53 protein-coding genes, 1 rRNA gene, 1 riboswitch and 1 other annotated feature (1 of these 56 running past the window's edge) are annotated in these 57,671 nt (G+C 29.1%); of the genes, 3 read left to right on the top strand and 51 right to left on the bottom strand.

The features are described from left to right. The 21 genes from mazG to purR form a co-directional block, all read right to left on the bottom strand. Positions 1-1,259: the 5' portion of a nucleoside triphosphate pyrophosphohydrolase gene (gene mazG / locus IC214_RS01150; protein ID WP_227436296.1), read on the bottom strand. 190 nt of this gene lie to the left of the window's left edge; the window shows 1,259 of its 1,449 coding nt (coding positions 1-1,259); the start codon lies at positions 1,257-1,259; the stop codon falls past the left edge of the window. Positions 1,260-1,365: 106 nt separating this feature from the next. Next, positions 1,366-2,979, bottom strand: a complete 1,614-nt coding sequence (locus IC214_RS01145; RefSeq protein ID WP_227436298.1) for a polysaccharide biosynthesis protein — start codon at positions 2,977-2,979, stop codon at positions 1,366-1,368. Positions 2,980-3,098: 119 nt separating this feature from the next. After that, complete coding sequence (locus IC214_RS01140; RefSeq protein ID WP_227436300.1) at positions 3,099-3,638, bottom strand: stage V sporulation T C-terminal domain-containing protein; 540 nt, start codon at positions 3,636-3,638, stop codon at positions 3,099-3,101. 123 nt (positions 3,639-3,761) lie between these two features. Continuing rightward, a complete protein-coding gene (locus IC214_RS01135) occupies positions 3,762-4,757 on the bottom strand; it encodes a peptidylprolyl isomerase (protein ID WP_227436302.1) in 996 nt (331 codons plus the stop codon). Positions 4,758-4,787: 30 nt separating this feature from the next. Beyond that, a complete protein-coding gene (gene mfd, locus IC214_RS01130) occupies positions 4,788-8,174 on the bottom strand; it encodes a transcription-repair coupling factor (protein ID WP_227436304.1) in 3,387 nt (1,128 codons plus the stop codon). Positions 8,175-8,190: 16 nt separating this feature from the next. Further along, positions 8,191-8,751 carry an aminoacyl-tRNA hydrolase gene (pth, locus tag IC214_RS01125; protein WP_227483597.1) on the bottom strand — a complete coding sequence of 187 codons (561 nt, stop codon included), beginning with the start codon at positions 8,749-8,751 and terminating at the stop codon, positions 8,191-8,193. Positions 8,752-8,764: 13 nt separating this feature from the next. Further along, a complete protein-coding gene (locus IC214_RS01120; RefSeq protein ID WP_227436308.1) occupies positions 8,765-9,319 on the bottom strand; it encodes a prepilin peptidase in 555 nt (184 codons plus the stop codon). 198 nt (positions 9,320-9,517) lie between these two features. After that, positions 9,518-10,300 carry a prepilin peptidase gene (locus tag IC214_RS01115; RefSeq protein WP_227436310.1) on the bottom strand — a complete coding sequence of 261 codons (783 nt, stop codon included), beginning with the start codon at positions 10,298-10,300 and terminating at the stop codon, positions 9,518-9,520. Further along, complete coding sequence (locus IC214_RS01110; protein ID WP_227835014.1) at positions 10,281-11,363, bottom strand: type IV pilus twitching motility protein PilT; 1,083 nt, start codon at positions 11,361-11,363, stop codon at positions 10,281-10,283. Before IC214_RS01110 ends, IC214_RS01115 begins: the two co-directional genes overlap by 20 nt. 105 nt (positions 11,364-11,468) lie before the next feature. After that, positions 11,469-13,007 carry a hypothetical protein gene (locus tag IC214_RS01105; RefSeq protein ID WP_227866142.1) on the bottom strand — a complete coding sequence of 513 codons (1,539 nt, stop codon included), beginning with the start codon at positions 13,005-13,007 and terminating at the stop codon, positions 11,469-11,471. A 20-nt stretch (positions 13,008-13,027) separates the two neighbouring features. After that, entirely contained in the window at positions 13,028-13,555 is a 528-nt protein-coding gene (locus tag IC214_RS01100) for a prepilin-type N-terminal cleavage/methylation domain-containing protein (RefSeq protein ID WP_227436318.1), read from the bottom strand. A 38-nt stretch (positions 13,556-13,593) separates the two neighbouring features. Next, positions 13,594-14,160 carry a prepilin-type N-terminal cleavage/methylation domain-containing protein gene (locus tag IC214_RS01095; protein ID WP_227825276.1) on the bottom strand — a complete coding sequence of 189 codons (567 nt, stop codon included), beginning with the start codon at positions 14,158-14,160 and terminating at the stop codon, positions 13,594-13,596. Between the two features lie 26 nt (positions 14,161-14,186). Further along, positions 14,187-15,095 (bottom strand): type 4a pilus biogenesis protein PilO, encoded by a 909-nt coding sequence (pilO, locus tag IC214_RS01090; protein WP_227825275.1) that lies wholly within the window; start codon positions 15,093-15,095, stop codon positions 14,187-14,189. Further along, on the bottom strand, positions 15,088-16,800 hold the full coding sequence (locus IC214_RS01085; protein ID WP_227866141.1) for a PilN domain-containing protein: 1,713 nt from the start codon (positions 16,798-16,800) through the stop codon (positions 15,088-15,090). The genes pilO and IC214_RS01085 overlap by 8 nt, the downstream gene beginning before the upstream one ends. Positions 16,801-16,815: 15 nt before the next feature. Then, positions 16,816-18,024 carry a type II secretion system F family protein gene (locus IC214_RS01080; protein WP_227436325.1) on the bottom strand — a complete coding sequence of 403 codons (1,209 nt, stop codon included), beginning with the start codon at positions 18,022-18,024 and terminating at the stop codon, positions 16,816-16,818. An 11-nt stretch (positions 18,025-18,035) separates the two neighbouring features. Further along, positions 18,036-19,712, bottom strand: coding sequence for a GspE/PulE family protein (locus tag IC214_RS01075; RefSeq protein WP_227436326.1), 1,677 nt, complete (start codon positions 19,710-19,712; stop codon positions 18,036-18,038). 143 nt (positions 19,713-19,855) lie between these two features. Further along, a complete protein-coding gene (locus IC214_RS01070) occupies positions 19,856-20,341 on the bottom strand; it encodes a type II secretion system protein (RefSeq protein WP_227825272.1) in 486 nt (161 codons plus the stop codon). Positions 20,342-20,498: 157 nt separating this feature from the next. After that, positions 20,499-20,584: riboswitch (cyclic di-GMP riboswitch) on the bottom strand. Positions 20,585-21,427: 843 nt separating this feature from the next. Continuing rightward, the gene (locus tag IC214_RS01065; RefSeq protein ID WP_054271950.1) at positions 21,428-22,378 is read right to left on the bottom strand and encodes a ribose-phosphate diphosphokinase; all 951 of its coding nucleotides are present in this window, start codon (positions 22,376-22,378) and stop codon (positions 21,428-21,430) included. A gap of 94 nt (positions 22,379-22,472) precedes the next feature. Beyond that, the gene (gene glmU, locus IC214_RS01060; RefSeq protein ID WP_227436330.1) at positions 22,473-23,852 is read right to left on the bottom strand and encodes a bifunctional UDP-N-acetylglucosamine diphosphorylase/glucosamine-1-phosphate N-acetyltransferase GlmU; all 1,380 of its coding nucleotides are present in this window, start codon (positions 23,850-23,852) and stop codon (positions 22,473-22,475) included. A gap of 210 nt (positions 23,853-24,062) precedes the next feature. Beyond that, complete coding sequence (gene spoVG / locus IC214_RS01055; protein WP_003421453.1) at positions 24,063-24,341, bottom strand: septation regulator SpoVG; 279 nt, start codon at positions 24,339-24,341, stop codon at positions 24,063-24,065. A 155-nt stretch (positions 24,342-24,496) separates the two neighbouring features. Further along, on the bottom strand, positions 24,497-25,375 hold the full coding sequence (gene purR / locus IC214_RS01050; protein ID WP_227436331.1) for a pur operon repressor: 879 nt from the start codon (positions 25,373-25,375) through the stop codon (positions 24,497-24,499). Between the two features lie 218 nt (positions 25,376-25,593). On the opposite strand from purR, the gene murC reads away from it, so the two are divergent. Then, positions 25,594-26,946, top strand: coding sequence for a UDP-N-acetylmuramate--L-alanine ligase (murC, locus tag IC214_RS01045; protein ID WP_227436333.1), 1,353 nt, complete (start codon positions 25,594-25,596; stop codon positions 26,944-26,946). A 77-nt stretch (positions 26,947-27,023) separates the two neighbouring features. Here murC and IC214_RS01040 read toward each other — a convergent pair whose 3' ends face one another. From IC214_RS01040 to IC214_RS00940, 21 genes are all read right to left on the bottom strand, one after another. Further along, positions 27,024-27,818 (bottom strand): hypothetical protein, encoded by a 795-nt coding sequence (locus IC214_RS01040; protein ID WP_227436335.1) that lies wholly within the window; start codon positions 27,816-27,818, stop codon positions 27,024-27,026. Between the two features lie 69 nt (positions 27,819-27,887). Then, the gene (locus tag IC214_RS01035; protein ID WP_227436337.1) at positions 27,888-28,784 is read right to left on the bottom strand and encodes a cation diffusion facilitator family transporter; all 897 of its coding nucleotides are present in this window, start codon (positions 28,782-28,784) and stop codon (positions 27,888-27,890) included. Between the two features lie 185 nt (positions 28,785-28,969). After that, the gene (locus tag IC214_RS01030; protein WP_227851752.1) at positions 28,970-30,085 is read right to left on the bottom strand and encodes a M20/M25/M40 family metallo-hydrolase; all 1,116 of its coding nucleotides are present in this window, start codon (positions 30,083-30,085) and stop codon (positions 28,970-28,972) included. 149 nt (positions 30,086-30,234) lie between these two features. After that, positions 30,235-31,521 (bottom strand): hypothetical protein, encoded by a 1,287-nt coding sequence (locus tag IC214_RS01025; protein WP_227436342.1) that lies wholly within the window; start codon positions 31,519-31,521, stop codon positions 30,235-30,237. Positions 31,522-31,586: 65 nt separating this feature from the next. Further along, positions 31,587-32,456 (bottom strand): 16S rRNA (adenine(1518)-N(6)/adenine(1519)-N(6))-dimethyltransferase RsmA, encoded by an 870-nt coding sequence (gene rsmA, locus IC214_RS01020; protein ID WP_227825271.1) that lies wholly within the window; start codon positions 32,454-32,456, stop codon positions 31,587-31,589. Positions 32,457-32,617: 161 nt separating this feature from the next. Continuing rightward, on the bottom strand, positions 32,618-33,148 hold the full coding sequence (rnmV, locus tag IC214_RS01015) for a ribonuclease M5 (RefSeq protein ID WP_227436345.1): 531 nt from the start codon (positions 33,146-33,148) through the stop codon (positions 32,618-32,620). A 357-nt stretch (positions 33,149-33,505) separates the two neighbouring features. Further along, a complete protein-coding gene (locus tag IC214_RS01010; protein WP_227863289.1) occupies positions 33,506-34,573 on the bottom strand; it encodes a putative 2-aminoethylphosphonate ABC transporter substrate-binding protein in 1,068 nt (355 codons plus the stop codon). 11 nt (positions 34,574-34,584) lie between these two features. Next, positions 34,585-36,273, bottom strand: coding sequence for a putative 2-aminoethylphosphonate ABC transporter permease subunit (locus IC214_RS01005; protein ID WP_227436349.1), 1,689 nt, complete (start codon positions 36,271-36,273; stop codon positions 34,585-34,587). A 17-nt stretch (positions 36,274-36,290) separates the two neighbouring features. Continuing rightward, on the bottom strand, positions 36,291-37,286 hold the full coding sequence (locus IC214_RS01000; protein ID WP_227436351.1) for an ABC transporter ATP-binding protein: 996 nt from the start codon (positions 37,284-37,286) through the stop codon (positions 36,291-36,293). Beyond that, entirely contained in the window at positions 37,287-38,123 is an 837-nt protein-coding gene (locus IC214_RS00995) for a PHP domain-containing protein (protein ID WP_227436354.1), read from the bottom strand. A 3-nt stretch (positions 38,124-38,126) separates the two neighbouring features. Continuing rightward, on the bottom strand, positions 38,127-39,296 hold the full coding sequence (locus IC214_RS00990) for an alpha-D-ribose 1-methylphosphonate 5-triphosphate diphosphatase (RefSeq protein ID WP_227436356.1): 1,170 nt from the start codon (positions 39,294-39,296) through the stop codon (positions 38,127-38,129). Further along, positions 39,297-40,010 carry a phosphonate C-P lyase system protein PhnL gene (locus tag IC214_RS00985; RefSeq protein ID WP_227436358.1) on the bottom strand — a complete coding sequence of 238 codons (714 nt, stop codon included), beginning with the start codon at positions 40,008-40,010 and terminating at the stop codon, positions 39,297-39,299. A gap of 40 nt (positions 40,011-40,050) precedes the next feature. Next, the gene (locus IC214_RS00980; RefSeq protein WP_227436360.1) at positions 40,051-40,923 is read right to left on the bottom strand and encodes an ATP-binding cassette domain-containing protein; all 873 of its coding nucleotides are present in this window, start codon (positions 40,921-40,923) and stop codon (positions 40,051-40,053) included. Beyond that, positions 40,916-41,785 (bottom strand): alpha-D-ribose 1-methylphosphonate 5-phosphate C-P-lyase PhnJ, encoded by an 870-nt coding sequence (locus tag IC214_RS00975; protein WP_227436361.1) that lies wholly within the window; start codon positions 41,783-41,785, stop codon positions 40,916-40,918. Before IC214_RS00975 ends, IC214_RS00980 begins: the two co-directional genes overlap by 8 nt. Before the next feature lie 18 nt (positions 41,786-41,803). After that, positions 41,804-42,889 carry a carbon-phosphorus lyase complex subunit PhnI gene (locus tag IC214_RS00970; protein WP_227436363.1) on the bottom strand — a complete coding sequence of 362 codons (1,086 nt, stop codon included), beginning with the start codon at positions 42,887-42,889 and terminating at the stop codon, positions 41,804-41,806. 2 nt (positions 42,890-42,891) lie between these two features. Beyond that, positions 42,892-43,467 (bottom strand): phosphonate C-P lyase system protein PhnH, encoded by a 576-nt coding sequence (gene phnH, locus IC214_RS00965; RefSeq protein ID WP_227436365.1) that lies wholly within the window; start codon positions 43,465-43,467, stop codon positions 42,892-42,894. A gap of 14 nt (positions 43,468-43,481) precedes the next feature. Beyond that, entirely contained in the window at positions 43,482-43,913 is a 432-nt protein-coding gene (phnG, locus tag IC214_RS00960; RefSeq protein ID WP_227436367.1) for a phosphonate C-P lyase system protein PhnG, read from the bottom strand. A 265-nt stretch (positions 43,914-44,178) separates the two neighbouring features. After that, positions 44,179-44,949, bottom strand: coding sequence for a TatD family hydrolase (locus IC214_RS00955; protein WP_227436369.1), 771 nt, complete (start codon positions 44,947-44,949; stop codon positions 44,179-44,181). Between the two features lie 29 nt (positions 44,950-44,978). After that, positions 44,979-46,916, bottom strand: coding sequence for a methionine--tRNA ligase (gene metG, locus IC214_RS00950; protein ID WP_227436371.1), 1,938 nt, complete (start codon positions 46,914-46,916; stop codon positions 44,979-44,981). An 82-nt stretch (positions 46,917-46,998) separates the two neighbouring features. Further along, positions 46,999-47,247: a binding site (T-box leader), on the bottom strand. Positions 47,248-47,312: 65 nt separating this feature from the next. Next, positions 47,313-47,834: a spore maturation protein gene (locus tag IC214_RS00945; RefSeq protein ID WP_227436373.1), complete on the bottom strand. Its 522-nt coding sequence runs from the start codon at positions 47,832-47,834 to the stop codon at positions 47,313-47,315. A gap of 15 nt (positions 47,835-47,849) precedes the next feature. Next, complete coding sequence (locus IC214_RS00940; RefSeq protein ID WP_227436375.1) at positions 47,850-48,434, bottom strand: nucleoside recognition domain-containing protein; 585 nt, start codon at positions 48,432-48,434, stop codon at positions 47,850-47,852. Positions 48,435-48,565: 131 nt separating this feature from the next. Here IC214_RS00940 and IC214_RS00935 point away from each other — a divergent pair, with 131 nt between their 5' ends. Both IC214_RS00935 and IC214_RS00930 read left to right on the top strand, forming a co-directional pair. After that, a complete protein-coding gene (locus IC214_RS00935; RefSeq protein ID WP_227436377.1) occupies positions 48,566-49,996 on the top strand; it encodes a nicotinate phosphoribosyltransferase in 1,431 nt (476 codons plus the stop codon). A 37-nt stretch (positions 49,997-50,033) separates the two neighbouring features. After that, a complete protein-coding gene (locus IC214_RS00930) occupies positions 50,034-50,462 on the top strand; it encodes an Lrp/AsnC family transcriptional regulator (RefSeq protein ID WP_021386461.1) in 429 nt (142 codons plus the stop codon). Positions 50,463-50,673: 211 nt separating this feature from the next. On the opposite strand, the gene IC214_RS00925 is transcribed toward IC214_RS00930, so the two are convergent. The 9 genes from IC214_RS00925 to rrf all read right to left on the bottom strand — a co-directional run. Then, positions 50,674-51,378 carry an HDIG domain-containing metalloprotein gene (locus tag IC214_RS00925; RefSeq protein ID WP_227436379.1) on the bottom strand — a complete coding sequence of 235 codons (705 nt, stop codon included), beginning with the start codon at positions 51,376-51,378 and terminating at the stop codon, positions 50,674-50,676. Positions 51,379-51,400: 22 nt separating this feature from the next. Continuing rightward, positions 51,401-52,234, bottom strand: coding sequence for a 16S rRNA (cytidine(1402)-2'-O)-methyltransferase (gene rsmI / locus IC214_RS00920; protein ID WP_227436381.1), 834 nt, complete (start codon positions 52,232-52,234; stop codon positions 51,401-51,403). Next, positions 52,235-52,987 (bottom strand): tRNA1(Val) (adenine(37)-N6)-methyltransferase, encoded by a 753-nt coding sequence (locus tag IC214_RS00915; RefSeq protein ID WP_227436384.1) that lies wholly within the window; start codon positions 52,985-52,987, stop codon positions 52,235-52,237. A 76-nt stretch (positions 52,988-53,063) separates the two neighbouring features. Further along, positions 53,064-53,957 carry a stage 0 sporulation family protein gene (locus IC214_RS00910; RefSeq protein WP_227436386.1) on the bottom strand — a complete coding sequence of 298 codons (894 nt, stop codon included), beginning with the start codon at positions 53,955-53,957 and terminating at the stop codon, positions 53,064-53,066. Further along, entirely contained in the window at positions 53,954-54,889 is a 936-nt protein-coding gene (locus IC214_RS00905; RefSeq protein ID WP_227436388.1) for an ATP-binding protein, read from the bottom strand. The genes IC214_RS00910 and IC214_RS00905 overlap by 4 nt, the downstream gene beginning before the upstream one ends. A 2-nt stretch (positions 54,890-54,891) precedes the next feature. Then, positions 54,892-55,581 carry a dTMP kinase gene (locus tag IC214_RS00900; protein ID WP_227436391.1) on the bottom strand — a complete coding sequence of 230 codons (690 nt, stop codon included), beginning with the start codon at positions 55,579-55,581 and terminating at the stop codon, positions 54,892-54,894. A 97-nt stretch (positions 55,582-55,678) separates the two neighbouring features. Continuing rightward, the gene (locus IC214_RS00895) at positions 55,679-57,088 is read right to left on the bottom strand and encodes an aminotransferase class I/II-fold pyridoxal phosphate-dependent enzyme (RefSeq protein WP_227436393.1); all 1,410 of its coding nucleotides are present in this window, start codon (positions 57,086-57,088) and stop codon (positions 55,679-55,681) included. A 159-nt stretch (positions 57,089-57,247) separates the two neighbouring features. Beyond that, a complete protein-coding gene (locus IC214_RS00890; RefSeq protein ID WP_227436395.1) occupies positions 57,248-57,439 on the bottom strand; it encodes a DUF378 domain-containing protein in 192 nt (63 codons plus the stop codon). 121 nt (positions 57,440-57,560) lie between these two features. Further along, positions 57,561-57,671: ribosomal RNA gene (gene rrf / locus IC214_RS00885) — 5S ribosomal RNA — on the bottom strand; the annotation flags it as partial.

Below are 57,671 nucleotides of genomic sequence, written 5' to 3'. Positions count from 1 at the left end.
AAATCGCCTAGTTCTTCCTTTATGTATTTTATATTCCCGACCCTGTGTTCGTCAAGTAATTCCTGATATTCTTCTTCAATTTTTTTAAATACATCTTCTACATTGTCCCAATCAAAGCCAACAAGAGCTGCTTTATGTTGAACTTTACTAGCCTTCATAAGAGCTGGTAAATGTTTTGGTATTCTTCTAAGGCCATCTGTTACAGTGCTTTCGCCTTTTTCTTCTTTCTTTAACTCTTCCCAAGTTTTTTCAAACTTAGACATATCTAATTTTACACCATTAAATATATGAGGATGTCTATGAATTAATTTTTTGCATATACCATTTACCACTTCTTTTAAATCGAAGTAGCCCTCCTCATTACCTATCTGACAATGGAATATAACTTGTAAAAGAACGTCTCCTAGCTCTTCTACCATTTCATCTATATCATTATTATCAATTGCATTACAAAGTTCATATGCTTCCTCTATAACAGAATTTTTTAATGATTGATGTGTTTGTTTTTTATCCCATTCACATCCAGATGGGCTTCTTAATGTATTAACTATTATTTCTAAGTCATGTACTGTATTATACATCTTTTTAGAACTTTTGGGTATATATAAGCTAGTTAAATAGTCAAAAAAGTTTTCATTTCTGTCTAATTCACATAATTTTATAAACTTTTTACTTTCTAAATCTTTGACACCTGCTCCATTTACTATACATATTTCTTGATTATAATCATAATATTCCATAAGTTTTAACTTTACATTTGATGCTATAAATTTATCATACACTTGAGTTATTATCATACTTGTATCTAAATCTATATATGAGTTTTCTATCTCAAAAGCATCTATCAATTTAAATCCATCAGATGGGTCTATAGCTAAATAGTTAAACATAGCGTCTACAAAGCTCATAGAAGGTACTATCTCCACTTTTATGTGCTTTTCATTGGCAAGTCTCTCTATTATACTTACAGTCTTTTCTGCGACCCTTGGATGACCAGGAACCGCATATACTAAGTCACCTTTTGTAGATTCTTCTATAATAAATTCAGATATTTTTAAGTAAACACTCTCAAAGTTTTCCTCATTTTCATAAAAGTAATCTAAAGAAGTGTATTGTATAGTTTCTTTAAGCTTATCAATTATCGGATGTTTCTCTGTTCTAAAAAAGACTCTAGGGCTATTTTTTAAAGATTCCAGTACACCTTGACTTATAAGAGAATAGTCTCCTGGTCCAAGCCCTACAATACTTATCTTACCCATAACATCACTCCCATTAGCAAATTTCACTTTATTTTTGTATTGTTATACAAATAAGGAGCTTTACTATTTGTATAGTATTTCCTTTATTTGCATATATATTCCTATATTATCTTATAAGTTTAACTTTTTTTAACAATTTATATAATTTATCACCTTTTGGCATAGTTAGTATCTCTTCTTTTTTAATTCCGCCTATTCCAAGTATAACTACTACATATACAATACCACCAACACCTATTGCGATTATTGTAGATATACTATTACCCAATAATCCAACTAAAGCACCATAACTCAATTTAACCATTATAAACATTGTCATAACTGTTATAAATGGTTTTATTATAAATTCCTTCTTAGGAAATTTTACATTCATATATTTCTTAACATATAATAAGTTAATCATAGCTGCCACAAAGTATGCTGTAACTGTTCCAAAAGCTGAACCTAATACATTAATATCTGGAATACCTGTCAATGTATAACTTATAACAATCTTACATAACATACCCACACATAAAGCAATTACAGGAACTATTGGTTTTCCCATTCCTTGAATTATACCAGTCAATGTTTGTATTAATCCTAAGAACAGTACACATGGAGTAAGAGTAAACAAGATAGTTCCTACAGATGATGGCTCATGTGGAAATAAAAGACCCATTATTGGTATCGCTAATGATGCCATACCAAACGCACAAGGTAATACTATAAGTAAAGTCACCTTAACAGCACTTTTAGTATCTTTTCTAGCCTTTGATTTATTACCTAATGCATATGCTTTAGAAATAGCTGGAACTAAGCTCATACTCATTGCAGTTGTTATAACGGCTGGTAAATTTATTGTTGCCATTGCCATACCTGTCAATTGACCAAACATTGAATTTGCTACTTTATATGTAAAGCCTGCTTCCATAAGTCTTCTTATTACAATAACATTATCTATCATATTTACAAGTGGCATTACTGATGCACCTATTGTTATCGGAATAGCAACTGTTAAAAGCTTTTTAAAGATATAAGAAACTTGTTCATCCTTAAACCTTTGACTCGCATCTATCTCAGCTCTACGTTCTCTTCTTCCTAACATATAAGCAAACATCAGATAAACCATAGATGCTACTGAACCTATTGTAGCTCCTGATATAGCACCCGCTGCTCCTAAAGTTTGCCCAAAGCTTTTCATAAGTAGGTAAGCCAAAGTAAGACCTAATACAACTCTAAAAAATTGCTCTGCAACTTGAGACACAGCAATCTTAGTCATGTCTTGTCTACCTTGGAAATATCCTCTATATGCTGACATTGCTGGAACAAATAATAAAGCTGGAGCAATAGCTTTCATAGAGTACAATGCACCAGGATTTTTCATTATGTTTGTTACTATGTAGTCGGCTCCAAAAAACAATATACAAAATGATATTATACCAGTTATAAATAAAACTGTATGTGATACTTTAAATATCTTATTTGCACCTTTATAATTTCCAATGGCAACTTTTTCCGAAACCAACTTTGCCACAGCTGTTGGGAATCCAGCAGTAGCTAATGTTAAAAATAGAGTGTACACAGGATAAGCAGCCTGATAGTATCCCATTCCTTCTGAACCAATCATGTTTCCAAGGGGAATTCTAAAAAATCCACCCATTATTTTTACAATTACACCTGCTAGCCCAAGTATAAGGGCTCCTTTTAAAAAGGAGTCTTTGTTTTTGTTATTGTTCATAACATAACCTCCATACTGTTTATATAACAAACTTTAATATACCATATTTTTAATGCTATATTCAATATTTTAAACAAAAACTTCAAAAGACCTTCACGTAAAAGGTCTTTATGATAAAATTATTGAACTTGTTTTCCTAAAAAGTTAGCAGCTATTTTTAAAGATTTTTCTTCACTTTCTGCAATTGTATCTTTATCTTTTGAAACAACTACAATCGAACCTATACAGTCACCAGATGCACTAATTATAGGCATAATAACTTGACTAATATATTCCTTTTGGTCTTCTTTAAATAAAGGTAAAATATTTTTATCTTTTGAGTATTTTACTGTTCTTTCACTTATTATTGCTTCTAACTCATCACTTATACTTTTTTCTTTATAATCTTTTTTAGGAAGTTTAGATACAGCTATTATAGAATCTAAATCTGTTATTAATACACCATATCCTAGTACTTCTGCTAATGTTTCAGCATATTCCTGAGAGAATTCATTTAATTCTCCTATTGGAGAGTATTTTTTAAGTATGACTTCTCCATCTTTTGCTGTGAATATCTCTAAAGGATCTCCTTCTCTAATTCTTAATGTCTTTCTTATCTCCTTTGGGATAACTACCCTTCCAAGATCATCTATTCTTCTAACTATACCTGTTGCTTTCATATTTTTTAATCCCTCCATAAATTACTTTAAGTTTATTTTTACCATTGTTAAGAAAAATATACAAAAAAAGCTATATCTTCTCCAGATATAGCTTTTTTAAGCATATTACTATTTTTTTAGTTTTTATATTGTGATTGTATTTATTACTTTTTCATCTTTTTCTACTTTAGCTTCTTTAGTTAATTTTTCTATTTTCTCTTGATATTTATTTTTTAATAATTGTTCTTTTATAGTTTCTTTAGAATCTTCAAATGGTGTTTGTTCATTTACTTTGTCTGTTACTTTAATTATATGGTATCCATATTGAGTTTCAACTAAGTTAGATATTTCACCCTTTTTCATAGAAAACGCTGCTTCTTCAAATTCAGCTACCATTTGACCTCTTGAGAAGAATCCTAATTTACCACCATCACTTGCTGAAGCATCTTGTGAATATTTCTTTGCAACCTTTGCAAAATCTTCACCTGATTTAACTTCTTTAAGGGCTTCTTCAGCTTTTTTCTTGGCTTCTGCCTTCTTCGCTTCTGAAAGTGGCTTATTGTTATCATCTACTGTTTTTAATAAAATATGAGAAGCTTCTACTTCATCTTTTTTGAATTCATCTTTATGTGTATCATAGTATTTTTTCATTTCTTCATCTGATATTTTAGTTTCTTTAGTAAAATTAGCTTGATAGTTTTGCATAGCTAAATCTTTTTCTTGTTGGTCTTTTAAAAATGTATCATCTATACCTAATTTTTCAAGTTGTTTTTTATAATTTTCATCTTTACTCATAGCGTCTTTTAAATCTTTAAAACTTTTTTCAACATCTTCTTTTTTAGGAAGTAAGTTATCTTTTTTAGCTTGTGAATATATGACTTCTGTAGTTATAAGTTGTTCAAGAATTAAGTCTTTAAACTTGTCCTTATACTTTACTCCTTTTTCAACTTCTTTGTCCCAAATGTCTTTTCCATAAGTTTGTTCCATAGAATCTTTATAAAGAGCTATAGTTTTTTTAAATTCATCTGATGATATTTTTGTACCATTTACTGTTGCTACAGTTCCATCTGTGCTTGCGCTACAAGCTGTTATTGATACTACAACTATCATAGCTATTACTAACGTTATTACTTTTTTCAAATTTAAAACATCCCTTCTTAAATTTACAAGTTATTTTACCTTGCACATTTTTTCTAACAGTTCTTCTAATTCTGTAACTATATTATAACCTATTTTTTGTTTAGTTCTATACTTTGTTATTGGAACTAATAATATTTCATCTTTCACTTGTCTAATTTTTTCTATTTTTAATATCTTACACAATGATTTTATATAAGCTATTGTAAGTAGTGTTTGTACTGGTTTAGGTATATCAGAGAATCTATCTTCAAGTTCTTCTTGTATATCCAACATATCTTCCCTATTTTCAATAGAAGCAATCTTCTTATACATTTCAATCTTAATCAATTCATCCTTAATATAATTGTCTGGAATATATGCATTTACACTTAAATCTATTTCAACATCAATTTCCTCAACAATAGGCTCACCTTTAACCTTTTTGATTGCATCATTAAGCATTTTGACATATAAATCATAACCTATGACTGCCATATGACCATGTTGTTGAGAACCTAAAATATTTCCAGCCCCTCTGATTTCAAGGTCTCTCATAGCTATTTTAAAGCCTGATCCAAATTCTGTAAATTCCCTAATAGCCTTTAATCTTTTTTCTGCTATTTCACTTAAAGTCTTATCTTTTTCATACATGAGATATGCATATCCTTGTCTGGAACTTCTTCCAACCCTACCTCTTAACTGATATAACTGAGCTAATCCCATTTTATCTGCATCGTATATAATCATGGTATTTGCATTGGATATATCCATACCTGTTTCTATTATTGTAGTACACACTAGCACATCATAGTCTTTATTTAAAAATCCTAAGATTATATTTTCTAGTGATTTAGAAGTCATTCTTCCATGTGCAACAGCTACTCTAGCATCTGGCACAAGCTTTTGAATCATACTTGCCATTTCTTCAATATGTTCAACTCGATTGTATACGAAGAATACCTGTCCACCTCTGCTTAATTCTCTTTCTATTTCATCTTGAATTACGCTTTCCTTACTCTCAGTAACATACGTTATTACAGGATGTCTTTCTTGCGGGGGTTCTTCTATAACACTCATATCTCTTATCCCACTTAAAGACATATGTAGAGTTCTTGGTATAGGAGTTGCTGAAAGTGTAAGAACATCTACTGTAGATTTAATTTTCTTTAAAGCTTCTTTGTGTTTTACACCAAATCTTTGTTCCTCATCAATAACTACAAGACCCAAGTTTGGTAAATTTATATCTTTAGATATTATTCTATGAGTACCAATTAAAATATCTACTAACCCTTTTTTAGCATCTTCAATAATCTGCTTTTGTTGCTTTGGAGTCTTGAATCTACTCAAAACTTCCACTCTCAAAGGATAATTTTCAAACCTTTCTTTAAATGTATTGTAATGCTGTTGAGCCAGTATCGTTGTTGGTACTAATACTGCAACCTGCTTTTGGTCCATACATGCCTTAAAAATACTTCTAATTGCTACTTCTGTTTTTCCATAGCCAACATCTCCACAAACAAGTCTATCCATTACTTTACTTGATTCCATATCATGTTTAGTTTCCTCTATTGCTTTTAATTGGTCTTCTGTTTCTTGATATGGAAACAAGGATTCAAACTCTGCCTGCCAAGGTGTATCTTTTGAAAACTTATACCCTTGTATCTTTTCACGTTTTGCATAGAGTTCAATTAAGTCTTTTGTCATATCTTCAATTTCTTTTTTGACTTTTGCCTTTGCCTTTGTCCACTCATTTGTTCCAAGCTTATTTAACTTAACTTTTTCTACCTCTGCACCAATATATTTTTGTACTTTATCCATCTGATCTATTGGTACATATAAATTATCTCCACCTTGGTAAACTATTTTCATGTAATCTTTTTTGATGGCGTTAACTGTAATCTGTTCAATTCCTGTGTATCTACCTACACCACTATTTTCATGTACTACATAATCTCCAACGCTTAAATCTAAAAATGACTCTATCTTCTTTCCTTTTTTGGCTTTTTTATTACTAGTCTTAGAGGCTCTCTTATAGACCCCTATCATTTCATTATCTGTTATAACAACAAATTTTATGGATTTATACTGAAAACCACTATTTATATGTGCAGGTACAATTACAATTTGAGAAGATTTAATTTCAATATCTCTATCTTTAGAAACAGTTGTTTCTAAGCCTTTATCCAATAAATCTTTTCCTAATTTATTTGCTCTTTCCAATGTATTTGTAGCCAAAATTATTTTATAGCCATTGTATTTCAGCCGATTTAATTCTTCTACAAGTAAGTCTACTTTTCCATTAAATGTAGGTACTTCTCTACTTTCAAAATTTATTATGGATTTTACAGAAAAGTTATTTATAGACTTTGGTAATAGTGAATTTAAGACTACAGACTTGTCTTTTACTAGGTACTCTAAATCTGTATAGTGGTATAATAGTTTTCCTTGATTTTTAATAGCTAAACCTCTTTCAAGGTTTAATTTGTAATTTTCTCTAAACTCATTTAAGTAATTTTCACATCTTTCCTTAAGTCTTGTTATATCATTGATAAATACTATTGCATCATCTGCTAGATAAGTAAATATACTTTTGTTTTCTTCTGGATAGATATAATCTATATAGTTTTCTACACCTTCAAAATAGGTCTTACTTGATATATATTCTATATTTTGAAAGGTTCCTTCATCAGTATTTTTAGTTGTTTCTTTTTTTAATCTAACTAATGCATCTGTAGTTTTTTCTGGATAAATAAATTCTCTTGAAGGGGTTATAGAGAATTGTTGTAATTTATCAATTGATTTTTGAGAAAATACGTCAAAAGTTCGTATGGAATCTATCTCATCATCAAATAATTCCATACGAATCGGATTTGTATACTCAAGCGAGAACACATCAATAATTCCACCTCTTATACTAAATTGACCAAACCCCTCTATTTTTGAAACTCTTTCATATCCTAAGGAAACTAACTTCTCAGTTAATTTTTCTAAATCTAAACTATCCCCCACTTTGTAATGAGACACACTATCAAGTAAAACTTGTTTTGGTATATATTTTCTTAAAACGGCTTCAATAGAAGTCACTAAAATTATTTTTTCTTTCTTTGCTAGTTTTAACAACACCTTTAATTTTTTTGCTTCTTCGTTTCTGTCCTTTGCATCTAAATGATAAAAGTAAATATCTTGAAACCCTAAATATTCGACCTTATCCCCAACATAAAAATTTAAATCTTCATATACTTTTTTTGCTTCTAAATCACTACTTGTGATAAAAATCATTTGTCGTGACAAATCATTAAACATAGAATATGATATATGAGGTTTTTGTACTGGTAAAAGTCCATTAACCAATAATGAGCCTTTTGTATTTTTTATGCAGTTTATTATATCTTTATACTCTTTTGAGTTCTGCAAAGGATATAAAAAAACATCATTCATTTAAATCTCCCTCTCACTATCCATTGTATTTGTTCATAGACATGTCTATATTTTCTCTTATTATTGAGTCAACAGCACACGCCGCTTTTTCTAGTGCTTCATTTATATTATCAGATTCTTCTTTTCTAAATCTAGAAAGTACAAAATCTGCTAAGTCTTGGCCAACTTCTGGCTTAGATACACCTACTCTTACTCTTGGGAAATCATTTGAACCTAAACACTTCGTTATAGATTTCATTCCATTATGAGTACCACCACTTCCTTTTTTTCTTATGCGTATCTTTCCAACATCTAAATCTATATCATCATACACTACTACTATATTATTTAAATCTACCTTATAATATTTATATATATCTATTAATGTTTCTCCACTTAAATTCATATAAGTTTGTGGTTTTACTAGTAATACTTTTTCAGCACCTACTCTACCTTCGCCAATTAAAGCTTTGTGTTTTATTTTAGTAACACTAATGTTGTATTCTTTTGCAAGAATATCTATGACATCAAATCCAACGTTATGTCTAGTCTTTTCGTATTTTTTTCCTGGATTTCCTAACCCTACTACTACGTACATTTTTTACCTCCTGTTATAGAAATTTATATAACAAACTATAATAAAAATCAAATATATTATACTCTGTAAATATTATTATAATTGTCGCTAGAGAAATAAATGGTGTAAAAGGAATTTGTTTTTTGATATTTATATTTTTAAAAATTTTAATTACATATAAAATAACAAAAAATAAAAATGCTAAAATAAATGATAAAATTATCACATAAAATCCATAGTTATTTCCCAATGCAAAGCAACATAAGCTATAGAGACCTACATCTCCATAGCCTAATCCTTTTGTAAATTTAGCAATAATATAAGGTATAATAAAACCTATTGCCAGTCCAAATATATGACTTATATAGTCAATTTGCACTATATTGCAAAAGATTAAAAAAATTACACCTTGAACTATTATACCACTAACTATTGTTATATCATATACATATATTGTGTAGTAGTCTATAATAGATATAATTATTAAAAATGGAATCAATACTATATATTGTACACATTCTGTACTAATCCCAAATTTTAGATATATTAATACAGATAAAACTACAGTTACTATGTAAATAAAAAGCATATTATACGAACTTTTCTTTAATCCATCACAAAAAATATATAAGGATTTATTTATCAAATATGCAAAAAATAAGGAAATTATTATTATATACTCCATAGTCTACAGTACTCTGTAGTAGGGTTAATAATAATATTGTCCTTATTGATTACTTTAATTCACTTTTATAAAAATTAAAATTACATTAAATTTAACTATCCTCTACATAAGTATAGAAAAGTAAAATTCAAGTAATTGTCTTCCAAATAAAATTGTTATTAATGCTCCAATTGATATAAATGGCCCATAAGGTATAACAGAATTGTATTTCTTTCCCTTTATCTTGCTCAAAACTATCACACAAATTCCATATACTGCCCCTACATAAACACTCAGTAAAGCTGTTAAAAGACCATTTTTAGCACCCATATATAAGCCTAACATTGCGAATAGTTTAATATCTCCTCCACCCATGCATTCTTTTTTTATTATGAATTCAATTAGAACTACTATAAGCCAAACGCTTCCTCCACATACAAAAGCACCTATAATAGAATCTTTAATTGAAACTTCTTTTAGTAGAAGATTAAAAATTATAGCAAATATAGCCCCAAAAACTAGTATCCTATCTGGTATTATAAAGTGGTCAATATCTATAAATGTTATTACAATTAATAAAGATACAAGAACCAAATAATAAATAGTTGATATGGATATTCCATAAACCATAAATACTGTTAAAAATAAAATTCCTGTAATTAACTCTACTATAGCATATCTACTAGAAATTTTCTCACCACAATATCTGCATTTTCTCCCACTCATTAAATAGCTAAAAACTGGTATTAAGTCCATAGTCTTTAATCTAGTATTGCAACTCATACAATGAGATGGGGGACTAGAGATAGATATACCTTCTGGAATCCTAAAAATACAAACATTAAAGAAACTTCCAAATACTAGCCCAACTACAAATACATATAAATTAACGACTATAATTTCCATTATAACTTACTCCACCTATCATTCTAGTCATAAATTCTTGGTCAGTACATCTACTAAGTGCCATATCTTTTGTAATCTTTCCATTTTTATAAAGTTCCATTAAATCTTGATCCATAGTTTTCATACCTGCTTTAACTCCAGTTTGTATCATATTTGGAATTTGATATGTTTTTCCTTCTCTTATTAGATTTTTTATTGCTGGTGTTGCAAACATCAATTCAATTGCAGCTATCCTACCCTTCCCATCTGATGTAGGAAGTAATTGTTGTGATACTACCCCTTCACACACTGTAGACAATTGAGTTTTTATTTGTTGTTGTTGGGCTGGCTGGAACATGTCCACTATTCTGTCTATTGTCTTAGCAGCACCAACTGTATGTAGTGTTGAAAATACTAGATGTCCTGTTTCTGCGGCTGTTAACGCTATTGACACAGTCTCAGGGTCTCTCATTTCCCCTATTAGTATTACATCTGGGTCTTGACGTAAAATAGCTCTAAGAGCTGAGTGAAAACTTTCTGTATCAGTTCCTACTTCTCTTTGGTTTACTAAACTTTGTTTATGGTGATGGACATACTCTATTGGGTCTTCTAGTGTAATTATATGTTTTTGTTGCGTTTCATTTATTATATTTATCATACTTGCAAGTGTTGTACTTTTACCACTTCCTGTAGGTCCTGTAACTAAAACCAATCCTTTATGTCTTTCAGTAAAAGATTTTATGTTTTCTGGAAGTCCTAGTTTCTCAAAAGTTGGTATTTCTGCTGTTATAGTTCTTATTGCTATTGCATAATTTCCTTTTTGTCTATAGGAGTTTACCCTAAATCTTTCTCCAGTTTTTAGAGAAGCTGAAAAATCAGCTTCTCCATGTTCTTCTATTACTTTAAACATAGATTCCCCTGCTATGTCTTTTGCCATTTGCATCGTTATCTCTGGTGTCAAGATTTGTTCACTTAGCTTTACAAATCCACCTTTTACTCTAGCTACAGGATTTGTACCAACTGTTATGTGTATATCTGATGCCTTTAAACTTATTGCTTGCTCTAATAAATCATAAATATACATAATATTTATTCTCCATATCTTTTATTAATTTACTTACTTTTTTAGTAATAAACATACAAAGTCATTTTATTACTTATTAGTTTATACTAAGTTATAGTTTTGTGTTTAGTTTACTTTTTTGTACGAACTTATGTCATGACTAATTGAAATTTTATCTTTTATGTCATAATTATCTAATATATTTGAATCTACATTTATATTAAATTTAACTTTAGCTTCAACTTCATATTTTGAATTTGAATTTTCTTCAACACCTAATCCAAGAATATTTTTTTGTCCATCTTTAACTTCTACCTCTTTTATTCCATCTTTATCACCAGTTACTACTAAACTTAACTCTGCCCCTGAGCCATTTTCTTTTAATTCTGGCCAGCTTTCTTTTGTCATGTCGTAGTCAGCTTTATAAAAAGGTATTTTTATAGTAGCGTCTTCTGTTTTATCAACTTCTTGAGGTTTTAATTCCTTCAGTCTACATTTTATCTCCGCTAAAAGCTCATTTTGTATATAATCAAAAGTTGTTATCAAAGTCATATTATCATATTTAACAGGTATTTTCTCATAAGACATACTTTTTAACTGATTACATTGGTCTGATATCTCATATAGTAACTCTTTATATTCAAAAAAATCTTCTGCTGTATTTTTATTTCCACTATATATATTCTCACTTAATTTTTCAAATTTCCTTACATTATTTCTCAAGTGAACCCTCAAAGCATTAAATCCTTCAGTTTGATTTGGTAAGAGTTTTAACAAGTTTTCTAATGTATCCCAGTTACTATTCCAACCATATCTCTTACCATTTATTATAGGATTTTGTATTAAGTCATAATATTGTTGAGAATCTGGAATTCCATCAGATATTTCTACTTTTGGTTCATCAATATGAAATGTATGTCTGTATTCAATCATATTTTGCATTGCCAAAGAAATACTATCTAAAGCTTTATAAGTGTATGAAAATGTCCCATTTAAATGTTCATTTTCAACTTTATTTCCTTCTAAAAACATTTTTAAAAGAATATCATTATTTACTAACTTTGCCTGAAGTAATGTAGTTGAATCTATATCTCCAACCAAAATACTTTCATTTATTTTACTGATATCTCCAGAAGTATAAGTCTTACAAATTCTTAATGTAGAATCTCTATGTGAAAGAATAGTTTCAGCTATATCTTCAATATCCCTATCCTCAAATATATTTAAACCCTGTAATTTTTTTAACTCTATACTAGCTTTTTCTAAATCTGGAGCAGCTTTATTTAAATAGAACTTTATATTATTCATATACCCAAGTCTCTCCACTGGAAGATTTTCCTCATCTTGATTATTAAGTTCCAAACTTGATATATTTCTTAATGCTGACCTTGATATTGATTTTTCTTGATTTTCACTTTTAAGTTCATTATCTATTTTTTCAAGCTCATCATACAATTTTTCATATGCTTTATCAACACTATTTTCCACACATGTATCTGCTAGATACTTGGCCTGTATACCCTCATTAGTAGTCTTTGTAGATTTTATTCCATTAGCTATCTGATTTGAAAATGTCAATCCAACAATAGAAAGCAATGCTACTACAACCAAAACTAAAACTAACGCCGCCCCTCTTTCGTTTTTTATCTTATTATACTTCCTCAAAATCTCACCCCCAAGTAAAATTATTTATCTTTAAATATTTCAGTTACAATTTTAACTTCTTTTTTACTTGAATAGTCATTCATGCTTTTCCCCGTTGCAGTTATTTTGTATATTTGACCACTTTTATCATCTACAATAACCTTTACTTTGTTTGTAATACTTTCCTTGTCAATTATATTTCCGTCTTTATCTTCTACTGTTGTAATCTCTTTATATGGAGTATCATATAAACTCACATCATCCTTGTTAAGTACTTTATCATATACGACTTTGTTTGATTTATCTATTAATTTTTCATATTCCACTGTTCCATCTTCTCGCTTATCCAGACTGTCAAAATCAAATGTTCCACTTTTTATTTTCTCTCTTAAGTTCTCTATTTCACTTTGAACATAATTTAAGGAACTTATATCTGCTTCATTTTTAGTGTTGGCCTTTTCATTAGTATTGATAATATTAAAAAATGCAAATAATATAATTCCCATAATCGCCATAGCTACTAATACTTCAATTAAAGAAAATCCTTTTTCATTACTCTTTTTACTCATATTTTATCAACCTACTTATTTTTTAAATAAATTCCCATTTACCCAATTCTTGACATAACATCAAATGTATAAGTCTTGTTATTTAAATCACTGCTTTTCTGGCCTTCTTGAACTGATTCATTATAATATACACTTACTGTATAAATAGATTTATCAGCTTGTTTTTCTATTTTAAATGGCGTTTCCTTCATTTCTTTATTGTTTTGAACTAATGGTTGATTAGAAATTATTTCTTCTCTAAGTGCATCTTCAGTATTAGTGGTATTTTCTTGAATTCTTGTTACAGAGTATACTCCTGTATTGTTTTTGGTATCTATAGATACTTCATACTTTACTGTATTCTCTGGAGTTTCTATATTGTATTCATAGCCACTACCTGAACTGTTCTTTGTTACATCCTTACAGTTTTCTAAGTCTCTATTTAAATATTTATTAATTAAATTAATATTTACTTGAGCATCTGTAATGATTTGTTGTTTTTTTACTGCTGATGTTATACCATTAAATACTTTATAAGAAATACTTAAAACTATAGTCAATATAAATACAGCTACTATTATTTCTAATAAAGTAAGACCTCTTTCATTGTTTTTGTACAAGCTCATCACCTATCTTTAAAACCTATTTGGTTTTATTTTGCACTAGCTTTAAATGGATTATATTTTCCTGGTCTCCATGAAGATGGATTATCTGTATCAAGTATCATTGTAGTATTTTCTTTAGTATACATTATAAATTTAAATGTAGCCTCTACTACACCTTCTGCTTGTGGAGTTACTACTTCTTTTTTTGTTTCTTTTTCTGTTGCAGCTCTAAGTACACAAGTGTTACATAGATAACTTGTTGACCTATCTAAAAGTTTGTCATTCTTAAGAATTTCTCCTTCTTTTATCAATGGACAGTCATTATATAAATGCCATTTATCTTCGCCTTCTACCCAATATATTTTTGTATCTTTATTTATGTTCACATTTTTAATTAAGTCTTTATTACTTGTTGTCTCTTGTTCTTCTTTTTCTGGCTCTATATATGAAGTCATAGTATAGTCTAATATCTGAGTAACATTTTTTTGCTCTTCTAAATAAGCCATCAATTTTTTAACATTTCTATAATCCCCTCTAACACTTATTGTTGTTGATATTCCATAAAAATGTTCATATTCTCTAATATTTCCAACATCATAGCTAGTTAAGTCAATATTATATGTTTTCATTTTCTTGTCTAAACCAATTAGAAACAGACCATCTTGCATATCATATAATAGGTTTTTACTTTTTTCATTTAATTCAGTTTCAATATTTTTAAGTTGTTTTTCATATTTTGGCATAAGAGCTGTTTTCTCTTTATATGTATTTAATTTTTGTGTAGCTTGTTTTACAGAATTTTTTGTAGAAACATATTTCTCATATTGTGGATAAAGTCCAAAATATCCATAGGATAAAATAGCAAGTAAAATTACGACTTTTATAATGATTCCCTTTAGACTAACTTCCATTTTAAATATATCTTTTATATCTTTTTTAAATATGTCCTTATTCATTAGTTAATACACCTTCTTTCAGGTATAATGTCATATTAAATGTATAGTTGGAATTCTCTTCATTGCCTTTTATGCTATGCAGTTTAACATCTTCAAAATAATACAAGCCCTTTAATTTATATAAAAACTGACCTACATAAGAAGAATCTTTAGCATTTCCTTCTATGTTTATAACATTTGGTATCTTATCATATAATGGTGTTTTATCATCTTTATCTGTATCAGCACTATCAGTTCCACTATCTCCAGTTAATGCTTCTGACACATTTGTAGTCCTATCTTCATTTAAATCACTGCTGGCTTTATCTCCATCACTACTACTTTTTGTATTTGATTTTGTTTCATTACTACTTGATTTATTTGTGGTAGTTTTATTGTTATTTGAGTTCTCAGTTTTATTAGTAGTTCCAAGATTTTGATAAGTCGTTGATAAACTCATTAGTTCAACTCTACTTGGAGTATTTTTATCTATATCATCCAATAGATTTTCCCATTTTACCTTTTTCCCAATTAACATATCATATACCTTTATTTCTTCTGTTTTACTTTGTATCATTTTTTCTATATTTCCAATTTGATAGTAAGCAGACTCAATATTTCTTATTTCATCATTTACATTTTCAAGTTCTTTATTAGCTAAACTGTTTGAAAAAATTAAACATAAATATGGAATAGAAATCACTAAAATAACCACAGGTGCCATTTTCATTACACTTTTTATTTGTTTAGCTTTCATTTGTTTTCTAAGTATATCTATTGGTAGAAAATTTATATTTTCAAAATCTTTTTTGTCTTTAGGCTCTATCATACAACCTAAAAGTTCTACAATTGAATTTATATCATCTTCATCTATATCACCAGATACCATATCAGCTATATCCATTATCTCTGTAAGACCTTGAGAAACATAGTTTGAAAATGCAGAACTAAAAGCCTCATAAATTAATTTATTAGAGTACCTTTTCCCCAATATCAATATAGTATCTGTTACCTTACCAAAGTTTCTTGACGAATAGTAATTCATAAGTCCTTTTGACTCTTCGACCACATTTAATAATTGCATTTCCATATCTTTAGCAGTTATTCTTATTGGTATATTATCACTAATAAATAAAGTATCTTTTTTATATATGTTTATAATTGTGCTATTATCGCTTATATTTGTCACCATTATATCATTGTAATCTAAATTCTTGAGAATTCTTAAATAAGCTGTTGATAATGTATCTATTCTATCCAATACCAAATCAAATTCATGTATTATATCTACAATTGCATTTATTTCTTCTTTCTTTATAGCCCCAATAATCAGATTTAAACTAGCCTCTTCACCTTCTGACCTATCAGATATCTCACTAGATACTTCATATGAAAATACATACTCATCTGATTCCAGGGCCATCATTTCATCCATTTCTAGCTTCATAAATCCATCTAAATCTTTTTTATCCATCTTAGGCAACTTTTGAGGTTTTAGAATTACATCTCTCGTATTCAAACAAAACACTATATGTTTTGATTTTAACTTTACATTTTCTAATGCATATCTCAATAGAGCATACTTTTCTTTAGAAAAATCTTGAGCAATATCCTCTATTGAAAATACATTAAAGTTTTTTATATAAAATTTATCTTTATCATGTTTGTATCTGCCTTCAACTATGGATATAGAATCACCATAATATGATACATAAACCTTATTCATTTGTTGTTTTCCCTCCTACATAGCATCATATATACTAAGCATTGGCATGAATATTGATACAACCAGTACCGCAACTATAATACCAACTGCAATTATTAAAACAGGTTCTATCATTGATGCCATTCTATTTAGATAAATTTCGGATTCATATTCATAGAATTCAGCCATCTGTCTACTTATGTTCTCTAATTCCCCTGTCTGTTCCCCTATAGCTATCATCTGCACTAAAACTGAATCAAAATACGTATATCTTTCTAAGTTTTCTGCTAGACTTTCACCTCTTGTTATTCCATCTTTTGCTGATGTTAAAATCTTTTCTGCCATAGTATTATTTACACTATCTATAATATAATCAAGCCCTTGAACTAATGGATACCCAGTTGATACAAATAGATACAATGCTCTTGAAAATCGTGTAGCCACCATACAGTTTATACCTTTTCCCAATACAGGAATCTTATTTATAACTCTATCCTTTTGAGCTCTACCCACTGGTGTTTTTAGATACTTCTTAAATTGGTAAATAGACAGTATAATAACTAAAAGTACTATTGGCCAAAATGTCTTCATAAATGTACCAAATCCCATAACAATCCTTGTTACAAGTGGAAGAGTGGCACCTACTGTTGTGATTGAATTAATCATCTTAGGTACCATAAATGCTGTAAATATAAAAATCATTATAAATGAAGAAATCAAAACTATTAATGGGTATGTAGCTGCATTTCTAAGCTTTTGCTTAACTCTATGCTCGCTGGAATAAAATGAAGCCATACTTTTTAATACTTCATCTAGTTTACCTGTAGCCTCACCTGTAGCCACCATAGCACCAAGTAACTTTGGAAACTTAGACTTTGGTGCAAGCATTGAGTCAGCAATAGTAGAACCTATTTTTATCTCTGCTACTATACGATTTATTTCTTCTCTTAATGTAACATTAGTTGACCTTCCTGCTAATGTTTCTAATCCAGAAATACTATTTATACCAGAAGATACTATAATAGCAAACTGTCTGCAAAAATGGCTTATTTGGTCAGCTCCTAAGTCTTTTTTTCTCTTTCTAGAAGATATATTTATATTTTTACTTTTACTTTCTTTGATTTCAAGAACTCTAAGATTTCTTTTTCTAAGAAGACTTTTAGCTTCATTAAAATCATTAGCTTCAATCACATCAGTTTGCTTTTTCCCATCCTCTTTTATTATTGTATACTTAAAACTTTTCATAATATCATCCCTTAATCAGTCATCAAAATTATTCTAATCATTTCTTCTACTGTTGTCTTTCCACCTAAAACCTTTTTAACTATATCCTCTTTTAGACTAATCATACCTTGTTTTTTAGCTAACTTTAAAATTTCTCTTTGATTTGCAGATGAATCTATTAGCTCTTTTATTTCTGGTGTAATTTCAAGCATTTCAAATATACCTAGACGTCCCTTATATCCAGTATTATTACATCTTTCACATCCCTGTCCTTTATAGATAGTCACTGATTCGTTTACATCAATTCCAAGAGCCTTTTTTTCTCCAGTGTCTGCTTCATATGAAATTCTACAATGTTCACATATTTTTCGTGTCAGCCTTTGAGATATTACCCCTAAAAGAGATGAAGTTATCAAAAAACTTTCCACATCCATATCTAAAAGACGTGAAATCGCTCCGACTGCTGTATTTGCATGTAATGTACTTAAAACTAAATGTCCTGTAAGAGAAGCTCTAATTGCTATTTCAGCAGTTTCTGTATCTCTTATCTCTCCAACCATTATTATATCTGGGTCTTGACGCATAAAGGCTCTAAGCCCACTGGCAAAAGTAAGTCCTGCCTTCTCATTTATTTGAGATTGATTTACACCAGGTAGTTCATACTCTATAGGGTCTTCTATCGTTAATAAATTTCTATTTTCCGTATTCAATTGATTTAGCATTGAATATAATGTAGTAGTTTTTCCACTTCCAGTAGGTCCAACTACCAATATAAGCCCATAAGGAGTATTTATTAACTCATCATATATCTTAGAGCCATGTTCATCTATTCCTAGTACTTCTTTACTTACCATAAAATTACTCTTATCAAGTACTCTCATTGCTATTTTTTCATCCCTATTAGTAGGCATTGTAGAAACCCTAAAATCTATAGGTTTATTATCTACTTTTAAATATATTCTACCATCTTGTGGAATCCGCTTTTCAGATATATTTATATCTGACATTATTTTTATACGACTTATTACCGCTTTGTATGGAGCAGAGTTCATTCTCATATATTCTCTTAACATTCCATCTATTCTAAATCTAACACGCATGTAATTTTCGCTTTGTTCTATATGTATATCACTGGCCTCCATTCTAACAGCATTTTCTAGTATATTATTTACTAGTCTTACTATTGGAGCAGCATTTACATCCTCTTCAAGGATTACTGTTTCTCTAATTCCACCAGTCTTGTTTTTGTTGTATTCAGTCATTGCTTTATTTATTTCTGAATGTGCATAAGCATGACCGATTGCTTTGTTTATATCTTCTGCACTTGATATAAATATTTCGACATCTTTACCTGACATACGTCTTACATCTTGAACTGCTTCTCTGTCTTGTGGGTCTGACATGGCTAGACATATTTTATTCCCATCGATTTTGAATGGAAATACAGCATATCTTTTGCATATATTTTCTGGAACCATCTTTGTAGCTAATGTATCTATTTCTGTTCCTTCTAAAAATACACTTTCTATATCTAAAAGTTCTTTTAATACACTTATTAATAAGTTACTATCTATAAGACCTTCTTGTACTAGAAATTCTCCTAGTCTTTTTCCACTGTTTTTTTGCTCTGATAATGCCCATTTAAGCTGGTCTTCTGTTATGTATCCTTTTTCGACCAGTTTGTCTCCTATTCTAACTTTTTTAGCCACAGATTTCACTCCTTTACTATCTCAATTATATCATCATTTATGATTGGATATTAAAGAAAATAGTATAAAAGACAGGAAGATTTTCTTCCTGTCTTTTTTATTATTTTATAATTAAACTTAAATACAATCAAACAATAAAAATACTATTTAGTATTAGCTTCTAAATGGTCTATAAGAACCATATATACATTGCCACCATCTACTGCACCACTTAATTCTGTAGTAAGCTCAGCATTTGTATAAACCTTATTAGCACCTATATCAGATACTAATTTGCTTGCTTGCTCCTTTGTTAAAGTTGCACCTGTTATTAATAGAGCCAATTTTTTAGTATCATCTTTAGCTTTAACTAAAGTATATGTGCCACCAACATCAGAATTTGTTATATTAGATTCCATGTATGTTTTCAAATCATCAGTAATATCTTCAGGAAATTCATTCTTATCAGCATAATAAGACAATGCTGCACTCTTAACTGAGCTATAATCAGACTCAACACTTGCTACCTTAGCTTTGTTTATATTACTAAATAAAGCTGGAACTGCCACTACTGCTAATATACCTATAATTGCAATTACTACCAATAATTCCACTAAAGTGAAACCTTTTTTATTCTTTCTTAACTTCATTTTTATTCCCCCTCAATTTTTTTAATTAATACTTAATTATAATATATCTGGTTAAAAATCTAAGTAAAATTATTTACACGTACTAACCAGATTTATTTCTAGCATATAACCATTTTTTTGAACAAAAAAAACTATGAAAATAAAAGTATCATAAATACAATTTCATAGCCGGTTGCACCACTAACTCAATATGTTCCAAGGTGCCCACATCACAGAACATACATCAACGTTTCTATTTTATTAAATTTAGAATGATATATAACTCATAATAGAGATACATATCCACTTATATTATATAATAGTTACCACATTTTAGCAATACAGTTTATATTATTTATATATACCAAACTTTAACATATTCAAACATAATTTCCGAAAGTAATTATACTATACAAAAAAAGAAACATCTCCCTACAATTATCATATATCGTAAGGAGATATTTATAAATTATCATTTAGTTTTATCATTGTCATTTCCATCCTTTGCTAATATTTATTTGAAAGCTAAAAGCTATTACAATATAGTATTTTATTAAAAACATCTATATATAAACATTCTATATTCTTGCAGTTATGATTCAGCCACAATCACTATATAAATGAAACTCTTCATCTATATATATGCTTATCGTACAAAATTACTTTCTTTACAGTAACTTTATATAATCCAGAACCCTCTCACAAACACTAAAGATATAGAATAGATACTATTTTCAATTCTTATAAATAAACTTTCAATAGATTTTTATATTTACTTTAGATTGTGGCTGAATCAATTAATTATTAGGGGTTCATCTTCAATCCTTCCCATTGGAAACACCTCTTTCTTTAATTTATATTTACATAATACTACATAATTCAAACTTTTTCAATGCTTTTTCCAAATATTTTTTATATTCGTAATATTCATAATTTTATATTTTTTATTAAATTTAGTTTTTAATTACTTATCCACATGTTTTACAAGAAACATTTACTTTTATATACACACATACAACTCCAATAAATTATACTAATACATAAATTAGATATTAAAAAAGAGTTGCTTAAAAACTTACTTTAAGCAACTCTTATAAATCTAATTAATTAAAATAATTTACTTACTGATTCATTAGAGAATATCATTCTTATAGCATCTCCAAATAAAGGAGCTACTGTTTTTATTTTTATCTTATCTATTCTTTTTTCTTCAGGAAGTTGTATAGTATCAAGAACTATTAACTCACTTATTTCTGAATTAGAAATTCTTTCAATAGCTGGTCCTGATAATACACCATGAGTACAACAAGCATAAACATCTTTTGCACCAAACTCTTTAAGTGCATTTGCCGCATTAACGATTGTTCCAGCTGTATCTATCATATCATCTAATAGTATAACATTTTTACCCTTAACATCACCTATTAAGTTCATAACTTCACATACATTAGCTTTTGGTCTTCTCTTATCTATTATCGCTATTGGAACTTCTCCATTTAAAGTATTAGCAAACTTTCTTGATCTAGTAACACTTCCTAAATCTGGAGATACTACTACTAAATCTTCTATTTTCTTTTCATTGAAGTAATCTGCTAATATTGTTCCACCTAATAAGTGGTCTAGTGGTATATCAAAGTATCCTTGTATTTGAGCTGCATGTAAATCCATTGTTAATACTCTGTCTGCCCCAGCAGCAGTTATTAAGTTTGCAACTAATTTAGCAGTGATTGGATCTCTTGCCTTAGCTTTTCTATCTTGTCTTGCATATCCATAGTAAGGAATAACTGCTGTTATTCTTCCTGCTGATGCTCTCTTTAATGCATCAATTAAGATTAATAACTCCATTAAGTTATCATTTACTGGACTATTAGTAGATTGTACTACAAACACATCACAACCTCTTACTGTCTCATTCATGTTTACACATATTTCACCATCACTAAATGTACCTACTTCACAGTCTAGCACTGATACACCTATATAGTCAGCTATTTTTTGTGCTAACTCTTTCGATGAATTACCTGCAATAATTTTAATCTCGCTTCCGCTAGTATTCATTTATGTAACCCTCCTGAAAATTTTAAAATCCTAATGAATATAATTTATAATAATTTCGAGCTAATTTTATTAGCCAAAATAATAAACTAAATAACTACTTACCTTGATTATCTTTTTGATTCTTCTTTTCTACCCATCCTTCTTTAACAACTTGTCTTTGTCTTGCTATTGCTAAAGCTCCATCTGGGACATCATGTGTTATTGTTGAACCTGTTGCTATATATCCTTTTTCTTCTACAACTACTGGTGCAACTAAATTAGAATTTGAACCTATAAACGCATCATCTTTAACTATTGACTTAAATTTATTTTTACCATCATAGTTTACAAATACTACTCCACATCCAATATTTACATTTTTTCCAACATGCGCATCTCCTATATAAGAAAGATGAGATGCTTTTGAACCATCTTCTATAACAGCATTTTTTACCTCTACAAAATCACCTATTTTTACATTGTTTCCTAAGTTAGTTTTCGGTCTTAAATATGCATATGGTCCAACAGTAGTATTATCTCCAACTTTACTATCAAGTATCGTTGAATTTTTTATTTCTGTACCATTTCCTATTTCTGAGTTTGTTATAGATGAGTTCATTCCAATTATACAATCTGAACCTATCTTTGTTTTTCCTTGTAACATAACCCCTGGATATATTATAGTATCATTACCTATCTCAACATCAGATTCTATGTAGGTAGAGTTAGTGTTTATTATAGTCACTCCATTTACCATATGAGATTCATTTATTCTTCTTCTCATAATTTCTTCTGCCTTTGATAATTCCACTCTTGAGTTAACACCCATAAGTTCTTCAATAGTTGAACCTGCAAATGCACCAACTTTTAAGCCCTTGTCTCTCATTATTTTAGCAGTATCAGTTAAATAATATTCACCTTGTGCATTGTTATTATTTAACAAATCTAATGCTTCTCTAAGACTCTTTCCATTAAAACAGTATATCCCAGAATTTATCTCACTTATCATTTTTTCTTCTGAATTTGCATCTTTTTGTTCCACTATTTTAAGAAGGTCACCCTTCTTATCTCTTATTATTCTACCATAACCTGTTGGATTTCCAACTTTTGTTGTAAGAACTGTGGCATGATATTTATTTTCTATATGGAAATCAAATAATTTCTTTAATGTTTCTTCCTTTATAAGTGGAGTATCTCCACAAAGTACAACTATTATATCGTCATCATTTATATATTCTTTAGCCATTTTTACAGCATGTCCTGTTCCAAGCTGTTCTGTTTGCATAGCTATCATAGTTTCTTCTGCAAGTTTTTCTTTTACTACATCCGCTTCATGCCCCAAAATTACAACAGTATCCTTTACACCTGATTTTTTTGAAACATCTATAATATGGTTGACCATTTCTTTTCCGCATACTTTATGTATAACTTTTGGGTATTTAGACTTCATTCTTGTTCCTTTGCCAGCGGCAAGGATTATAGCTTTAAAGTTCATTGATACACTCCATTCAATCTAATTTAATTTTATTCGTATTATTATCTCAATCAATATACATTATAATACATTTATTTAACAATTTGTATACAACATATACATTATCACTAATAATATAGCACTTTTTTACTAAAAAGTACATATTTTAATGCAAATTCTACATTTAAAAAGAGCCTAAATGTTCGGGCTCTCTCCATTTTATATTTATTGTTATTCAGCAGCTACTTCCCATTGAACTAATGCTTCATGATACGCTTGTAAAACTGCATCTTCTAAAACTTGTCTCATTTCTGCATTTATTGGATGAGCTATGTCTCTGAAATTTCCTTCGCCTACTTTTCTGCTAGGCATTGCTATAAATAACCCATTGTGGCCTTCTATAACTTTTATATCATGCACTACAAACAAATTATCAAAAGTTATTGAAACTATACATTTCATCTTGCCTTCTTCTGTTAATTTTCTTACTCTTACGTCAGTTATCTTCATACCAATATATCCCCCTTTGATTTTGACAGAAATTAATTTATATTAAAATTATTATTGTTGGAATAAATTAATATAAACTGTTTTTTAAGTAATTCTATGGACAACTAGGGATATCCTCTTTTTATTTTTACATATTTTTCTAAATATTTTTTTTATTAATCTTCATCTATTTCAAATTCAAATTCTGAATCATTTTCTTCATCTAATTCTTCATTTCTATATTCATCTTTAAAAGTTTTTAAATTTGGTTCAACTACTATTTTATCTCCAGTAACATCTAACTGAATTAGTGATATATAATCTTTTACCATTTTTTCTGAAGGATTTGTTGTAGATATAAATACTCCAGTACCTATAACCTCTGCTCCAAATTCATTCATAAGGTCTACCATTCCTTTTATAGTACCTCCACCCCTCATGAAATCATCTATAATTATAACTTTACTATCTGGTTTAAGAGCCCTTCTTGGTAAACTCATACTCTCAACCTTCGAATTATTTCCACTTACATATGTCATACTAAGGGTAGGACCTTCTGATACTTTTATGTCTTTCCTTATTATAACTAAAGGCAAATTCATAGCCTTTGCAGTCATAAGTGCCATAGGTATACCTTTTGTTTCCATTGTTACAACATAATCTGCATCTACATATTCAATGTTTGAAGCAAATATTTTTCCTATCTTAGCAGCTATTGTAGGGTCATAAATTAAATCAATTAAGTATAAAAAACCACCAGATAGTATTCTAGATGTGTCACATATTTTCTCACATAATTCCATTAAAAACTCTGCATTTTCTGCTATAGAAGTTTTAGGTATATATTTTACTCCTCCTGCTGCACCTGAGATAGTTATAACTTTCCCTAAATGTAGTTTTTCAAATACATTTTTTACAACTAATAAATCTTCACTTATTGTGGATTTTGCTGCATTAAATTGATTTGTAAAATAACTTAATGTATATATTTTATTTGGATTATCAGATAGTATTTTAACTATTGCTCCAATTCTCTCTGTTCTTTTAAATTTCATTACTATTTCCTCCTACAAATACCTTTATATAACGTTAAACTAAATAATGCATAACAATTCGTATTGTGGTATAATATTACTTATGTTTTATTATATTCAAAAATAAAATACATATAATATTATATGCATATTAATTATAAAATATTGAACATTATATTATTATACCACAAAAATAGTTCATATTGTAGGACTTAATTAAAAAGAAAGGTGGTTTTATTATGAATATACACTTTATAGGAATTGGCGGTATCAGCATGAGTGCATTAGCCGAAATATGTATCAATAAGGGTTATCAGGTTTCAGGTTCGGATTCAAACGAATCATATCTATTAGACAAACTTAGGGATCAAGGGGCAAACATCTATATCGGTCAAAAAAAAGAAAATATATCAGATGATGTAAATATGGTTGTTTATACTGCAGCAGTTCACCCAGATAATGAAGAACTTATAGCTGCTCGAGAAAAGAATAAATTAATAATGAACAGAGCTACTTTTTTAGGCCAGATTATGAGAGAATATAAAAACTCTATAGCAGTTTCTGGTACACATGGAAAGACTTCTACAACATCTATGTTGTCTACAATTTTTGAATATGCAGACTTAGACCCAACTATACTAGTTGGTGGTAACTTAAGCATGATAGGTGGTAATGTTAAGATAGGTAATTCTAACCATTTTATAACTGAAGCATGTGAATATGTAGATAGTTTCCTTAATTTTAATCCTAAGATATCTATAGTTTTAAATGTTGAGGAAGACCATCTTGATTATTTCTCAGGTATAGACGAAATCAAAGCTTCTTTTAATAAATTTGGTAAACTTTTACCTCCAGATGGATATTTCATAATAAATGGTGATGATGAAAATGTAGATGACATATTATATGATGTCAAAGCTACTATTATAAAATATGGTAGAGATTCTGACAATGATGCTGTAATAAAAGACATACATTTTGATAATAGTGGTCATGGGATATTTAAAATAGAGTATCAAGGAAAAGATTTGGGAGAATTTGAGCTTTCTGTATATGGTCTTCATAATATATACAATGCTTCTTCTGCTATAATGGCAGCTCTTGTTTCTGGTATTGATTTAGAGACTATAAGAAAAAATTTAAAAATATATAAAGGTGTAGGAAGACGATTTGAATCTAAAGGATACTACAAAAATGCCTTAGTAATAGATGATTATGCACATCATCCAACTGAATTAAAGGCTACTTTAGCTGCTGCTAAAAAGTTAAAAAAATCAACTTTATGGTGCATCTTCCAGCCACATACTTACACTAGAACAAAATCTCTTTTAGGAGAATTTTCAGAAGCTTTCTATGCTGCTGATAAAGTTATCATAACAGACATATATGCTGCAAGAGAAGATGATCCAGGAGATATACACTCTAAAGATTTAGTTGAAAAATTATATCAAAACAACGTAGATGCTATCTACATAAAAGAATTTGAAGATATAGTAAAATATTTACGTGAAAATGTTAATGATAATGATTTAGTAATAACTGCTGGTGCTGGTCCAATATATAAGGTTGCAGACTTACTAGTTGAAAAATAGTATGTAACTAAAAATAACATATAAAAATTAATGTAGGCTATCAAATGATATAATCGCTTGATAGCCTTCTTAATATTTTATTTCTTTCCAATCTCAAATATTTCATTTTTAAGATAATCAAATAAACTTGTATGAACCTCGTAGTAAGAGACAGTTTTTTTAGAAGTAACTTTTACATAATCCTTGCCCATTGTATCTACTTTCACAGCAAAATTTTCACCTTTTATATTTATACTGAAATTATAATCACTTCTTTCCTTGCTTTTTTCTGGCTGAACCTTTCCTACAACTCTTTTTGAAATCATCTTATGTGCTAAATCATCAAACTTCCATTTATGAACCTTCTTAGTTTCTTTTCCATAAGTTATAGTGACCTCTTTCCAGTCTTTATAGTGACTCAAAAGGTCAAATGAAGTATATATACTCTCATCTAAAAGTTTCTTAAAAGAATTTTTGGAATCAATTGGAACTTTATAATATTCCTCTTTATTTACAGTATAGACTCTAAAAAAATTAAGGTCTGTAGAAAATTTAATTCCATCATCAGAATACCCTTCATAAATTGCTTCATAAGAAGTAGTATTTCTTACCTTCTTAAATTCTGAGAAAAAGAACTTTATCTCGTTCCACATATCTTCTTCGATTTTTATGTTTTCTACATTTTTATCTGATACATAAATTTTCTTTTTCTCTTTTATTTGAGTCATTAAAGACCTATTATCTTCTGTCTCTGTTTCTACTTTCTTTGGAACTTCACTCTTATCCTTCTCCATGTTTAGACCTATTTTAAAGGATATAAAGTATATTATAAAGAAAACAACTACTCCTATTAATATTGCAGCTTTTTTCTTTAGTTTTCTTTTCTTACTCATTTAACCACCCCTAGAGTTTATAGTCATAAAACAATTATATAACTTTTTACACTTTTTTTTAAGCTATAATTATTTTATACACTTATTTCCTTGGCAATTAGTGCATGGTTCAACATGAACTGTTATCCCTTTTACAAATTCCATATGTTTTATTATATGTTTTTCCAACTTAGTAGCAATATCGTGCCCCTGTTTTACTGTGAGATTTTCATCAACACATATAGTCAAGTCCACATATGCCATAGCTCCATGCTTTCTAGTCTTTATATCTCCTAGATTTTTAACACCTTCTGTATCTGCTACAATAAACTTTAATTCTCTTCTTTCTTCTTCATCAACTGAAACATCCATCAATTCATTTACAGAACTTCTAAGTATATCGATTCCTACCTTAGCCACAAATACTGCCACTACAACTGACGCAATTGGGTCTAATGGTTTAAATCCTAAAATAGAACCTCCTATACCTATAAATGCAGCCACTGAAGATAGAGCATCTGACCTATGATGCCAAGCATCTGCTTTTAAAGCTGGTGAATTTATCTTTTTAGCAACTTTGATTGTTATTCTATATTGATACTCTTTTATCAAAATTGAGATGACTGACACTATTAACGGAAGTATTGATGGAACACTCAATGCATCTAAGTTAAATAATGATTTAATAGCCCCTATACCTATTGTTATAGAAACAAATATAAGTAATATTGATAATACGAATGATACCAATGTCTCTGCCTTTTCGTGACCATAATTATGTTCCTTATCTCCTGGTCTAGAAGATACATAATTACCTATCAGTACACCTATAGAACTTATAATATCTGAGGCTGAATGTAATCCATCTGCAATCATAGCACTCGAATTACCAATAATACCAGCTATCACCTTAATTATTGTTAAGACTATATTCCAAATTATTGATTGTATTGTTATTTTATTTGCTTCCTCATACCTTGTTTCCATTGTTATTCCTCCTAACAAACCAAATCTAAATATTATTAAAAACATATACTTAAACATAAATTAAATTTATTATTATATTCAAATGTATATCTTTTACTTTCAATAGAGATTATCAATCTTCTATAAAATGAAAAATCACCTAGCTTGAGCTAGGCGATATATATATTATACACTATTATTTAAATTTATGCTTCTTTTATTATCTCTATTACCATTTTGGCAGAATCATATAAATCCTTTATAGCTATATGTTCATCTAATGTATGCGCATTTTTCATACCTATTCCTAGAGTTATAGCTTCAATACCATTTTTACTTAATATATTAGTATCGCTACCTCCTCCTGTAGATTCAGTATGACCTTCTATTCCTAAATTTGAAAATGCTTTTTTTGCAAGTTGTATTATTTCTGAATTTTCATTCACATCTATTGGAGTATATGCTCTATTTACATCTATTTCAATTTTAGCTCCAAAATCCTTAGCAGCTTTTTCAAAAGTTTCTACCATATGTTTAGTTTGAACATCTAATTTATCTTCTTTTAGACTTCTAGCTTCTGCAACTATGTTAACTTCTCCTGTTACTATATTTGTAGCTGTTCCACCATTTATAATTCCTATGTTAGCAGTTGTTTCTTCATCTATTCTAAGTAAATTCATATTATCTATTGCTCTAGCAGCTACCATTATAGCACTTATACCAGCTTCAGGCTCAAGACCTGCATGAGCTGTCTTTCCTAATATCTTAACATTTATTACATCTTGTGCAGGAGCTTTTACTATTATCTCTCCTGGAGAACCACCACTATCTAATACAAAGGCATATTTAGAATCTATTTTTGCATAGTCTAAATTTTTAGCTCCAACTAATCCACATTCTTCACATATAGAGAATACAACTTGAATATCAGTATGTTCTATATTATTTTCTTTTACTTGTCTTAATCCCTCTAATATAGCTGCTATACCTGCTTTATCATCAGATCCTAATATTGTAGTCCCATCACTTTTTATTATTCCATTTACTTCATCCACTATAGGTTTTACCCCTATTCCTGGAGTTACTGTATCCATATGTGAACTAAATAATATTTTCTTTCCTTCTTTATTTCCTTTTAAAGTAGCTATTATATTGCCTGTTTCTCCATTTGCTTTTTCACCAGCATTATCTACTACAACTGAACAACCTATTTCTTCTAACTTTTCAACTAATACTTTGGCTACGTTCCCCTCTTTTAAAGATAAACTGTCTATCTGTATTAATTCAAGGAACTCATTTAAAATTCTTTGCTCGTTTATCATAATCTTCCTCCATAATATAATAGGTATTTCAACATATATTGTAGTGTAATATTTAAATATTATCAATAGTTTTTAAACTTTTATATCATTTTAGTTAAGTTTCTTTACTAAAATGAAAGTTAAAGTTAAATTCTTTCATTCTTATTGTTTTATCTAACTATACTTCTCTGTCTAGAATCTATAAAGCATAACCAGTAGCCTAAACTATTGGTTCTGTGGTCACAAGCTTGATATCTCAAAAATCCTGTACTTCCATTATCTGGTTGTTCATTTCTATTACCTGGAATAGCATAAATATAATGCTTTCTCTTATTATATTCATCATATTGTACTCCGAATAAGTAATGTCTATATTTATATGAATGTAAAACTGCATCACTATACATTGTATAATTCAATACATTTAAATATCCTAAATAAGGCATTGAATATCCACACAATGTTGTAGGGTTTACCTCTATTTTCCACCATCTTGTATTGTCTATATAATCTGCTGTAAAAGGCTTAACTTCTCTAAATAACTTTAACCCTTTCTTTATTTGTCTAGGCATAAGTAATGTTCCAGCTTGCTTATTCCCACTATCTATTTGATTTATTCCATTGGCTCTTTTTACTTTTTCAACATTATTTTGTTCTTTTTGAGTTTTCTTTGACTTAGTAGTTTTTTGAGAAGCAACTACCTTTTCTTCATGTCTTATTTCAAAATCTTCTTCATCCTCATCATATTCATCTTCATATTCTATATCGTCATAGAATTCATTTTCTTTAGCCTTGTTATAATTTTCTATTTCCTTATAGTTATTAAATTCTTCAATTTCATCATCACTAGAATCTTCTACATCTGCTCTTATCTTTAATTCTCCCTCTTCAGTTTCATCATCTTCCCAATAATCTTCATATTCATCTTCATCATATTCTTCTATAATATATTCTTCGTCACTATCACTGTTTTCTTCATTATCAGCATCTTCTTCTAAGTACTCTTCTTCTCTTTCAACCTCTATATCTTCTTCTAAATACTCTTCTTCACTTTCAGCTAACTCTTCATCTTCTACATCTTGGAATAATATGTCCTCATAATTTTCAATCTTATTTCCCTTAAACCCAACTAGAGGAATATTTCTTTCATACAATAAGGCAATTCCTTTTATTTCTTCATCATAATCCTCTAAATCTAAAACAAATTCACCTCTTCCTTGTTCATTTAAAATTATATTTCCTAAGTCTATTAATCCATGGTCACCTTTTATTGCTACTGCTTTATACCCATCTTTAACATATTTTAGATTTTCTACATATAATGCAATGATTGATTTTTCATCATTTACTTCGACTTTTGCAAAAGCTTTTGGCAGTACTCGTTCTTTGTATCTAAAGTTTATGTCTTTAGCTTCTAGTATTATATAGTCTCTTTTAAACTTTCTTTTAGAACCCACTGCAATCCCCCCTTAACACAGTTTCTCTAAACAATATATGTTAATAAAATAAAAAAAAGTACCTCCTATTTAGAAGATACTTTTGTATTTACTATATTTGAAAGAACTGCAAACTCTTCTATACTAAGAGTTTCACCACGTCTTTTTTCATCTATATTAGCTTCTTTTAATATTTCTCTTATTTCGTCCTTATTAAGAAAACCAAGGCCTCCCAATGAATTAAGTAAAGTCTTCCTTCTTTGTCCAAAAGATGCTTTTACTGTCTTGAAAAATAGTTCTTCATTATGAACATCATATTTCTTTTCAGCTCTGACATGTAAACCTATAACCGTTGAATCTACATTGGGTTGTGGTATAAACATATGTCTTGGAGCCTTTGCTACAATTTCTGTTTCACAATAGTACTGAACAGCTATGGACAATGCTCCATAATCCTTTGTACTTGGAACAGCATTCATTCTATCTGCAACTTCTTTTTGAACCATAACTACTATATCCGTTACAGGTATATCCTCTTCTAAAAATTTCATAACTATTGGTGTAGTTATATAATATGGAAGATTTGCTACAAGCTTAACTGGTCCACCATTTAATTTATCTTTTACTAGTTCTTGTATATCTACTTTTAATATATCTTGGTTTATAACTTCTATATTCTCTAAATCTGATAAGGTATCTTTCAATATAGGAATTAAGTTTCTATCAATTTCTATAGCTACCACTTTCTCTGCTACCTTACCCATTTCACGAGTAAGTGTACCTATCCCAGGACCTACTTCTATTATGTTATCTCCTTCTGTAACTCTAGCTCCATCCAATATTTTATCTATTATATTACTATCTATTAAAAAATTCTGACCTAAAGACTTTGAAAATTTAAAATTATGTTTTTGTACTACTTCTTTCGTTGCACTGTGTGAAGATAGTCTATCCATCGTTTACTCCTTTTTAACTTATTTTAAGATTTTATCCTATTAATTATACTTATTTACATGTGTTTAAAGCAAAATATTTATTAAAGATAATTTATTTTAAATTACTCCATAATTTTATATTTATTTTTTATATATTTTTTTCATATCATACATGCTTACATTTAAATTTGTTTTAATGCACTTATAAATTCTTCTCTTTCAACACCATAATTATTTAATCTATTTAAAAATTGCTTTGCATTTCCATAACCAATCCCAAGTATTTTACCAAGTGCATCTCTCCTAGATGATGCATCTTCATTTCCTATAAGACCATTTCTAATCAAATCAACTTGTTTAAATTCATCTCTTTTCTCTGTACTTTCAGTTCTAACTTTATTTAAAGCTGCTATTATACTTTTAGGAGTAGCATTTTCTATACCTATATCTCCATCCTTTTTAGCTTCTTCTCTTGGTAAAAACGCATGTTTACATCCTGGAACTTCTGATGCTATTTTTTTTCTTATTTTTTCACCTGCAAAATCTGGGTCTGTAAATATTATAACTCCTCGTCTTTCATTAGCTGATTTTATACGCTCCATTACTCCTTTTGGAAATCCAAATCCACCTGTGGTTATAAGTTCTGCATCTATTGCTCTCTTAACAGCTGTAACATCATCTCTTCCCTCTACTACTATTATCTCTTTTATCATATAAATTCACCTTTTATTTGTTTTTAGTTTTTGTTTACATCTCTTTATTTTAAGGTTTTTATTTAATTTAATCAAGGCACTAACCTATTTATTTTTATTTAGAAATCTATAGTTTAAGAAAAATTTATTCCTACTAGATAAATATATTCACTATTATATTCTATTGAATCACCTATAAGCAACAATAAGTCCCATGTAGCATTACCTGTATTAATATTATATCATCCATACAATTTTCTTTTTTAATATTAATGATTTATAGAAAAAGATGTAGAACTCAGGACAAATATACATTAAAAGAGCCTAGATATAAATTTTATATTCTAGGCTCTTTTTTATTGGATTTTATTAATGAATTTAACTTTCCTTTTCTGTCTTTCCATCATATTTTGATATCCATTTATTTAATATAGTTTCTCTATTTTTTGCTGCTGATTTTAAATCATTATCTATCATTTGTTCTAATGGCTTTTTAGGGAATCCTTCTGGGATTGGATTTCCTGTATCAACTGTAGTAACTGCATAGTTCTTAGAATACTCATTCATTGCATCTTTACTTATTGCCCAATCTAAAAATACCTTAGAAGCTTCTTTTATATTATCTTTTTTTACAAGAGCATTTGCTTCTATATCCCATCCAGAACCTTCTTTTGGAAACACTACTTCTACTGGATAACCTTCTTCTTTTAATTTTATGCCTCTGTATCCAAAAGATATCCCTATAGGATACTCTCCTGAAGCTGCCGATGTAGCTGGAGCTGAACCTGATTGAGTATATACACCAATATTTTCATGTAACTTATCCATATACTGCCATGCTTTTTCTTCTCCCATAATTTGTATAAGCGCTGATACCGTTAAATATCCTGTACCAGAAGAAGATGGATTAGGCATAGATATAAGACCTTTATATTCTGGCTTTATCAAATCTTCATAAGAACTAGGAACTGGTATATTTTTATCTTTTAATTCTTTAGTATTTACTGTTATACCTGTCATCCAAGCATCTATTCCAACCCATGAAGGTACTTCTTTACCATCTTTAAATGCAGGGTCTATTTTATCAGACCCTTCTGGAGCGTATGGTTCTAACATTCCTTGGTCATCTGCAACTAGCAAGCTTGTGGCAGCAATCCCCCATACAATATCTGCTTGAGGATTATCTTTTTCTGCTAATAGTCTTGCTGTTATATCTCCTGTTGATGCTCTAACAACATTTAATTTAATATCTGGGTATTTTTCTTTAAATGTAGCTAAATATGGGTCTATACTGTCTTCTTCGATTGCTGTGTAAACTGTTAAATCACCTTTTGTTTTACTATCAGACTTTGAGTCTCCACCTGATGAGGCAGTGCTACATCCTGTTATTACACTCAATAAAAGTGTTGATAATACTCCTAAAGAAACTAGCTTCTTAAATTTCATCTTTACCTCCCCTATGCAACATCTTTTTGTTGCCATTTTTGTGTATTATTTTTTAATTTTTTTGTTACGAATTCATAGCAAAGTCTTACTATTATATTTGTTAAAAGCACTAATACTGCCATAGCTGCTGATGGTCCTATATATCCTATCTCATCTAACTTCAATATGGATATTGATGCAGTCTGAGTCTGAGGAGTATATAAAAATATTAATGCTGAAACAGTAACCATTGAATTTACAAAATAATATACTACTATCTCAAGTATTGATGTTATAGACATTGGTACTGTGATGTTGAAAAACACTTTATAAAAGGGAATGTTTATAGATTTTGCAACTAACTCATACTCTCTATCCAACATTTTTAGTGACGAATTTGAAGTTATAAAGCAAACAGAGTAAAAATGTACTATATTTACTATGACAAGTATAGCTGTACCACCATATAGGAAATTTAGTGGATTACTTGCTGAGTTAAAAAAAGTTATATATGATATTCCTAGCACTAGACCTGGTAATGCCATTGGTATCATAGATAAAAAGTAAGCTGTTTGTCTTAATCGTGGAAACTTATCTACTTTTTCTATCATGTATGCACTAAAAAACACAAATATAGTTCCAAATATAGCTGTTAATGTTGATATTTTTAAACTGCTTAAATAGGTTTTTAATCCGCTTCCTAAAATACCTTTAAATGTATAATGTTCCATTGTAAAACTTAGGTTATATGGCCATAATTTTATGACTGAACCTATAACTGAAACAAATATCAAAATGAAGATTAATAAAGTTATAAAACTACATGCTATTAAAAATACTCTATCTCTAAATTTGTTTTCTTTAATTTTATAAGGCATAGATTTTGCTGTTATAGTCATTCCTTGTTTTTTACTTGCCACCTTGTCTAATGTAAAAGCTATTAGTACAGGAATCAACATTACCATAGAAACAGTTGCTCCCATTGGTATGTTAAACTGCCCTACTACTTGCTTATATATATCTGTAGCTAACACATTATAGTTTCCTCCGACTACTTTTGCTGCTCCAAAGTCTGTAAATGCAAGTATAAAGGATACAAAGAAGGAGCTTACTAGTGAGTACTTTATGCCTGGAATTGTAATTTTAAAAAACTTTTTAAAATCACTAGCCCCTAAGCTATCTGCTGCTTCATAAAGTCTATAATCTGCCATTGAAAGAGCAACGGATAGTATTAAAAAAGCTTGTGGAAATGTAAACAGTATTTGAGAGACAATTATTCCTAATGGTCCATATAATGGTATCTCAAATCCCATTGTTGTAAATATTCCTTTATTTCCAAACAGGTATATAAGTGAAATACCATATAACATAGTTGGTGCAAAAAGGGGAAACATTCCCATAGTTTTAAAAAAATTCTTAAATTTTATATTTGTTCTTGTTATTGCATATGAATAGATAAATGCTAAACATAGTGATATTAAAGATGAAACTGTAGATACAAAAATTGAATTTTTAAATGATGCTATAAGACTTGGATTTTCAGCATATTTACTAAAATTTGAAATACCTATGAAGTTTCCACTTGTATCTAAAAATGCATTTTTTAATAATGATACTAAAGGAAACAATATAAATACTATTAGTATAATTAGCGAAAAAATTAAAAAACATTTTTGTATTGTACTATCACTTATCCTTCTTTTGTTTTTTGTTGTTATCATTTATTCACCCCTAGCTATTAAGCACATCCCTCTGATTTATATTCTACAATTCCTTCTTTGGGAATTTTAAAATTTATTTTAGACCCTATACATAGTTTCATTTGTTCTGCAACTTTTGAAACTATATCTAATTTTATTTTCTTAGAACAATACTCAACTGTAATTCTATAGTTAAATCCTCTAAATTCAATATCTAAAATCTCTCCAACTTTGATATCATTGTCTTTAGAATCTCTATTAAATTCTACTTTTATATCTTCTGGTCTGATAGCTATCTTATTAATACCATCATCTATAAAGTTTATTGTTCCTATAAAATCAGCTACAAAAGGGGTCTCTGGATTTTTATATACTTCTTTTGGAGTCCCAACCTGTATTATTTCTCCACTATTCATAACAACCATTTTATCCGCCAAGCAAAGTGCCTCTTCTTGGTCGTGAGTTACCATTATAGTAGTAATACCCAGTTTTCTATGTAAGCTTCTAATCTGTTCCCTAAGTTTCAATCTTACTTTTGCATCCAATGCAGATAATGGTTCATCAAGAAGTAAAAAATCTGGCTCTAGAGCAATTGCACGAGCTAGTGCGACTCTCTGTTGTTGCCCTCCTGATAATTGAGAGGGATACTTTTTCTCATATCCACTTAATTCTACTACCTCTAAAACTTCATTAACTTTCTTATCAATATTAGATTTATTTATATTTTTATTTTCTAAGCCAAAAGCTATGTTTTTGTAAACAGTCATATTTGGAAATAGTGCATATGACTGAAAAACTATACCAAAATTTCTACTTTCAGGTGGTGAGTTTGTCATATCTTTATCATTTATTATTATTTTTCCATCATGTTTGTCTTCAAGCCCTGCAATTATCCTAAGCAATGTACTTTTCCCACATCCACTTGGTCCCAATAAACAAATAAACTCTCCTTTTTCAATATCAATAGATATGTCTTTTAGCACTTTAGCTTGTCCATAACTTTTACTTACATCTTTAACTTGTAAAAAAGACATTTATAAAACCCCTCCTAAGGCTAACCTAAACTTAAATAAATCTTCTCTATTTAAGCTTTTACTTCCTAGGTCACACTCATGCTGAGAGTAAAGCCCATGATAATCTGAGCCTCCTGTAACAACTAAGTTGTATTTCTTAGCATAAGAAAGTGACTCTTTTTCTAAGTCTTTATTGTGAGATGGATGATACACTTCTATCCCATCTAATCCAACATTCACCATATCTTCAATAGCATTAAAATTGTCCATTTGCCCAGGATGAGCTAGTACGCAAATTCCACCAGAACTTTTTATAGCTCTTATTGCATCTTTATAATCTACATATTTTAAAGATACATACGCCTTACCATTTCCTCTATGAAACAACTCTTTATATAAACTTGAATATATTTTATCTGTGTATCCTTTATCTATAAGCGCTTTCATTATATGTTGTTTAAATATTCCAGTCTTTGATGAATATTTCTTTACATCTTCTAGAGATATTTTATATCCTAAATCTATAATTTTATTTACCATCTTAACAGATGCTTTATGTCTATCACAAACCATTGGATTACATAAATTTTTTATTTCTTGACTATTTAAATCTATGTTATAGCCCAAGATATGAACTCTTTTTCTGTTTTTATAATCGTATGCTGATATTTCTATACCTGGTATTATAGTTATTCCATAATTTTCTCCCAATATGATAGCTTCATCTAATCCAGACAATGTATCATGATTTGTTATTGCTAAAACACTTATATTATTTTCTGATGCTCTCTTAATTATTTCTTCTGTAGTGAAGTTATTATCTGATATGCTTGTATGACAATGTAAATCTGTTAACAATCTTTATACCTCCCTTTTATAAACTGTTTTTCCATTTACAATAGTATTTACAACTCTTGGATACTCACTATCAATATCCAATAAAACTAAATCCGCTTTTTTATTTTCTTTTATGCTACCTCTTTCACCATATATACCAACTGCTTTAGCTGGATTTGAAGTAAATAGGTTAACTGCTTTATTTAGATTGTTAGTTTCTTGTGCAACTATGCACATGGACTTTATCATTGCTGATGGAAGATAGTCTGAACAAACAATATCACAACAGTCTTCCAATATAGCATCCATTGCCTTTAAGTTGTTATTATGAGATTTCCCTCTTACAATATTTGGGGCACCTAGACAAGTTAAAACACCCAATTTCTTTGAATATTTTGCAACTTCAAGAGTTATAGGAAATTCAGATACATTAACTCCTATATTTTTTATAAAATCCATTTTTTCTAACGTATCATCATCATGTGATGCAACATTTATATTTTTAGTTTTTGCCACTCCGATGACACTGGCTATTTTATTCCAATCTAAATTATCATGTAAATCTACTAAGTCATCTAACCATGTATCTACATAATTTTCTGTTACTCCCCATACCTTAGTAGCATACTCTCTATAGAACTTTGGATTTGTATACTGACCTTGTCCTGGAGAATGGTCCATTATAGATAAATAGTCTATTTTATCTTCTTCTAACAACTCTGACACCTTCTCTAAACCTTCATGGTATAACACTTCATACCTTAAGTGAACTTTATGATTTATATTCTTACTATTTATATTTTTGTACGAATCGATATTTTCAATCATTTCCAAAGAATTATCAATACTTCTAACTCCTACTCCATCACCCAAAGATATAGAATGATAAACTGTTGTTATTCCATTTGCAGGTAGTTTTTTATCTAGTTCATAAAATGCCATATTAAATGGTAATAATGTACTTGGTCTTGGCTCTATTTCCTTTTCAATAGCATCACTATGAATATCTATGATACCAGGTATAACATATAAGTTTTTTGCATCTATTATTTCATCTATCTCGTTGAAATCTAGTAAATAATCAATCTTATCATTTGAGACTTTCTTTATTGTATCTCCTTCTATAATTAAATGGCCATTTTCTAATATTTTATCTTCCAATACAATATTTGCATTATGAATTAATTTTACCATCTAAGCTACCCCACTTTCACTTATAGTGCCTTTTGTCATAGTAAATGTTTTATCTATAACAGTCTCCATAAATTCTATATCATGAAATATCCCTATCATTGTAGTTCCTTGATTTTTAAGTTCCAACATTTTTTCTTTTACGTATATTTTAGATTGATTATCAAGTGATGCAGTTGGTTCATCAAGTAACAAAAGCCTAGGTTTTTTGACCATAGCTTGTGCTAGATTTAATCTTAATTTTTCTCCGCCAGAAAAATTATTCGGATAAGCATCCCACAAGTTTTCCTTTATTTCAAACTGAGTTAGTATATCTTTTGCCATATCATATGCACAATCTTTTTCAAATCCACTCTCAATTAAAGAATGTACTACTAGCTCAATAGCCGTTATTCGTGGAAGTGTTTTTAAAAACTGTGATACATATCCTATTTCCTTTTTTCTAAGATTTATCATTTCTCTGTCACCAATTGTAGATAAATCTATCTTTCCATATATTTCTGAGTTAAATATTATTTCTCCAGTCGTTGGGATATATGTTTTATAAATACTTTTTAATATAGTAGACTTTCCCGCTCCAGATTTTCCTATTATTCCTAAAAATTCACCTTTGGAAATTGTAAAATTTATTTCACTACACGCTTTTATAGTTTTATTTAATGCATGTAATTCAAAATCTTTGCTAAAATTATTTACTTCAAGTATAATTTCTTCCATTTTATTTAAAACCCCCATTTTACTTATTTACAAATATTATTTATAGTAGTGAATTTATAAGTTGCTGAGTATATGGATGCTGTGGGTCTTCCATTATTTGGTCTGTTAAACCAGATTCGATTACACTTCCATTTTTCATAACAATTGTCCTATCAGCAAGCATTTTTATAACATCAAAGTCATGAGATACTACTATCATAGAGATTTTAAGCTCTCTTTGTATTTCCCTTATTAAATCTAATACCTCAGCTTGTACAGAAACATCCAGTCCTGTTGTAACTTCGTCTAATAAAAGTATTGGAGGATTATTAGAAAGTGCTTTTGCTATTTGAACTCTTTGTTGCATTCCCCCACTAAAATATTTCGGTTTGTGGTCTATTCTTTCTACAGGTATATTAGTCTTTACTAGAAGCTCTTTAGCCCTATCTCTTATTTTCTCAACATTATATATATTAGCCATTAATAATTTCTCTGCTATATTCCCACCACTACTAAAATTCAAATTTAAACCAAGGTGGGGATTTTGATATACAATACCCATAAAATGATTCTTTATGTACCTCTTTTTTTGGTCTGAGAGTTCTAATATATTTGTACACTTGTCATAATTTGACATGTACACTTCTCCACTATTTGCATTCTCTTGAAAAAACAAAATCTTTAACAATGTACTTTTTCCTGAACCAGATTCTCCAACAATACCAAGAACTTCTCCTTCATAAAGTTCAAGATTTACATTATTACATGCAACTATAGAACCACAATATTTACATATATTATTACTTTCATATCCTGTACTCTCAAAACAATTTTCACATCCATCTCCATAAATAAGATTAATATTTTTTCCTATTAACACTTGTTTATCTATATTTTCTATTTTTTTGTCTTCGCCTAGTTTTGCACTACTCATTCCAAGCACCTCCAATTGCCACATCTACGCCATCATTTCTTAACCTAACTTTTTCACAATAACTTGTATCAGAACAGCTATAGTACTTTTCATTAGTATCACCATCATATACTTCATCTAGAAATGTATTTGAACTTTTACATAAACTACAATGTTTTCCTTCAAATTTTTCCTCTTCAAATTTATAGTCATCAAATTCTAAAGGTTCTACCTTTGTGTATGGAGGTATAGCGTATATTCTCTTTTCTCTACCTGCACCAAATAAAAATAAGTTATCTGACATGTTTAATTTCTTTATATCAAATCTTGGTATTGGCGATGGATTCATTAAATATCTATCATTTACTTTACATGGATACTCTGCTGCTATTGATATATCATCAAATTTAACTATATCTTCATACAGATATACCCACATCCTACTATAATCTTCTTCTGAATGCATTCTTCTTGTCTCTACTTCACTAGGCTCTACTATTCTAAGTGTCTCTGGTATTGGCACTTGAAATATCAGTATTTGATTAGACATTAATTTTTCTTCTGGTATTCTATGTCTTGTTTGAATCAATGTAGATTTTAATGTATCTTTTGTAGTTTCTACATTACTTACACTTGAAATAAAATTTCTTATATTACAAGCATTTGTAGAATCATCACTTCCTTGGTCAATCACTTTTACTACATCACTTTCACCAAGCAATGATAGGGTTAGTTGTAGTCCTCCAGTCCCCCATCCCTTAGCAATAGGTAATTCTCTTGAACCAAAAGGTACTTGATAACCAGGTATTGAAACTGCTTTTAGTATTTTTCTTCGGATTTCTTTTTTTGTATTTTCATCTAAAAAACCATAGTTATATATCACTTAATTTCCCTCCATATCCTATTTTATTCTTTCTACATCTGCTTTAAAATCTACATAGTGAGGAAGCTTAAAGTGAGATATAAACCCTAATGAATCTATACCATCTATATGAAGTAATACAAATTCTTCATCTTGGGCTAATTTTTCACTATTTGGTTCCAAAGATTTATCTAGTATAGCCATAGATATAGCCTTATTTTCATTATTTCCCATACAAAGACCATATCCTAAAGACATTTTATTTATATCTCCCGATTTATTTTTAGAATTTTCAGACTTACTTTGTGATGCTTTTGATACTATTTCACACTCAGTAACTAACATTTCTCCGATTGTTATTTGCTCATCTTCATAAATAGGATGTTTTATTTTTATATATACATCTCCTGTCCTAAGTTCACTTATATATGGATGTTCATCACCAAAACCTCTTACAATAGAATAAGCAAACCCTGATACGGCTCCACTTTCACCTCTAGTAAGTGCCTGCAATTTAGCTGACCTAGAAACTGGAAATCTTAGGCTGTTTCTTGTAATATCATCTATTACTTCTTCTAATTTATCTTCATAAGTATCCTCTTCCAACAAATTCTCTTTTCTAAATATATTAGATACTTTTGTGAATTTAGGTATTTCATTCACTTTTTCTAAGTCATTTATATAGTTAGCTTTAAAATCTCTATTTTTTTCTTCATCTTCTTTAAGCAACTCTACATTTAGTATTCTATTTTCATAATCTCTAGTTGCTCCAAGATACTGCCCTCCTGGTATATCTTTAAATGTAGCTGATATTCTTCTACCTATTCTCATTTCTTCTGTATTTATAGGTTCTGAATAGGTTACTCTAGGCATTGTTGACCTTAATGCTCTTATATAGAAAGATGCTTCTAATATATCACCTTGAGCCTGTTTTATAGCTAATGCAGATAATTCCTTATTGTATAGACTTCCTTCAGAAATCACTTTGTCCACAGCATAAGACATTTGCTCTTTAATTTGTTTTACATCTATTGGTAGGCTTTCTCCTTTTATTCTATAAAATTCAAGTATATTTTTAGCCTGTAATATAGCTTCTTCTCCACCTTTAACTGCCACATAAGCCATTATTATAATACCTCCCAACTTAATTTTGATGACCTTGGTATAAATGCAAGTTCTCCTTTGTTATCTATTAAAATCAAATCTGACCCTGTCGGATAGTCTTTATTTATCATAAGTAATCTTTCTAAGAATTCTTGTTTAACTCCATCTATATATAAATTCTTTTTAGATTTTATACCAGGACCACTTAAATAAAGTCTTATGAATTTATCTTTATAATCTGTTGATAGTTCATTTACTTGGTGTATTATAGTTGTACTTTCATCAGGATATTCAAAAGAACCTATTTTAATTTGTAGTATATCTAATTCTGAATTAATATCTAAAAACAGATAATCTGATTTATTGTAATTTACTTGGTTTGACATTGTCAGCGCTCTTATATTTTTTATATCTTCTTTAGTACAGTTTTCTATATAGAAGGTAACTTCTTGGTCTAATAAAGTAATTGCTATACCAATTGCTCCATTTGATAATTTTGTATTATTTTCTATATTTATATTATTGATGTTATTTAATTTCCCAGGAAATGAAGCACTATCTAGCAACTTTCTATATATTTCTTGCGTGTAACTTACCATGATTCTCCTCCTACTTAATCCATAGTATTGAATTGGACTTTTGTTTTATTAATTAAACTAAATTCATTAATAAGTTCTTGCTCATATCTTAAACTTTCTTCACAGATACTTTTATTTATGTAGTTCTTTAATTCATCAAATTTATTATTATTGCTATGTAAAACTGCATCTATAGTTGCCAAGCAAATAACTTTTTTTTCATTATTTTCTGCAACTATACCATAACCTAAGCTTTCATCTACCTTAACACTACACTCTGTAACTAGTATTTCTCCTAAATTAAATGTAGTATTTTTTACACTTTCGTTGGCTCTCACCATCACTGTAGCTAAGCTAGGGGCTTTAATTATAGAAATGCTTGATGTATTTTTTATCATTAAATATATTTGCTCTAATTTCTCATAGTTCATATTTATCAATATCTTAGTACTATCAACTGTATGCAAAATTTTGCCTCCTTAATCTTTCCTTTATTTACTTATTTCTAAGAATATAATATACAATCTAAGTTAAATGGATATTATGTTTGAGTTAATTCTAGTGAATATCTTGTAAATTCTTTTTTAACAATGTTAAGAAGTATGTTGTAAAACTAATAAAAAATTATAATATTACAAATAAAAAAAGCATACCATTCAAACTGAATGGTATGCTTTTTCTATATTTATAACTATTATTTTTGTATAATTGTAAATTTTATTTTTAATTTACTTATTTTATATTAAAGAACTTCTTCGCATTTTCTTTAGTAATTTTACACACTTCCTCATAAGATATTCCTTTTTCTTGAGCTATTTTATCTGCAACAAAAGCTACTTGAGAAGGATTATTTCTCTTTCCTCTATGTGGTTCTGGTGACATATATGGTGAATCAGTTTCTATAAACAGTCTTTCTAGAGGTATCTCTCTTACAACTTCTCTAGTTTTTTTATTATTTTTAAAAGTAACTGTTCCTGGAATTGATATATAGCATCCCATTTTAACATATTCTCTAGCTAATTCCACATTACCACTATAACAATGAAGCACACAACCTATTTCAGGACTCTTAGTGTTTTTTATTATCTCAAAAGTATCCGCATGTGCATCTCTATCATGTATTATTATTGGAAGCTTTAACTCATTAGCTAGTTCAATTTGTTTCTTAAACCACTCTTTTTGCTCTTCTCTTGGAGAATAATCATAATAATAATCTAACCCAATCTCTCCTATAGCCACAACCTTTTCATTTTCAGTTGCAAGTCTTCTTAGAGTGTCTATTGCTGTATCATCTAGTTTTGATACATCATGTGGATGTACCCCAACTGCCGAATATATAAAGTCATATTTTTTTGATAGTTCAATTGCTGTTATAGAAGTTTCTATATCTGCTCCTGGATTTACAACCAAATCTACACCTTTTTCTTTTAATGAACCAATAAGTTCATCTCTATCTTCATCAAAACTTTCATCATTTAAATGTGCATGTGAGTCAAATAACATTTTTTATCTCCTTACTGTTTAATTGCCTATTAGCGAACCTCGCATCCATCCTTGGCACCTTGTGTAAATGGTAGAACATAAGGGTCACCATCATCTCCTGCTGCTAATATCATCCCTTGAGATTCTACACCTCTTAACTTAACTGGTTTTAAGTTACATACCACTGTAACCTCTTTACCAACTAAATCTTCTGGTTTATAGTATTCAGCTATTCCAGACACTATTTGTCTTGTTTCTGGTCCAATCTTAACTTGTGATACTAATAATTTATTTGCTTTTGGATGCTTTTCACAACTTATTATTTTTCCTACTCTAAGCTCTATTTTATCCAAATCATCAATAGTAATTTCTTCTTTATGCTCTAAAGGTTTTTCTTCTACTGGAGGTTTCCCAGAAAACATTTTAGTTAATTCTTCTATTTCTTTTTCTACATCTAGTCTTGGGAATAAAGGTTCGCCTTTAAACACTTTTACGTTTTCTCCAATAAGACCAAATGTCTTTGTGCTTTCCCATGTAGTTATATCATCTTGACCTTGTATTCCTATATGTGCATATATCTTATTAGCAGTTTCATTCATTATAGGATTTATTAGTGTTGCAATTATTCTTATAGATTCACATAAATTATATAAAACTGTATCTAATTCATCTTTTTTACTTTCATCTTTAGCAAGCACCCAAGGCATAGTCTCATCTATATATTTATTAGTTCTTCTAACTAGTTTCCATACACTCTCTAATGCTTCATGGAATTGCATTTTATCCATTTCAGCCTCAAAATTTTCTCTAGTTGATACAGCTTGCTCTTTTAAATCAGCATCAAAATCAGTTGAAGTTTTTACTGTTGGTATTATACCACCGTTGTATTTTTCAACCATTGCTACAGTTCTACTTACTAAGTTTCCTAAATCATTTGCTAGGTCATAATTTATTCTTGTTACAAAATTTCTATGAGTATAACTTCCATCTTGACCAAATGCAAACTCTCTTAATAAGAAATATTTAAGAGTATCTATTCCATATCTTTCTATTATTGGCTCTGGATAAACAACATTACCCTTTGATTTACTCATTTTATCATCAGCAAACAATATCCATCCATGACCAAATACTTGTTTTGGAACTTCTAAACCTAAAGCCATTAAAAGTGCTGGCCATATTATTGTATGGAATCTCACTATCTCTTTACCTACTATTTGAACATTTGCAGGCCAATATTTTTTAAATTCTTCATCATTATCTGTCATATATCCTAATGCTGTTATATAGTTACATAAAGCATCTACCCATACATAAATTACATGCTTTTCATCAAAAGGAACTTTTATTCCCCAGTCAAAAGTTGTTCTTGTTACACTTAAATCTTCCAGCCCTTTATCTAAGAAATTTGCCACCATTTCATTTTTTCTAGCAGCTGGGAAACAGAAACTATCGTCTTTAAATAACTCTTTTAATCTATCTTCATATTTAGATAATCTAAAGAAATAAGATTCTTCTTTTACTAAGTATGTTTCTCTTCCACAATCAGGACATTTGTTTCCTTCTAATAACTGTGATTCTGTCCAGAAACTCTCACAAGGAGTACAATATCTACCTTCATACTCTCCTTTGTATATATCACCTTGTTCATATAACTTAGTAAATATTTTTTGTATTATATCTGTATGTCTTTTTTCTGTTGTTCTTATAAAATCGTCATAAGATATATCCATAGTATTCCATAATGCTTTTATATCTTTTATCATTCCATCAAGGTATTCTATTTCTGACATTCCTTGTTCTATTGCTTTCTTTTGTATTTTTTCACCATGTTCATCTGTTCCTGTCAAAAACTTTACATCATATCCACAGAAACGTTTAAATCTAGCTATTGTATCTGCAGCTACTGTTGAGTAAGTATGACCTATGTGTAATCCTCCACTTGGATAGTATATTGGTGTTGTTACATAAAAACTCGGTTTGCTCATATTACTTACCTCCTAATTTTTTATCGTTCATAATTATATATATTTCATTTAAAATAATAAAAAATCGCCTCCTATGATTTAACATAGGGGCGAGATTATTCACGGTACCACCCTAATTCATCTATAACGATTATGTTTCACATGAAATGTAGAAATTAACTTTATAGATACCTTAGTAGACTATAACGTGCCTAACCGTTTTACCTTAGCATATATGCTCAGATAAAAAGCTCCAAGACCATCTTCAATAAATCTTTTTACACTAGCTTTCACCTAACCTAGCTCTCTGATAGAAAAAATCCTTATCTACTCTTCTTTTCATAGCTTATAATTCATATTACAATTTATTTCTATATAATCACTATATTATAAAATTTTTCCCACATTGTCAACAAATTATACAAATATTACATAGCAAATAAAAACTGCTGCTATAACTCCTGCAACATGACTAATCATAGCGCATGACAATGTATGTCTAGTATTTTTTATCTTTAAACTCCCATAATAGATTGCCATTGTATAAAAAATAGTCTCAGAAGAGCCTACAATTGTAGCACCCATTTTTTCTACTAAACTGCCTATTCCAACTCTATGTGCAAGTTCGCTATACATTCCCAAGGCACCACTTCCAGATAAAGGTTTTACACTTATTAAACCTATTAATTCTTTTGGTATACTCATCATATTTGCTATTGGTGTAAATAACCATTCTAACATATCAAGGCCTTTACCAGTTTTAAATATTCCTATTGCTAAAAATATACCTATTATATAAGGTAAAATATCCCATGCAGCCTTTAAACCATCAATTGCCCCTTTTACAAAACTATCATATACATCTATTTTTTTATATTTACCATAAACTACTATGTACAAAATTATTACTGGTATAAGTAAGTTTGAAAATACTTCCATATATCTACATCCCCTTTATCTATATCTTCTTTGAAAAAATTTACATGTTATTATTGCTATTGCTGTAGATATTATGGTTGCAAATAAAGTTGTAAAAATTATTTCACTTGGGTTTTGAGCTCCCATATCCATTCTTAATTTAATTATAGTAAATGGAATTATCTGTATAGATGATATGTTTATTACCATAAACATAATCATATCATTGGTAGCTGTATCTTTTTTGTTATTTAAAGTCTGAAGCTCACTCATTGCTTTTAAGCCAAATGCTGTTGCACCATTACCAGCACCCAACATGTTCAAGGCAATATTCATAACTATATAAGACATTGCTTTGTGACCTTTTGGAATAGAAGGAAACAATCTTCTCATTATAGGATTTAATTTCTGACCTATTTTTTCAATCAAGCCTGACTCTTTTGCAATATTCATTATACCCATCCAGAGTGCCATAATACCAGCTAGACTTATTGCAAATTCTATACCTTTTGATGTTTCACTCAATATAACTTTATTTAATTCTCCCATATTTTTAGAAATCAAACTTCCTATTATTCCTATTGATACCATGTAAAACCATATTTTTCCTATTATAATCAACCTCCTCTTTAAATAATTTTATGATAGTTAGGTAATACTTTATACTTGAAAGTTGTACTATATTATGTTTTAGTATAAGTGTGGGAGTTTTTATAATTTTTAATATTTAATAATAATTAAGGAGAGAAATAATGAGAAATCTAACACTTCTTACTGATTTATATCAGCTTACTATGTTAAATGGCTATTTTGAAAAAAATATTCACGAAGACATTGTTGTATTCGATATGTTTTTTAGAAAAAACGCTTGTGATGGAGGGTATACTATAGTTTGTGGTATTGATCAGGTTGTTGAATACATAGATAACCTTCATTTTTCAGATGAAGATTTGGAGTACTTAAAAAGCTTAAATTTATTTTCTGACAAGTTTTTAAAATTTTTGAAAGAGTTTAAGTTTACAGGAGATATTTATGCTGTTGAAGAAGGGACTATAATGTTCCCTAATGAGCCATTGATTACTGTTAAAGCACCCTTGTATCAAGCTCAACTTATTGAAACAGCATTGTTGACAATAGTCAATTTTCAATCTCTTATTGCTACGAAAGCATCTAGAGTTTGCTTTGCAGCTCAAGGAGATACTGTACTTGAATTTGGATTACGTCGTGCACAAGGTCCAGATGCAGGTATATATGGAGCTAGAGCTGCTGTAATTGGTGGCTGTTCTGGAACTGCAAACGTATTAGCTGGAAAGATGTTTGATGTTCCTATAATTGGTACACATGCTCATAGTTGGGTACAAAAATTTGATACTGAGCTTGAAGCATTCCAAGCATATGCTGATGTTTATCCAGATAAATGCCTACTACTTGTGGATACTTATGATGTATTAAATAGTGGTGTACCTAACGCAATAAAAGTCTTCAAAAATATTTCTGAAAAAGGATACAAACCTATGGGTATAAGACTAGACTCTGGAGATTTAGCTTATCTATCTAAAGAAGCAAAGAAACAACTCGATAGTGCTGGTTTTTCAGATATTAGTATAACTGCATCTAATGACCTTGATGAATACACTATAACATCACTTAAGGCAGAAGGAGCTACTATAAATTCATGGGGAGTAGGTACGAAACTCATTACATCTTTCGATTCACCTTCTCTTGGAGGAGTTTACAAATTAGCTGCATCTTGTGAAAAAGGAACGCTTGAACCTAAGATAAAGATTTCTGAAAATCCAGAAAAAATAAATAATCCTGGTTACAAGAAAGTTATAAGAATATATAACGAGGACAATAAAGCAGAGGCAGATTTAATTATGTTACATGATGAAGTTATAGATGAATCTAAACCTTTAGAAATCTTCCATCCTACATATACATGGAAAACGAAGACGTTTACAAATTATAAAGTTAAAGAGCTTCTTAAGCCATTGTATATAAAAGGAATATGCAAATATAATAAAAAACCTGTTCTTGAAATAAGAAATCATGTACAATATGAATTAAGTACTATCTGGGAACAATACAAAAGACTTTCGAATCCACACATTTACAAGGTTGATTTATCTAGAGATCTTTGGTATTTAAAAACAAAAATGATAGATTCTAAAAAAGTTTTATAGGCATTAATTATTTTTATTTAAGGGGGACTGTTTATTTATGGATGTTACAGATTACAGAATCATAGAAATTTTACAGGATGATGGGAGAATTTCTATGAAGGACTTAGGAAAAATAGTTGGTTTAACTTCTCCTGCAGTTTCAGAAAGAGTCAAGAGATTAGAAGAATCTGGTGTTATAGAAGGATATAAAGCAATTGTTAATCCAGATTCATTAGGTAGAGTTATAAAAGCGTTTATTCACATATCTCTTCCAAGTAATGGATATACAGAATTCATTGAGTCTGCTGGAAAGGACCCTAGAATTGTAGAATGTCACCACATAACAGGTGATGATTGCTTACTTTTAAAAGTTATTGTAAAAGATATGTATGAATTAGAAAACGTGATTGATACTATAAAGAAAATAGGTTCTACCAAGACATCTGTTATATTATCAACACCGATACAAGCAAAATCAATATTGTAAGATAAATTGAACATTAATGGTTTATTCGCTAATACACCATTAAATATTTTTAATAAAATTTTAAGTTTTGATGTAAAAAAAGTTGTCTTTTTTAATTCTATTAAAGACAACTTCTTTTAGGTTTTTAAAGTTTGTATATTTTAAATTTAAATCAATTGTATAAGTCTTAAATTATATTAACTAAATAAGTCTTAAATTATATTAACTAACTTTATACATTTGTATAATTACTCTTATATAAGTAATTTGTTAGAATATATTCCATATAGGTCTTTAATACTCCTACTTCTTCATCCTTGCCTAATAATTTTATAGTAGATACTATATCTGCATATCCAAGTAATATTATACCTATAGTATCTTCATCTACTAAATTAAATACATTAGCTAACTCTTTTTTACTCAAATCATTTTTCTTATATAAAGATAAAAGTGTCATATGATATCTTACATATTTACTTATAAGTTTATATGTCTGTATTGATAACTCTAAATTTGTACCCATATTATTTACTATTTGTGCACCTATTTTTTCATGATTTGTAAAATGAACTCTACCTGTTTCATCTAAAGTTACACTATCTGGCTTTCCTATATCATGTAAAAAGATTCCTAACTTTAATGCTTGTGACTTATTTATTTCATCATCAATATATAAATTCAAATAATTTGACACATGTTCTCTCAAATGATTTGGAAAAAATTCTTTGTCATTTAGCACTACTTCTAATTCTTTTAATGCATTTATAGAATGTTCAAAACAGTTAACAACATGATATTTACATTCTCCTACAGATTTCATTGCTTTTACTTTAGGGATTGCTTTTTCTAGTTCATTCTTTTTATCCAACTCTATAAACGTTTTATGTGTATCTTTCCTTTTTAAACTCTCTATTATAATTTTTCCTATTTCCATAAAATCACCTCAGATTCAGGTTTTATAAATCCAGAACTTGTTTATAAACAATATCCTTTTTTAATTTTCTATCTTTACAAACTACTTTTATTGCATCTTTTTTGTTCATACCACTTTCAATTAACTTTAAAACATATTCTCTATCTGTAAGAGCATCATAATCTCTTTTTTCTGATTTTTCACCATAGAAACCTTCTACTATTAATACAAACTCTCCTCTTACTTCGTTTTCTTCAAATATTTTTATAACAGTTTCTATATCTTCTCTTATTATCTCTTGATATTTTTTTGTGAGCTCTCTATTTACAGAAATTTTTCTATTTCCAAGAATTTTAAGCATATCTTTTAGTGTATCCTTCAATCTATGTGGTGATTCATAAAAAATTATAGTTCTGCTTTCCTCTTTTATTTCTTCTAGCTGTTGTCTTCTAACTTTTTTATCTCTATCCAAAAAACCTTCAAAAACAAATTTATGTGTATCCATACCAGAGCCAACCAACGCTGTTACAAATGCTGTTGCTCCTGGTAATACTTCTATCTCTATATTATTTTGTATGGACTGTCTTATTATCTCTTCTCCTGGGTCAGATATACCAGGCATACCTGCGTCACTTATTAAAGCTATGTTTTCTCCATCAATTAATTTATTGATTAAATAATCGCCTTTTGAATCTTTATTGTGCTCATGATAGCTAGTCAAAGGTTTTGAGATTTCAAAATGATTTAAAAGCTTTATACTGTGTCTTGTATCTTCTGCCGCAATTAAATCTACTTCTTTTAAGATTCTTAAAGTCCTATACGTTATATCCTCTAAATTTCCAATTGGTGTTGGACATATGTACAATTTTCCACTCATCTATAACTCTCCTATATCTTCATTATTATATATTGATTTTAATTCTTCTGTATAATTACCATCTTCTCCATAGACATATAGTGGGTCTAATATCTTAAGCTCTGGTCTGCCATCTTTTACAAATTGAACCAAAACCAAATTAGGTGCTTTTTTAGGTCTTGGATGAACAAACTGAATAACTTTTGGCTCTAATCTGTATTTTCTCCCTAAAGTTATTATATCAACCAATCTTGTTGGTCTATGTATCATGAAAAATTTACCTCTAGGCATAACTAATCTAGATGCGGTCTTTATTACATCCTCTAGATTACATTTTACTTCATGCCTTGATATTGCTTTTTTATCATTTGGATTTTTTATACCATCAATATGCATATATGGAGGATTTGATGTAACTACATGATATCCATTAACTTCCAAAACTTTGTCTATTGATTTTATATCTCCATTTATAATCTCAACTCTTTCTTCCAAATTATTTAGTTTTATAGAACGAGTTGCCATTTCATATACATCATCTTGTATTTCTACACCAATAATTTTCTTAGCTTCACTTTTACCTGCAATTAGAACTGGTATAATTCCTGTACCAGTGCCTAAATCAACAACTTTAGCATCTTTTTTTACTTTTGCAAAATTAGCTAATAAAACAGCGTCTATACCAAAACAAAACCCATTAGTATCTTGTATAATTTTAAGACCTTTTAATTGTAAATCGTCGATTCTCTCTGAATCTTTTAATTGTATGCCCATATATAACTCTCCTCAAATATTAGTAGCTCTAAGCATTAATTGCTTTAAAAAAGGTAGGAGAAGCCCTACCTTAAATTTAATCTTCTAATTTCTTTAACTCCTTTAGTGTAGCTTCATCTAATCCATCATTGCCCTTGCATTTACCACCACAGCCCTCACACTTTTTAGGCTCTTTAAGTATTTTTATATCTTCTCTTGTATATATTTTTACTGTTTTGTCTTGGAATTCCACTTTGATTTGTTCTAGCAAAGGATTTACCTCTACAACTTTTCCTTTTCCATCATCTGATTGCACCAATGCACCCACAACAGGCATTTTTTCTATTGCTTCACTATATACATCATGTTCATATTTTAAGCAACAGAATAATCTTCCACATATACCAGATATCTTTGTTGGATTTAAAGATAAGCTTTGGTCTTTTGCCATTTTTATTGAAACTGGTTGAAAATCACCTAACCAAGAAGAACAGCAAAGCTTTCTACCACAAGGTCCTAGACCTCCTATAGACTTTGCCTCATCTCTAACACCGATTTGTCTAAGTTCTATTCTAGTCTTAAATATGGCAGCTAAATCTTTTACTAATTCTCTAAAATCTATTCTACCTTCTGCTGTAAAGTAAAAAATCAATTTATTTCTATCAAATGTATATTCGCAATCTATTAAAAACATTGTTAACTCATGTTCTTTTATCTTTTGTTGACATAATTCAAAAGTCTCTTTTGCTTTTTCCTTATTTTCTAAATATATTTTCTTATCTTCTTCTGTAGCTATTCTTATAATTGGCTTTAAAGGAGAAACTAATTCGCTCTCGTCCATTTCTTTTGGCCCAACCACTACTTTACCATACTCTAAACCTCTTGCAGTTTCTACAACTACATCCATATCTTGCTCTATATTAAAATCAACAGGGTCAAAATAATATATTTTCCCCGCACTTTTAAACCTAATTCCTACTATTTTTATCATTTAATCACCTCGTATATATTTAAAGACATAACTTGTATGCTTATATTGAAATTACAATTACTTTTAATTTTAGTCTTTGTACCTTCTATTATATCAATAATTTTAGATAATTGAGAATAACTAATTTTTCCACTCATGTTTTGGATAAAAACTAGCTTATCTATATTTATTAACATATCTCTATTTACATTTTCTTTTAATAAAATAATGTCTCTAAAATAGTTTATCATAATATCCAATAAACTTATAATCTGATTTCTATATTTCTCCATGTTATTTGGTATATTTAGAATCTCTACTATATTTTTATCTAGCATTATTTGGATATATTGTTGTATATCGTCCCTCATTACTGAAAACTCAGCCGACTGAGATAAGTCTAAAGCATTTTCAATACTACCTCTTGAAAAAGTGGCCAATATTTGGGCTCTTTCTTCTTCTATGCCCTTATTTATTAAATAAGTTTTTAAATCTGCTATTGGTATAGGCGAAAACTTTATTATGTCACATCTAGATTTTATCGTTTCTAATAATGATTCTTTATTATTTGTGACTAAAATTATTATAGCGTAACTTGGAGGCTCCTCTAATGTCTTTAAAAGGGCATTTTGAGCTTCTACCGTCATCTTTTCAGCATTATTTATTATATATATTTTATAGTCTTTATGAGGTCGTACTACTATATCTGATTGTAAGTTTCTAATCTGAGCTATTTTTATACTATTTCCATCTGGATTTATAAGTACATAGTCTGGACTATTTTCTAGATTTACATAGTCAAGTAACAATTTTGATAGCTCATCAGCAAATTTCTTTTTTCCTATTCCATCTATTCCTTCAAACATATACGCATTATTAAGTTTATTTTTATTTATAGAATTTATTAAATATTTTTTTGCAAAATCTTGTCCTATAATATTTTCAAAATACATATTTATCTCTCCATAGATTTTATTGAATCAAGAACTATTTCATAAACTTCATTATGTATACTTTCAATACTTCTTAATTTATTATTTGAAACACAATTTATTTTTTTCCAATCATATTTATCTGCTATATATAGAGCATTATTATAAGATTTCTTTAAATACTCTATATCACTTTCATGAATATCTTTCTCTTTTTCTCCTGTAATTTTGTTTTTTCTATTCTCCATAAGTTTTTCACTAAACTCAATAGGAACATCTAAAAATACAACACAATCAGGTTGAGGTATTTTAAATAAATTAAATTCATAATCAGCCAGCCAGTTAAGATATTCCTCTCTATCAGCAATGTCCATTTTAGAAGCTTGGTGCACCATATTAGAGGTTGTATATCTATCAGCGATAATTATTCCACCTTTATTATAAAATTCCTCCCAATCGGTTTTAAATGATGCATATCTATCCGCTGTAAAAAAAGTTGATGCTATATATGGGTCTACATCTGAGGCATTTTTACCAAAATCCCCTCTCAAATACATTTTTACCAAAGCAGATGATTGAGACTCATAGTTTGGATATTCTACCTTCTTAATCATATAGCCTTCTTTTTTTAGTCTTTCATATAATTTTTTTGTTTGAGTTGCCTTTCCACTCGCATCTGAACCACTCTCTATAATTATTAACTTACCTCTCATTTTAATATCCTCCATCTAAACATTTTGCCTATTTTAGTATATTATTCAAATAAATTTATATATAAATATTCTATAGATTCTTCATAGTAATCCTACTTTATATATGTTCTAAATCTATTATTTCTATAAAATTTAAAGTCATATCTTTAAGTCCACTTATAACCATACCTTTAGAACTACAAAACTTTAAATAATCTATTATTTCTTTACTTATTATTTCGCCAGGGGATATTATATTTATCCCTGGTGGATATGGTACTATAGATTCTCCACATACTTTACCTATGCTGTCATATATTTTAACACTTTTTTTAGTTTTATAAAATGCTTCTCTAGGTGTTAATATTTTCTGTGGAATATCAACAGGATATTTTATGTTATCTAGTTTTGTAGATTTAAATTCTTTTATTACAATATCATCTAATGCCGTTTCTAAACTAATGAAATCTTGAGTACTATTTCCTATTGTACAGATTAATAGAACGCCATAATAATTAGACAACTCTACCTGTATATTATATTTTTTTCTTAAGATATTTTCTAATTCATATCCTGTTAATCCTATATTTTTAGCAGATATGAATACTTTTGTTTTATCATTTGTACTATATATTTCAAGATTTTTATTAACATTATTTTTGAAATTTTGGATATTATCTAAAAGTTCTTCCATTAATTCCTTGCCTTTATTTTCATATATATCTACAGCTAATTCTAGTGAAGATAATAATAAGTAAGAAGGACTTGAAGATTCAGTAATTCTTAACATGTTTGAAATTTTATCTAAGTCAACTCTATCTTCCTGTACATGTATCATTGATGATTGAGTAAAAGATGGAAGTGTTTTATGAGTACTTTGTATAACCACGTCTGCACCTTGCTCAAGAGCTGTTTTAGGAAGTTTCTCACTAAGTCCTAAATGTGCACCATGTGCTTCATCTACTATTACTACCATATTTTTGCTATGTGCGTAATTACAGATATATTCCAAATCATATGTCATTCCATAGTATGTAGGATATGTAAGCAATATTGCTTTTGCATCTAAGTTTTTATCTATTATATCAATTACATTTATTACATTCACACCTTTTAAAATATTAGTATTTTTGCATATTTCGCAAGGAATATATTCTATATCTACATCACCCAAAATACATCCGTTTATAACAGATTGGTGACAGTCTCTATTCACAATTATTTTACTTTTAGGATTACACACTGACATTATTGCAGATTGGATGCCACAACTGCTTCCATTTATTAAATAATATGTATAATCACTTTTAAATACCATTGCAGTATTTTCTTGAGAGACTTTTATAATTCCTTCTGGGGAATGTAAATTATCTGTCCCTATTATCTCAGTTGTATCCATTTTATACAAATTTTCTAATACATTTATATATCCTAATTTTTCATATATTTTTCCCTTTTTATGTCCAGGCATATGAAAAGATATTACTTCTTTATTTACAATTTCACTCAATTCATTAATTATAAACATATATTACTCCTTTTTCCCTACTGTTACCACTTGTTTGAAAACTTCGATTCCTATCTATTTTACCATTAAAAAAGATACAAATTAATATTTTTATAAAATAAAATACCTCATTCTAAATATTTAGAATGAGGTATTTAATATAAAAAAGTAAAAATTGAATTATTCTCTGTCATCAGACATTAAACTTGGTATTAAATACAATCCAGCTAGACCCACAACAAAGTATATTATTCTACTTATCATTTCATATGTTCCACCGAAAATGCTACCTATTAAATCTGTTCCTAGAATACCAATTGCTCCCCAGTTAAGTGCACCAATTATAGCTAAAACTAAAGCAACTTTCTTCATTCATATCACTCCTTAAGAATTAAATTTTTATGATAATCCATAATTCCTGTGTTTAGTTTTCCCAAAATGAAAAAAGAAATACATAATTTTTTTGTTTTTTTTGACAAAAATAAAAAAAATTACGTGGCTACGTCCTACTCTCCCAGGCAGTTTCCCACCAAGTACCATCAGCGCTAGAGAGCTTAACTTCTGTGTTCGGAATGGGAACAGGTGTATCCTCTCTGCTATTGTA

Origin of the sequence: Clostridioides sp. ES-S-0190-01 (genome assembly GCF_020658275.1) — a bacterium.
GTDB lineage: Bacteria > Bacillota > Clostridia > Peptostreptococcales > Peptostreptococcaceae > Clostridioides.
Note: the sequence above shows the minus strand (reverse complement) of the source record. Positions and strands in the feature narration are given on the sequence as shown.

Excerpts from the sequence above, each read along its gene's own strand:
- IC214_RS01145 (WP_227436298.1), bottom strand. The coding sequence starts at position 2,979 with ATGAACAATAACAAAAACAAAGACTCCTTTTTAAAAGGAGCCCTTATA.
- IC214_RS01140 (WP_227436300.1), bottom strand. The coding sequence starts at position 3,638 with ATGAAAGCAACAGGTATAGTTAGAAGAATAGATGATCTTGGAAGGGTA.
- mfd (WP_227436304.1), bottom strand. The coding sequence starts at position 8,174 with ATGAATGATGTTTTTTTATATCCTTTGCAGAACTCAAAAGAGTATAAA.
- pth (WP_227483597.1), bottom strand. The coding sequence starts at position 8,751 with ATGTACGTAGTAGTAGGGTTAGGAAATCCAGGAAAAAAATACGAAAAG.
- IC214_RS01120 (WP_227436308.1), bottom strand. The coding sequence starts at position 9,319 with ATGCTTTTTATTTACATAGTAACTGTAGTTTTATCTGTATTAATATAT.
- IC214_RS01115 (WP_227436310.1), bottom strand. The coding sequence starts at position 10,300 with ATGGAAATTATAGTCGTTAATTTATATGTATTTGTAGTTGGGCTAGTA.
- IC214_RS01110 (WP_227835014.1), bottom strand. The coding sequence starts at position 11,363 with ATGTATATTTATGATTTATTAGAGCAAGCAATAAGTTTAAAGGCATCA.
- IC214_RS01100 (WP_227436318.1), bottom strand. The coding sequence starts at position 13,555 with ATGAGTAAAAAGAGTAATGAAAAAGGATTTTCTTTAATTGAAGTATTA.
- IC214_RS01095 (WP_227825276.1), bottom strand. The coding sequence starts at position 14,160 with ATGAGCTTGTACAAAAACAATGAAAGAGGTCTTACTTTATTAGAAATA.
- pilO (WP_227825275.1), bottom strand. The coding sequence starts at position 15,095 with ATGAATAAGGACATATTTAAAAAAGATATAAAAGATATATTTAAAATG.
- IC214_RS01085 (WP_227866141.1), bottom strand. The coding sequence starts at position 16,800 with ATGAATAAGGTTTATGTATCATATTATGGTGATTCTATATCCATAGTT.
- IC214_RS01080 (WP_227436325.1), bottom strand. The coding sequence starts at position 18,024 with ATGAAAAGTTTTAAGTATACAATAATAAAAGAGGATGGGAAAAAGCAA.
- IC214_RS01070 (WP_227825272.1), bottom strand. The coding sequence starts at position 20,341 with ATGAAGTTAAGAAAGAATAAAAAAGGTTTCACTTTAGTGGAATTATTG.
- IC214_RS01065 (WP_054271950.1), bottom strand. The coding sequence starts at position 22,378 with ATGAATACTAGCGGAAGCGAGATTAAAATTATTGCAGGTAATTCATCG.
- glmU (WP_227436330.1), bottom strand. The coding sequence starts at position 23,852 with ATGAACTTTAAAGCTATAATCCTTGCCGCTGGCAAAGGAACAAGAATG.
- spoVG (WP_003421453.1), bottom strand. The coding sequence starts at position 24,341 with ATGAAGATAACTGACGTAAGAGTAAGAAAATTAACAGAAGAAGGCAAG.
- purR (WP_227436331.1), bottom strand. The coding sequence starts at position 25,375 with ATGAAATTTAAAAGAACAGAGAGAATTGGAGCAATAGTTAAAATACTA.
- murC (WP_227436333.1), top strand. The coding sequence starts at position 25,594 with ATGAATATACACTTTATAGGAATTGGCGGTATCAGCATGAGTGCATTA.
- IC214_RS01040 (WP_227436335.1), bottom strand. The coding sequence starts at position 27,818 with ATGAGTAAGAAAAGAAAACTAAAGAAAAAAGCTGCAATATTAATAGGA.
- IC214_RS01035 (WP_227436337.1), bottom strand. The coding sequence starts at position 28,784 with ATGGAAACAAGGTATGAGGAAGCAAATAAAATAACAATACAATCAATA.
- IC214_RS01030 (WP_227851752.1), bottom strand. The coding sequence starts at position 30,085 with ATGATAAACGAGCAAAGAATTTTAAATGAGTTCCTTGAATTAATACAG.
- rsmA (WP_227825271.1), bottom strand. The coding sequence starts at position 32,456 with ATGGATAGACTATCTTCACACAGTGCAACGAAAGAAGTAGTACAAAAA.
- rnmV (WP_227436345.1), bottom strand. The coding sequence starts at position 33,148 with ATGATAAAAGAGATAATAGTAGTAGAGGGAAGAGATGATGTTACAGCT.
- IC214_RS01010 (WP_227863289.1), bottom strand. The coding sequence starts at position 34,573 with ATGAAATTTAAGAAGCTAGTTTCTTTAGGAGTATTATCAACACTTTTA.
- IC214_RS01005 (WP_227436349.1), bottom strand. The coding sequence starts at position 36,273 with ATGATAACAACAAAAAACAAAAGAAGGATAAGTGATAGTACAATACAA.
- IC214_RS01000 (WP_227436351.1), bottom strand. The coding sequence starts at position 37,286 with ATGTCTTTTTTACAAGTTAAAGATGTAAGTAAAAGTTATGGACAAGCT.
- IC214_RS00990 (WP_227436356.1), bottom strand. The coding sequence starts at position 39,296 with ATGGTAAAATTAATTCATAATGCAAATATTGTATTGGAAGATAAAATA.
- IC214_RS00985 (WP_227436358.1), bottom strand. The coding sequence starts at position 40,010 with ATGGAAGAAATTATACTTGAAGTAAATAATTTTAGCAAAGATTTTGAA.
- IC214_RS00980 (WP_227436360.1), bottom strand. The coding sequence starts at position 40,923 with ATGAGTAGTGCAAAACTAGGCGAAGACAAAAAAATAGAAAATATAGAT.
- IC214_RS00970 (WP_227436363.1), bottom strand. The coding sequence starts at position 42,889 with ATGGCTTATGTGGCAGTTAAAGGTGGAGAAGAAGCTATATTACAGGCT.
- phnH (WP_227436365.1), bottom strand. The coding sequence starts at position 43,467 with ATGGTAAGTTACACGCAAGAAATATATAGAAAGTTGCTAGATAGTGCT.
- IC214_RS00955 (WP_227436369.1), bottom strand. The coding sequence starts at position 44,949 with ATGTTATTTGACTCACATGCACATTTAAATGATGAAAGTTTTGATGAA.
- metG (WP_227436371.1), bottom strand. The coding sequence starts at position 46,916 with ATGAGCAAACCGAGTTTTTATGTAACAACACCAATATACTATCCAAGT.
- IC214_RS00945 (WP_227436373.1), bottom strand. The coding sequence starts at position 47,834 with ATGGAAGTATTTTCAAACTTACTTATACCAGTAATAATTTTGTACATA.
- IC214_RS00935 (WP_227436377.1), top strand. The coding sequence starts at position 48,566 with ATGAGAAATCTAACACTTCTTACTGATTTATATCAGCTTACTATGTTA.
- IC214_RS00930 (WP_021386461.1), top strand. The coding sequence starts at position 50,034 with ATGGATGTTACAGATTACAGAATCATAGAAATTTTACAGGATGATGGG.
- IC214_RS00925 (WP_227436379.1), bottom strand. The coding sequence starts at position 51,378 with ATGGAAATAGGAAAAATTATAATAGAGAGTTTAAAAAGGAAAGATACA.
- rsmI (WP_227436381.1), bottom strand. The coding sequence starts at position 52,234 with ATGAGTGGAAAATTGTACATATGTCCAACACCAATTGGAAATTTAGAG.
- IC214_RS00915 (WP_227436384.1), bottom strand. The coding sequence starts at position 52,987 with ATGGGCATACAATTAAAAGATTCAGAGAGAATCGACGATTTACAATTA.
- IC214_RS00910 (WP_227436386.1), bottom strand. The coding sequence starts at position 53,957 with ATGATAAAAATAGTAGGAATTAGGTTTAAAAGTGCGGGGAAAATATAT.
- IC214_RS00905 (WP_227436388.1), bottom strand. The coding sequence starts at position 54,889 with ATGTATTTTGAAAATATTATAGGACAAGATTTTGCAAAAAAATATTTA.
- IC214_RS00900 (WP_227436391.1), bottom strand. The coding sequence starts at position 55,581 with ATGAGAGGTAAGTTAATAATTATAGAGAGTGGTTCAGATGCGAGTGGA.
- IC214_RS00895 (WP_227436393.1), bottom strand. The coding sequence starts at position 57,088 with ATGTTTATAATTAATGAATTGAGTGAAATTGTAAATAAAGAAGTAATA.
- IC214_RS00890 (WP_227436395.1), bottom strand. The coding sequence starts at position 57,439 with ATGAAGAAAGTTGCTTTAGTTTTAGCTATAATTGGTGCACTTAACTGG.